The organism is Novosphingobium sp. Chol11, assembly GCF_900218065.1.
GTDB classification, from domain to species: Bacteria; Pseudomonadota; Alphaproteobacteria; order Sphingomonadales; family Sphingomonadaceae; genus Sphingobium; species Sphingobium agri.
The window spans coordinates 168393-222694 of record NZ_OBMU01000001.1; the positions used below are offsets into that span (position 1 = coordinate 168393).

At 64.0% G+C, this 54302-nt stretch carries 52 protein-coding genes, 1 tRNA gene and 2 riboswitches; of the genes, 32 read left to right on the forward strand and 21 right to left on the reverse strand.

Features of this window, described 5'->3' with window-relative positions; all coding sequences use genetic code 11:
• The first annotated feature begins 73 nt into the window (after positions 1 to 73).
• The 6 genes from pspA (at position 74) to NCHOL11_RS00810 (ending at position 2714) form a co-directional block, all read left to right on the forward strand.
• Positions 74 to 742, forward strand: coding sequence for a phage shock protein PspA (pspA, locus tag NCHOL11_RS00785; RefSeq protein ID WP_097092628.1), 669 nt, complete (start codon positions 74 to 76; stop codon positions 740 to 742).
• A 29-nt stretch (positions 743 to 771) separates the two neighbouring features.
• Positions 772 to 1053 carry an envelope stress response membrane protein PspB gene (gene pspB / locus NCHOL11_RS00790; protein ID WP_097090645.1) on the forward strand — a complete coding sequence of 94 codons (282 nt, stop codon included), beginning with the start codon at positions 772 to 774 and terminating at the stop codon, positions 1051 to 1053.
• Between the two features lies 1 nt (position 1054).
• The gene (gene pspC / locus NCHOL11_RS00795) at positions 1055 to 1435 is read left to right on the forward strand and encodes an envelope stress response membrane protein PspC (RefSeq protein ID WP_097090646.1); all 381 of its coding nucleotides are present in this window, start codon (positions 1055 to 1057) and stop codon (positions 1433 to 1435) included.
• Between the two features lie 20 nt (positions 1436 to 1455).
• Positions 1456 to 1686, forward strand: coding sequence for a hypothetical protein (locus tag NCHOL11_RS00800; RefSeq protein WP_097090647.1), 231 nt, complete (start codon positions 1456 to 1458; stop codon positions 1684 to 1686).
• A 50-nt stretch (positions 1687 to 1736) separates the two neighbouring features.
• The gene (locus tag NCHOL11_RS00805; RefSeq protein ID WP_097090648.1) at positions 1737 to 2150 is read left to right on the forward strand and encodes a SufE family protein; all 414 of its coding nucleotides are present in this window, start codon (positions 1737 to 1739) and stop codon (positions 2148 to 2150) included.
• Positions 2151 to 2219: 69 nt separating this feature from the next.
• The gene (locus tag NCHOL11_RS00810) at positions 2220 to 2714 is read left to right on the forward strand and encodes a hypothetical protein (protein WP_097090649.1); all 495 of its coding nucleotides are present in this window, start codon (positions 2220 to 2222) and stop codon (positions 2712 to 2714) included.
• A gap of 56 nt (positions 2715 to 2770) precedes the next feature.
• On the opposite strand, the gene ggt is transcribed toward NCHOL11_RS00810, so the two are convergent.
• Both ggt and NCHOL11_RS00820 read right to left on the reverse strand, forming a co-directional pair.
• Positions 2771 to 4471, reverse strand: a complete 1701-nt coding sequence (ggt, locus tag NCHOL11_RS00815; protein ID WP_097090650.1) for a gamma-glutamyltransferase — start codon at positions 4469 to 4471, stop codon at positions 2771 to 2773.
• 58 nt (positions 4472 to 4529) lie between these two features.
• Positions 4530 to 5579 carry a quinone-dependent dihydroorotate dehydrogenase gene (locus NCHOL11_RS00820; protein ID WP_097090651.1) on the reverse strand — a complete coding sequence of 350 codons (1050 nt, stop codon included), beginning with the start codon at positions 5577 to 5579 and terminating at the stop codon, positions 4530 to 4532.
• Between the two features lie 338 nt (positions 5580 to 5917).
• Here NCHOL11_RS00820 and NCHOL11_RS00825 point away from each other — a divergent pair, with 338 nt between their 5' ends.
• The 12 genes from NCHOL11_RS00825 (at position 5918) to NCHOL11_RS18125 (ending at position 14723) form a co-directional block, all read left to right on the forward strand.
• The gene (locus NCHOL11_RS00825) at positions 5918 to 6862 is read left to right on the forward strand and encodes a helix-turn-helix domain-containing protein (protein WP_380800753.1); all 945 of its coding nucleotides are present in this window, start codon (positions 5918 to 5920) and stop codon (positions 6860 to 6862) included.
• Positions 6863 to 6975: 113 nt separating this feature from the next.
• Positions 6976 to 7386 carry an RrF2 family transcriptional regulator gene (locus tag NCHOL11_RS00830; RefSeq protein ID WP_097092630.1) on the forward strand — a complete coding sequence of 137 codons (411 nt, stop codon included), beginning with the start codon at positions 6976 to 6978 and terminating at the stop codon, positions 7384 to 7386.
• Positions 7383 to 8867 carry a Fe-S cluster assembly protein SufB gene (gene sufB, locus NCHOL11_RS00835; protein WP_097090652.1) on the forward strand — a complete coding sequence of 495 codons (1485 nt, stop codon included), beginning with the start codon at positions 7383 to 7385 and terminating at the stop codon, positions 8865 to 8867. Before NCHOL11_RS00830 ends, sufB begins: the two co-directional genes overlap by 4 nt.
• Positions 8868 to 8890: 23 nt before the next feature.
• Positions 8891 to 9367 carry an endonuclease domain-containing protein gene (locus tag NCHOL11_RS00840; RefSeq protein WP_255254789.1) on the forward strand — a complete coding sequence of 159 codons (477 nt, stop codon included), beginning with the start codon at positions 8891 to 8893 and terminating at the stop codon, positions 9365 to 9367.
• The gene (locus NCHOL11_RS00845) at positions 9364 to 9819 is read left to right on the forward strand and encodes a hypothetical protein (protein WP_097090653.1); all 456 of its coding nucleotides are present in this window, start codon (positions 9364 to 9366) and stop codon (positions 9817 to 9819) included. The genes NCHOL11_RS00840 and NCHOL11_RS00845 overlap by 4 nt, the downstream gene beginning before the upstream one ends.
• A 3-nt stretch (positions 9820 to 9822) precedes the next feature.
• On the forward strand, positions 9823 to 10569 hold the full coding sequence (gene sufC / locus NCHOL11_RS00850; RefSeq protein WP_097090654.1) for a Fe-S cluster assembly ATPase SufC: 747 nt from the start codon (positions 9823 to 9825) through the stop codon (positions 10567 to 10569).
• A 97-nt stretch (positions 10570 to 10666) separates the two neighbouring features.
• Complete coding sequence (locus NCHOL11_RS00855; protein WP_097090655.1) at positions 10667 to 11419, forward strand: SufD family Fe-S cluster assembly protein; 753 nt, start codon at positions 10667 to 10669, stop codon at positions 11417 to 11419.
• Positions 11416 to 12708, forward strand: coding sequence for an aminotransferase class V-fold PLP-dependent enzyme (locus NCHOL11_RS00860; RefSeq protein WP_255254671.1), 1293 nt, complete (start codon positions 11416 to 11418; stop codon positions 12706 to 12708). The genes NCHOL11_RS00855 and NCHOL11_RS00860 overlap by 4 nt, the downstream gene beginning before the upstream one ends.
• The gene (locus NCHOL11_RS00865; RefSeq protein ID WP_097090656.1) at positions 12701 to 13180 is read left to right on the forward strand and encodes an SUF system Fe-S cluster assembly protein; all 480 of its coding nucleotides are present in this window, start codon (positions 12701 to 12703) and stop codon (positions 13178 to 13180) included. Before NCHOL11_RS00860 ends, NCHOL11_RS00865 begins: the two co-directional genes overlap by 8 nt.
• A 118-nt stretch (positions 13181 to 13298) precedes the next feature.
• Positions 13299 to 13661, forward strand: coding sequence for a HesB/IscA family protein (locus NCHOL11_RS00870; protein ID WP_097090657.1), 363 nt, complete (start codon positions 13299 to 13301; stop codon positions 13659 to 13661).
• An 18-nt stretch (positions 13662 to 13679) separates the two neighbouring features.
• Positions 13680 to 14486: an NAD(P)-dependent oxidoreductase gene (locus NCHOL11_RS00875; protein WP_097090658.1), complete on the forward strand. Its 807-nt coding sequence runs from the start codon at positions 13680 to 13682 to the stop codon at positions 14484 to 14486.
• Between the two features lie 81 nt (positions 14487 to 14567).
• On the forward strand, positions 14568 to 14723 hold the full coding sequence (locus NCHOL11_RS18125) for a hypothetical protein (protein WP_217991034.1): 156 nt from the start codon (positions 14568 to 14570) through the stop codon (positions 14721 to 14723).
• Here NCHOL11_RS18125 and NCHOL11_RS00885 read toward each other — a convergent pair.
• Positions 14720 to 15622, reverse strand: a complete 903-nt coding sequence (locus NCHOL11_RS00885; RefSeq protein WP_097090660.1) for a DMT family transporter — start codon at positions 15620 to 15622, stop codon at positions 14720 to 14722. The two genes, NCHOL11_RS18125 and NCHOL11_RS00885, sit on opposite strands and share 4 nt — an antisense overlap.
• Positions 15619 to 16632 (reverse strand): threonine aldolase family protein, encoded by a 1014-nt coding sequence (locus NCHOL11_RS00890; RefSeq protein ID WP_097092633.1) that lies wholly within the window; start codon positions 16630 to 16632, stop codon positions 15619 to 15621. Before NCHOL11_RS00890 ends, NCHOL11_RS00885 begins: the two co-directional genes overlap by 4 nt.
• A gap of 157 nt (positions 16633 to 16789) precedes the next feature.
• Here NCHOL11_RS00890 and NCHOL11_RS00895 point away from each other — a divergent pair, with 157 nt between their 5' ends.
• Positions 16790 to 17881: a branched-chain amino acid aminotransferase gene (locus NCHOL11_RS00895; protein ID WP_097090661.1), complete on the forward strand. Its 1092-nt coding sequence runs from the start codon at positions 16790 to 16792 to the stop codon at positions 17879 to 17881.
• A gap of 138 nt (positions 17882 to 18019) precedes the next feature.
• Positions 18020 to 19228 carry an FAD-dependent monooxygenase gene (locus NCHOL11_RS00900; protein ID WP_097090662.1) on the forward strand — a complete coding sequence of 403 codons (1209 nt, stop codon included), beginning with the start codon at positions 18020 to 18022 and terminating at the stop codon, positions 19226 to 19228.
• 78 nt (positions 19229 to 19306) lie between these two features.
• On the opposite strand, the gene NCHOL11_RS00905 is transcribed toward NCHOL11_RS00900, so the two are convergent.
• Together NCHOL11_RS00905 and acs are read right to left on the reverse strand one after the other, a co-directional pair.
• Positions 19307 to 19822 carry a cytochrome b gene (locus tag NCHOL11_RS00905; protein ID WP_097092634.1) on the reverse strand — a complete coding sequence of 172 codons (516 nt, stop codon included), beginning with the start codon at positions 19820 to 19822 and terminating at the stop codon, positions 19307 to 19309.
• Positions 19823 to 19848: 26 nt separating this feature from the next.
• The gene (gene acs, locus NCHOL11_RS00910) at positions 19849 to 21792 is read right to left on the reverse strand and encodes an acetate--CoA ligase (protein WP_097090663.1); all 1944 of its coding nucleotides are present in this window, start codon (positions 21790 to 21792) and stop codon (positions 19849 to 19851) included.
• A 170-nt stretch (positions 21793 to 21962) separates the two neighbouring features.
• Here acs and NCHOL11_RS00915 point away from each other — a divergent pair, with 170 nt between their 5' ends.
• On the forward strand, positions 21963 to 22634 hold the full coding sequence (locus NCHOL11_RS00915; protein ID WP_097090664.1) for a glutathione S-transferase family protein: 672 nt from the start codon (positions 21963 to 21965) through the stop codon (positions 22632 to 22634).
• Positions 22635 to 22641: 7 nt separating this feature from the next.
• Here the strand turns inward: NCHOL11_RS00915 and NCHOL11_RS00920 are convergent, their stop codons facing one another.
• Both NCHOL11_RS00920 and NCHOL11_RS00925 read right to left on the reverse strand, forming a co-directional pair.
• Positions 22642 to 23805: a GGDEF domain-containing protein gene (locus NCHOL11_RS00920; RefSeq protein ID WP_097090665.1), complete on the reverse strand. Its 1164-nt coding sequence runs from the start codon at positions 23803 to 23805 to the stop codon at positions 22642 to 22644.
• Positions 23806 to 23895: 90 nt separating this feature from the next.
• A complete protein-coding gene (locus tag NCHOL11_RS00925; RefSeq protein WP_097090666.1) occupies positions 23896 to 24777 on the reverse strand; it encodes a LysR substrate-binding domain-containing protein in 882 nt (293 codons plus the stop codon).
• A 337-nt stretch (positions 24778 to 25114) separates the two neighbouring features.
• On the opposite strand from NCHOL11_RS00925, the gene NCHOL11_RS00930 reads away from it, so the two are divergent.
• From NCHOL11_RS00930 to NCHOL11_RS00940, 3 genes are all read left to right on the forward strand, one after another.
• The gene (locus NCHOL11_RS00930) at positions 25115 to 27409 is read left to right on the forward strand and encodes a CDC48 family AAA ATPase (protein ID WP_176502155.1); all 2295 of its coding nucleotides are present in this window, start codon (positions 25115 to 25117) and stop codon (positions 27407 to 27409) included.
• Between the two features lie 148 nt (positions 27410 to 27557).
• Positions 27558 to 28184, forward strand: a complete 627-nt coding sequence (locus NCHOL11_RS00935; RefSeq protein ID WP_097090668.1) for a class I SAM-dependent methyltransferase — start codon at positions 27558 to 27560, stop codon at positions 28182 to 28184.
• Between the two features lie 211 nt (positions 28185 to 28395).
• Positions 28396 to 29661, forward strand: coding sequence for a glutamate-5-semialdehyde dehydrogenase (locus tag NCHOL11_RS00940; protein ID WP_097090669.1), 1266 nt, complete (start codon positions 28396 to 28398; stop codon positions 29659 to 29661).
• 104 nt (positions 29662 to 29765) lie between these two features.
• On the opposite strand, the gene kdsA is transcribed toward NCHOL11_RS00940, so the two are convergent.
• Both kdsA and NCHOL11_RS00950 read right to left on the reverse strand, forming a co-directional pair.
• Positions 29766 to 30593, reverse strand: a complete 828-nt coding sequence (kdsA, locus tag NCHOL11_RS00945) for a 3-deoxy-8-phosphooctulonate synthase (protein WP_097090670.1) — start codon at positions 30591 to 30593, stop codon at positions 29766 to 29768.
• Positions 30594 to 30598: 5 nt separating this feature from the next.
• Positions 30599 to 30892 (reverse strand): hypothetical protein, encoded by a 294-nt coding sequence (locus NCHOL11_RS00950; protein WP_097090671.1) that lies wholly within the window; start codon positions 30890 to 30892, stop codon positions 30599 to 30601.
• A gap of 21 nt (positions 30893 to 30913) precedes the next feature.
• Between NCHOL11_RS00950 and NCHOL11_RS00955 the strand changes: the two genes are divergently transcribed.
• Positions 30914 to 32041 (forward strand): hypothetical protein, encoded by a 1128-nt coding sequence (locus tag NCHOL11_RS00955; RefSeq protein ID WP_097092635.1) that lies wholly within the window; start codon positions 30914 to 30916, stop codon positions 32039 to 32041.
• The gene (locus NCHOL11_RS00960; protein ID WP_097090672.1) at positions 32038 to 33408 is read left to right on the forward strand and encodes a cytochrome P450; all 1371 of its coding nucleotides are present in this window, start codon (positions 32038 to 32040) and stop codon (positions 33406 to 33408) included. Before NCHOL11_RS00955 ends, NCHOL11_RS00960 begins: the two co-directional genes overlap by 4 nt.
• 119 nt (positions 33409 to 33527) lie before the next feature.
• Here the strand turns inward: NCHOL11_RS00960 and NCHOL11_RS00965 are convergent, their stop codons facing one another.
• On the reverse strand, positions 33528 to 33863 hold the full coding sequence (locus tag NCHOL11_RS00965; RefSeq protein WP_097090673.1) for a hypothetical protein: 336 nt from the start codon (positions 33861 to 33863) through the stop codon (positions 33528 to 33530).
• A 79-nt stretch (positions 33864 to 33942) separates the two neighbouring features.
• A riboswitch (TPP riboswitch) is annotated at positions 33943 to 34053 on the forward strand.
• A 52-nt stretch (positions 34054 to 34105) separates the two neighbouring features.
• Between NCHOL11_RS00965 and NCHOL11_RS00970 the strand changes: the two genes are divergently transcribed.
• The 5 genes from NCHOL11_RS00970 (at position 34106) to NCHOL11_RS00990 (ending at position 39033) form a co-directional block, all read left to right on the forward strand.
• Positions 34106 to 34513, forward strand: a complete 408-nt coding sequence (locus NCHOL11_RS00970) for a DUF2065 family protein (protein WP_097090674.1) — start codon at positions 34106 to 34108, stop codon at positions 34511 to 34513.
• A gap of 11 nt (positions 34514 to 34524) precedes the next feature.
• On the forward strand, positions 34525 to 36372 hold the full coding sequence (gene thiC, locus NCHOL11_RS00975) for a phosphomethylpyrimidine synthase ThiC (RefSeq protein ID WP_097090675.1): 1848 nt from the start codon (positions 34525 to 34527) through the stop codon (positions 36370 to 36372).
• A gap of 144 nt (positions 36373 to 36516) precedes the next feature.
• Positions 36517 to 36819: a hypothetical protein gene (locus NCHOL11_RS18315; protein WP_201515317.1), complete on the forward strand. Its 303-nt coding sequence runs from the start codon at positions 36517 to 36519 to the stop codon at positions 36817 to 36819.
• A gap of 86 nt (positions 36820 to 36905) precedes the next feature.
• Positions 36906 to 37979, forward strand: a complete 1074-nt coding sequence (locus NCHOL11_RS00985) for a hypothetical protein (protein WP_097090676.1) — start codon at positions 36906 to 36908, stop codon at positions 37977 to 37979.
• Positions 37924 to 39033, forward strand: a complete 1110-nt coding sequence (locus tag NCHOL11_RS00990; RefSeq protein WP_097090677.1) for a nucleotidyltransferase family protein — start codon at positions 37924 to 37926, stop codon at positions 39031 to 39033. The genes NCHOL11_RS00985 and NCHOL11_RS00990 overlap by 56 nt, the downstream gene beginning before the upstream one ends.
• A 58-nt stretch (positions 39034 to 39091) precedes the next feature.
• Here NCHOL11_RS00990 and NCHOL11_RS00995 read toward each other — a convergent pair.
• Positions 39092 to 39178, reverse strand: a tRNA-Leu gene (locus NCHOL11_RS00995).
• 152 nt (positions 39179 to 39330) lie between these two features.
• Between NCHOL11_RS00995 and NCHOL11_RS01000 the strand changes: the two genes are divergently transcribed.
• Positions 39331 to 39810: a hypothetical protein gene (locus NCHOL11_RS01000; protein WP_097092636.1), complete on the forward strand. Its 480-nt coding sequence runs from the start codon at positions 39331 to 39333 to the stop codon at positions 39808 to 39810.
• Between the two features lie 87 nt (positions 39811 to 39897).
• On the opposite strand, the gene gltB is transcribed toward NCHOL11_RS01000, so the two are convergent.
• From gltB to guaA, 9 genes are all read right to left on the reverse strand, one after another.
• Complete coding sequence (gene gltB, locus NCHOL11_RS01005) at positions 39898 to 44439, reverse strand: glutamate synthase large subunit (protein ID WP_097092637.1); 4542 nt, start codon at positions 44437 to 44439, stop codon at positions 39898 to 39900.
• Complete coding sequence (locus NCHOL11_RS01010) at positions 44439 to 45173, reverse strand: DUF2059 domain-containing protein (protein WP_141397795.1); 735 nt, start codon at positions 45171 to 45173, stop codon at positions 44439 to 44441. The genes gltB and NCHOL11_RS01010 overlap by 1 nt, the downstream gene beginning before the upstream one ends.
• Positions 45170 to 46621: an NAD(P)-dependent oxidoreductase gene (locus tag NCHOL11_RS01015; protein WP_097090679.1), complete on the reverse strand. Its 1452-nt coding sequence runs from the start codon at positions 46619 to 46621 to the stop codon at positions 45170 to 45172. The genes NCHOL11_RS01010 and NCHOL11_RS01015 overlap by 4 nt, the downstream gene beginning before the upstream one ends.
• 163 nt (positions 46622 to 46784) lie before the next feature.
• Complete coding sequence (locus NCHOL11_RS01020) at positions 46785 to 47591, reverse strand: undecaprenyl-diphosphate phosphatase (protein WP_097090680.1); 807 nt, start codon at positions 47589 to 47591, stop codon at positions 46785 to 46787.
• 178 nt (positions 47592 to 47769) lie between these two features.
• Complete coding sequence (locus NCHOL11_RS01025) at positions 47770 to 48717, reverse strand: complex I NDUFA9 subunit family protein (RefSeq protein WP_097090681.1); 948 nt, start codon at positions 48715 to 48717, stop codon at positions 47770 to 47772.
• Positions 48718 to 48804: 87 nt separating this feature from the next.
• Positions 48805 to 49383, reverse strand: coding sequence for a TMEM165/GDT1 family protein (locus tag NCHOL11_RS01030; RefSeq protein ID WP_097092638.1), 579 nt, complete (start codon positions 49381 to 49383; stop codon positions 48805 to 48807).
• Between the two features lie 100 nt (positions 49384 to 49483).
• Positions 49484 to 49611, reverse strand: a riboswitch (yybP-ykoY riboswitch).
• A 114-nt stretch (positions 49612 to 49725) separates the two neighbouring features.
• Entirely contained in the window at positions 49726 to 51159 is a 1434-nt protein-coding gene (gene rmuC, locus NCHOL11_RS01035) for a DNA recombination protein RmuC (RefSeq protein WP_097090682.1), read from the reverse strand.
• A gap of 63 nt (positions 51160 to 51222) precedes the next feature.
• On the reverse strand, positions 51223 to 52395 hold the full coding sequence (locus NCHOL11_RS01040) for an aminotransferase (protein ID WP_097090683.1): 1173 nt from the start codon (positions 52393 to 52395) through the stop codon (positions 51223 to 51225).
• A 218-nt stretch (positions 52396 to 52613) separates the two neighbouring features.
• Positions 52614 to 54173 carry a glutamine-hydrolyzing GMP synthase gene (guaA, locus tag NCHOL11_RS01045; protein WP_097090684.1) on the reverse strand — a complete coding sequence of 520 codons (1560 nt, stop codon included), beginning with the start codon at positions 54171 to 54173 and terminating at the stop codon, positions 52614 to 52616.
• Positions 54174 to 54302 lie beyond the last annotated feature (129 nt).

The window sequence follows — 54302 nt, forward strand, 5'->3', positions numbered from 1 at the left end:
CGATTTGGCACGGCTCCTGCAAAGGAATGGCAAGGCAAGGCAAGGCCGCTTGAACGGAAGGATCGCAGTTCCGATGGGTATTTTTTCTCGTACGCGCGACATCATCGCCGCCAATGTCACCGACCTGCTCGACCGGGCCGAGGACCCCGCCAAGATGATCCGCATGATCATCCTGGAAATGGAGGAGACGCTGGTCGAGGTGCGCGCTTCTGCCGCCCGAACCATCGCTGATCAGAAGGAGATGAGCCGTCATATCGGCAAGCTTCAGGGCCTGCAGGACAGCTGGACCGAAAAGGCGCAACTGGCCTTGAGCAAGGATCGCGAGGACCTGGCCAAGGCCGCGCTGGTCGAAAAGCAGAAGGCGGCGGACATGGCGGAAAAGCTTGAGGCGGAAATCGATCTGCTGGACGAGGCGCTGAAAGCGTCCGAAGAGGATATCGCCAAGCTTCAGGCCAAACTGAGCGAGGCGCGCAACCGGCAGAACAGCCTGGTCAGCCGGATGGAAAGCGCGCAGAACCGGCTGCGGATGCGCCAAGCCTATGCCGGTGAAAAGGTGAACGAGGCCTTTGCCCGGTTCGACATGCTCGAACGGCGGGCGGACCTGGCAGAAGGGCGGGCGGATGCCTTCAACCTTGGCCAGCAGCCCAAGACATTGGAGGAGGAGATTGCCGAATTGCAATCCGCCGACAAGGTCGACGCCGAACTCGCGGCGCTCAAGGCCAGCATGAACCGGCCCGCCTGAACCCGCCAGACGAACAGGGAGTGTGACGCATGGAGGATGTGTTTCTGCCGATCATGATCTGCGGCATGCTGTTCATAGGCATGCCCTGGCTGATCCTGCACTATACGACCAAGTGGAAGCAGGCGCCCAAGATCACCGACGAGGATGAGCGGCTGCTCGATGAGCTGCACCTGCTCGCCCGGCGGCTGGAGGACCGCTTGCAGACGGTCGAGCGGATCGTCGCCGCCGACAATCCCGATTTCCGTCCGGCGCGCCCCGCGCCCGACGATAGCTATGATTTCGATCGCCCGGACCTCGACAGGAGGAACTGACATGGCTGCGCGCCGTACCAAATTCTACCTCGACAAGCAGAATGGCAAATGGATGGGCGTATGCGCGGGCATCGCCGATTATACCGGCATCGACGTGACCTGGGTGCGCGTCGGCGCGGTATTGGTGACGCTGATGGGGGCCTTCCCCTGGTCGCTGATCGCCTATTTCGCCGTCGCCTATTTTGGCGAGAACAAGCCGCTTGGCCTTTATGCCGATCGGGACGATGAGAAATTCTGGCAGGGCGTGCGCACCAATCCGGCGCGGTCGGCGCGCGATGTGCGGTCGAAGTTCCGCGACATCGACCGGCGGCTGGCGGACATCGAGACTTTCTACACCAGCCGCAACAAAAGGCTGGCGGACGAGATCGAAAGCCTGCGCTGAACGGAGCGTCGGAGGGTCACATGCAGGACATGGCTTTCACGCTGACCATGGTAATGGGAAGCCTGCTTGGGTTGCTGATCGTCGCGGGGGCGGCGCTGCGCGGATGGGACGGGTGGCTGGCGCTCAAGCGCGCGGAGCTTGGCCGTCCCGTGGAAGGCGTTGCGGCCATGGGAAGCACGCGGATCGAGATGGCGGACCTCAAGGAGCGCATCCGCAAGCTGGAGGCGATCGCGGCGGGCGTTGATCCATGACGTGAGGAAAAGCGGCTTTCGCGGGCCGCTTTTCTGCCTATATGCGGGCTATGACCAAAGCGCCCGCCCTTGCCGATCTTCAGGAAGAATATGAATTTCTTGATGCCGATGACCGCTATCGGCTGCTGATCGACCTTGGCCGCGCGCTGGAACCCATGCCCGATGCGCTCAAGACCGATGCGACGCTGGTGCGGGGCTGTTCGGCGGCGGTGTGGGTCTATCCCACCGTGCGCGATGATGGCCGCCTCCATTTCCTCGCGGATAGCAATGCCGCGATCACGAAGGGGATCATCGCGCTTGTCCTGCTGACGGTGCAGGACCAGCTGCCAGCGGAGATCGCGGCAGCCGAGATCGAAGGCGATCTGGCGCCCTTCGACCTCAAGAATCAGCTCAGCTCCAACCGGACACAGGGCATCCCCAATATGATCGCGCTGATCCGGCAGACGGCGGAACGCTACAGCTGACATAAGGAAACCTGCTGACGTCCCGGCGTTCTCCTTCCGTGATCGAAACGGATGATGAGGAGATGCGCGATGCGAAGCCTGTGGATGCTGGCGGCTATCGGCATGCTGGCGGGCTGCTCTGGCGGTGAGAAAGAAGGGCCGACGCAGCGCGAGCAGATCGGCCAGCAATGGAAATATGAAGGCGGGCAGGCGGGCAAGCCCAAGGTCGCTTATATCGGCAGCGCCAACAGCGTGCAGACCATGACGGCGCAAGACACTTTCTCGGTGCTGCTGGTCCAGCCGATGGCGGAAGGCGGCGCGCAGGTGACGGTGAAGCTGGTGGGCGCGCCCTTCAGCTGCGACCTGTCCGACTGCCGCGTGACCGCCGTGACCGACGACGGCAAGAGCCATGAATGGCGCGGGCGGATGACGGAGAATAAGGACGGCATAGAGGTGCTGCCCGCAGCCAAGGCGGATCAGGCGATCAAGGGGACCAAGCTGCTGAAGGTCAATCTGGTGATCGGCCCCAAGGACAAGAGCTTTCCGTTTGAGTTCAACGTCGCGGGGCTGGATTTGAAGGGGTGATGTTTCCGTCCACAACCCGTGGGGGGGGAGCGGGCTGTTCACTGAGCGGGGGAAGGCTATTCCTGGAGCGACACGCCGGGGCTTCTGGGGTCAGCCGCGCCCTGCCACCGCCCGTCAGTTCCGCGTTCCGCCGCATTCGCCTTGAGGCCAAGCGGTGCGATAGTGACCGTGTGGCCCCAGGCCTCCAGCGGCGCCTTCATTGCCTCCAGCGCCGTCCCCTTCTCCAGCACAAGGCCTTTGGCGTCGAAGAACTCCAGCCCTAGCGCGATCGAGTCCTGTGCTGACAGGCCCCAGTCGAAATGCGCGATGATCGCCTTTGTCACCTGCATGATGATCGTCCGCCCGCCAGCCGCGCCGATCGTGAAGACAGGCGTTCCCTTGCCGTCATAAACGATGGTGGGGGACATGGAGGACAGGGGCCGTTTGCCCGGTTCCACCCGGTTGGCGACCGGCGCGCCATTTTTCTCGGGTGTGAAGCTGAAGTCGGTCAGTTCATTGTTGAGGATGACGCCGTTGGCAATCAACTGGCTGCCAAAGAAGCTTTCGATGGTGGACGTCCAGGCGGCGATGTCGCCGTCGCGGTCGATGGCGACGAAATGGCTGGTGCCGCTTTCCGGCTGCGGCGCGGCGGCGGTGCGGGCTTCAGCGCCGGGCGGCGTGCCGGGGCGATAGTCGTTGAGCGACCGGCCAAGCGCAATGAGCGCCGACCGCTTCCTGAGATAATCGGGATCGATCAGCCCGGCGATCGGCACGGACACATATTCCGGATCGCCGAGCCACTTGTCCCGATCGGCATAAGCCAGGCGCATGGCTTCACCGATGACATGCCAGGAACGCGGATCATCCTTACCCCATTGTTTGAGGGGAAAGCGTTCGACCATGCCCAATATCTGCAGCACGGTGATGCCGCCCGCAGAGGCCGGCCCCATGCCGCAAATGCTGTAGCCGCGATAAGGGCCGCAGACGGGCTTGCGCGCCTTCACCTGATAGGCGCCAATGTCGGCCTCCGTCATCGGCACGGGATTTTTGGGGGCGCTGGTGACAGTGGCGGCGATCGCCCGCGCGGTCTCTCCCTTGTAGAAGGCGTCAGGCCCTTCTGCCGCGATGCGCCGGAAGAGGGCGGCAAGCGGCGGGTTCCTGAGCGTCGTTCCGATCGGGGCCGGGGCGCCATCCACCCAGAAGAACTTCTGTATTTCCGGAAAATCGGCCCAGACCGGAGCGACCGCCTTCATCGCGGTGTCGAGACGCTGGCGCACTTCGAACCCTTCTTCGGCAAGGCGGATTGCGGGCGCGAACAGGCTTGCCCAGGAGAGCTTGCCCCATTTGCGATGCGCTTCCCAGGCGAGCCGCACATTCCCGGGCACGCCCACCGAATAGCCCCCGGGCCAGGCGGAGCGGAAATCGAGCGGCTGGCCATCCGCCCCGATGAAGCGATCCGGCCGCGCCGCCGCAGGCGCGGTTTCGCGCCCGTCGATCGATTCAAGCACTCCCGTCTCGCCATCATGATGCATCAGGAAGCCGCCGCCGCCGATGCCGCTATTATGCGGCTCGACGACATTGAGCGCGAGCATCATGGCGATCGCGGCGTCCGTCGCGCTGCCGCCCTGCCGAAGGATTTCCTGCCCCGCCGCCGCGGCGCGTGGATCGGCAGCCGAAACCGTCGCGTTGAGCGAAACGGGTTCGCGCGCCACCGCCGGCGCAGTGTAGAGGAAAGCAAAGGCAAAGGGGGCCAGCAGGCCAGCGAGGCGAGGCGTCATCCCCCGCACACTACCGTCCAGCCGGTCCGCCGCAAGCCCCTGAGATCAAAGGTCAAGATCAGCTGTCGATGCCGACGACATCGCTGATATGCGTGAAGCCGTCCCGCGCCATCAGCTTTTTCAGTCCCGCATTGATGCGTTTGGCGAGATAGGGCCCTTCATAGACGAGCGCGCTGTACAGCTGGATCAGGCTCGCCCCCGCGCGAAGCCGGGCATAGGCCTGTTCCGCATTGCCGATGCCGCCAACGCCGATCAGGGGCAGGCGATTGCCCAATATCCGCCGAAAGTCCCTGATCCGCTGAAGCGACAGGTTGGTGAGCGGCGCACCCGACAATCCGCCGCTTTCCCCGGCGTGGGCGGAGCGGAGCGGCGGGCGCGAAATGGTGGTGTTGGACACGATCAGCGCATCGACTTGATGGTCAAGGCAGGCGGCGGCGATATCCTCGACATCGGCTGGCTCTAGGTCGGGGGCGACCTTCAGGAAAATCGGGGTGCGGTCCGCGCCGCGCGCCGGCATTACCGCCCCCAGCAGCTGGTCCAGCGCTGCCCTGTCCTGCAAGGCGCGCAGGCCCGGCGTGTTGGGCGACGAAATGTTGACCGTGAGATAGTCGGCGAGCGGCGCCATGCAGGTGACGCCGGTCACATAGTCCGCGATGCGATCGGCCGCGTCCTTGTTCGCGCCGATATTGATGCCGATCACCGGCGCTGCACCCCGACCGGCTGGGCGGCGGCGCTTTGCCACCCGCTCGGCCGCAGCAGCGAGGCCGCCATTGTTGAAGCCCATGCGGTTGATGACGGCGCGATCTTCCACCAACCGGAACAGGCGCGGCTGGGGATTGCCCGGCTGCGGCATGGGGGTCAGCGTTCCGAGCTCCGCAAAGCCGAAGCCCAGCGCATGCATCTTGTGCGCGACCAGCCCTTCCTTGTCATAGCCCGCCGCCAGCCCGACCGGGTTGGGGAAGCTGATGCCTGCCACGGTCTGCGTCAGGGCAGTGTCGGGCGCTGGGGGAGGGGCGAATGGCATCATGCGCAGCAGCGCGACAGACAGATGATGCGCGCGCTCTGCATCAAGCGCGAAAAAGAGCGGGCGAACGAGGCGGTAGGACATGGGCGCGCTATGCCATCGCCGATCTTCCCCGTCGAGTCGCTGTGACAATGGCGCAACAGTTGGCCGAGAAGGGTAAATTAGCTGCCAAATCATTCATATTGGTCGCATTTTCGCGCCCTTAATGTCCGATTCATCCAATCAAGCCGATCCGATTCGGATTTATGACCGTGCTGCGACCCGAAGGCTCTTGGCCATATGGCTAACGAGACCTTTTACTGGCCCGGCGTGTAAAAGCGCCGGGTCATTTTTTTCGAATCGGTTCGGAAAAAACCTTCGTTGCCTCAGTATCTCTCTTGCGCAGCAGCAAAGAAGCTTCATAGTACAGCTGTGGGGTGAATATGGGGCCGCATCGCGACAGCGCATCCGGGGGGATGCCACAGAGAGTGGAAAAGGGTGGCGATCCGTCGCTTTCCTATACTGTGGAAGCGGCGCAGGGGCCGGTCAAACTTCGCTATTTCGCTCCGCCTGACCCGCTGCATGCTTATTTCGGCTCCGTCTACATCTTTACCGAAAGCGCCGACCGCTATCTTGACGTGACGCGTGCGGATGTTCCGCAGTTGCGCTTCATGGTCGCGGGGGCGGGCGATTATCATTTCCATGACGGGACGGTGGCCGCGACTCCGGAAATCTGCCTGCTCGGCCCCACTTTGGGAGCGACGCGGTTCGAGCTGAACGGCCCCGCCTGCGTCGTCGGCATCTCACTCCTGCCCGCAGGCTGGGTCAGCCTGGGCGGAGGCGATGCCAGCCTGCTCGCGGACCGGCTGCGCGACATGAGCGCGGAGAAGAACGGCGCCATGGCCGCGCTGCTGACCCGGCTTAAGGGCATGCACGATCCCGAAGCGATCGCCGCCTGCTGCTGGTCGGTGCTGGCGCAATGGGTCCGGCCTTTGCCGGAAACAAGCTGGCGGCTGCTGGAAGCCGTGGACAACTGGCTGATGGGGGAAGGATCGCCCCGGATCGAAGCGCTGGTGGAGCAAACCGGATTGTCTCCGCGCCAGCTCGCCCGGATGACCAACCGCTATTATGGTTGCCCGCCCAAGCTGCTGGCGCGCAAATATCGGGCGCTGCGGTGCAGTGCGCGTATCGCGCTCGACCAGCACAGCTGGCAGGAATTGTGCGAAGATGGCCGCTTCTACGACCAGTCGCATTTCATCCGGGAGATCAAGCATTTCATCGGCTTGACCCCGCATCAGCTGCAGACCGAGCCGACGGCAGTCGCCCAGCTTACCCTGTTGCGCCGCTCGCTGGGTGGGGACGTGGCCGTGCTGAACCGTTTCAGTTGAGGCGGCTGCCACTTTAGAAATGGCTTGATTCCGCGTGCCCGCGCGACCACATGCGCAATCGGATTGATTCGATCCGATTTGAGAATGGTTCGCAACCGGGACGCTTGGCCAGGATGAGGCTTTCGAGTTTCGCAGATTATGCCGTGGTGCTGATGTCGGCCGCCGCCCGCCATTGCGGTGGCGCTAAGATGAATGCGACCACGCTCGCCAGCGAAACGGGCATTCCTCTGCCGACAGCGCAGAAGCTGGTGAGCCGCTTGTCGGCTGCGGGGCTGCTCGAATCGAGTCGCGGGACCGGCGGCGGGGTTCGGCTGGCGCGGCCTGCGGCGGCCATCACGCTGGTGGATGTCGTGGAGGCGGTGGAAGGGCCCATCGCCATGACTGCTTGCGCCGAACAGGGCGCGCATGACTGCACGCTGGAACATGGCTGTCGCGTACGCCCGCACATGAATGTCGCGAACAATGCGATCCGGTCGGCACTGGCCGGGGTGACGATCGCCAGTTTGACACGAGAAATGGCATGACCGAAGAGACGACCACTATTCGCAACCTGGAAGCGCATGAGGCCGCGGAGCGCGCCTCGGCCTACGAACATGGCTGGTCATCCGCCATCGAGCAGGACTTCGCGCCCAAGGGGCTGAATGAGGACACGGTCCGCTTCATTTCCGCCAAGAAGAAGGAGCCGGAATGGCTGCTCGACTGGCGGCTGAAGGCCTTTGCCATGTGGCAGAAGATGGAAGCGCCGGACTGGGCCAAGCTCAACATCCCGCCGATCGACTATCAGGACGCCTATTATTACGCCGAGCCGAAGAAGAAGGCGGAGCTGGACTCGCTCGACGAACTCGATCCTGAGATTCGCGCGACCTATGAGAAGCTCGGCATCCCCATTGCCGAGCAGGAAGTGCTGGCAGGCGTCAAGAGCAGCCGCAAGGTCGCGGTGGACGCGGTTTTCGACAGCGTTTCCGTCGCCACCACCTTCCGCAAGGAGCTGGAGGAAGCGGGCGTCATCTTCCGCTCGATCAGCGAGGCGGTGCGCGAATATCCCGAGCTGGTGAAGAAGTGGCTGGGCAAGGTCGTGCCGATGCATGACAATTATTTCGCCACATTGAATTGCGCTGTCTTTTCCGACGGCACGTTCGTCTACATCCCCAAGGGCGTGCGCTGCCCGATGGAGCTGTCCACCTATTTCCGCATCAATGCGGAGAACACAGGCCAGTTCGAACGCACGCTGATCGTCGCGGACGAGGGTAGCTATGTAAGCTATCTTGAAGGCTGCACCGCGCCGATGCGCGACGAGAATCAGCTGCACGCGGCGGTCGTGGAACTGGTCGCGCTGGACGATGCGGAGATCAAGTATAGCACCGTCCAGAACTGGTATCCGGGCGATGAGCAGGGCAAGGGCGGCATCTATAATTTCGTCACCAAGCGGGCGCTGTGCCAGGGCAAGAACAGCAAGGTCAGCTGGACGCAGGTCGAGACCGGCTCCGCCATCACCTGGAAATACCCAAGCTGCGTGCTGAACGGCGAGAATAGCGTCGGCGAATTCTACTCGGTGGCGCTGACCAACAATTTGCAGCAGGCCGACACCGGCACGAAGATGATCCACAATGGCAAGGGCAGCCGCTCGACCATCGTGTCCAAGGGGATCAGCGCCGGGCGTTCGAACAACACCTATCGCGGGCTGGTGCGCGTAGCGCCGGGCGCGGAGGGCGTGCGCAACTTCACCCAATGCGACAGCCTGCTGCTCGGCGACAAATGCGGCGCACATACCGTGCCTTATATAGAGGTGCGCAACCCGAGTGCGCAGATCGAGCATGAGGCGACGACCAGCAAGATCAGCGATGATCAGCTGTTCTACGCGATGCAGCGCGGGCTGGATCAGGAGGCTGCGGTCGGCCTGATCGTCAACGGCTTCGCGCGCGAAGTGCTGCAACAGCTGCCGATGGAGTTCGCAGTGGAGGCGCAGAAGCTGTTGGGGATTTCGCTGGAGGGTTCGGTCGGTTGAGGGATTTGACGCCTCTCGACCAAGTGAAGCGCTCAAACTCCCCTCCCCTTCAGGGGAGGGGCCGGGGGTGGGGGCTATCCTCTGGACGCCTCGCTGAACTGGCAGGCTTCGCCCGCGAGATACGCCGCGAACCGACGGAGCCAGAGAAGCGCCTGTGGACGAAACTCACCCGCTCGCAAATCGGCGGTTACAAATTCCGTCGCCAATCCGTGATCGGCCCGTACATCGCGGACTTTCTCTGCCCGCAAAAGGCGCTGATTGTCGAGGTTGACGGCGATACGCACGTGGCTGGTTCCGACGATCGGCGCGACGCCGTGCTGAGCGAGATGGGCTACCGAATCATCCGCATCGCCAATCAGGAGGTGATGCACAATATCGATGGGGTTTGTGCCGCGATCTTCGGCGCACTGGAACAGGCGCCGGATCGTTGGGCTAGCCCCCACCCCAACCCCTCCCCTGAAGGGGAGGGGCTTTCCCTTGTTGAGGACCAAGACCTTTGAGCGACGAAGACGATATTCAGGATGCCCTGGCCGATTTCGCGGAGGATGTCGGCAATGGCCAGTCATGGACGGCCGCGATCCGCATCCTGACCGAAGACTATGAGCTGGAAGACGGCGAGCTGGAAGCGCGCGCGCGCAAGGATTTCGGCGATCTCGACGCCTATGAGGCCGAATGCCGTGCGGCTCTGGAGAAGGGCGACGTCGCCTTCACCGAAAAGCTGAAAAGCGACAAGGCTTTCCACAAGGCGAAGGCGCCGAACCTCGCCCGCATGGGGCCGGTGACGGAGTTCGTGACCGGGCTGCTGGAAAAGGGTTCGCCTGAACCCGGGGCCGACTGGTGGCCCTATATGCCGATCAAGCGCCATATCGACACGCTGTTCCCCGCGCCGGGCGACGTGCGGGACATGGCCTTCTGGACCGCGCGGACGCTCCAGCGCGCGCATAAGGGATAACGCATGCTGACGATCGAAAATCTGGCCAACGAGATCGACGGCAAGGCGATCCTGAAAGGTCTGTCGCTCTCCATCAATGCGGGCGAGGTCCATGCGATCATGGGGCCGAACGGCGCGGGCAAGTCGACACTGGCCTATACGCTGGGCGGGCGTCCGGGCTATGAAGTGACCGGCGGCGCTGCCTCGCTGGACGGTGTGAACTTGTTCAGCATGGAGCCGCATGAACGCGCCGCGGCAGGCCTGTTCCTCGGTTTCCAGTATCCGGTCGAAATCCCCGGCGTATCCAACCTGCAATTCCTGCGCGAGAGCCTGAATTCCCAGCGCAAGGCGCGCGGGCAGGAACCGCTATCAGGGGGCGAGTTCATCAAGCTCGCCAAGGAAAAGGCGGGTCTGCTCGGGCTCGACATGGAGATGCTGAAGCGCCCGGTGAATGTCGGATTTTCGGGTGGTGAGAAGAAGCGCGCCGAAATGGTGCAGATGGGCATTCTCGATCCGAAAATGGCGATCCTGGACGAAACCGACTCCGGCCTGGACATCGACGCGCTCAAGATCGTGGGGGCAGGGATCAACGCGATCATGCGCAAGCCGGACAAGGCGGTGCTGCTCATCACCCACTATCAGCGGCTGCTCGACTATGTGAAGCCGGACTATGTCCATGTGCTGGCTGGCGGCCGGATCGTGAAGTCGGGCGGCCCCGAACTCGCGCTGGAACTGGAGCGCGAGGGCTATGCGGAGGTGGTCGCTGCATGAGCGCCGCAGGCACTTCTCTTTCTCTCCGTGTTTCCGCGTCTCCGCGTGAAATGATTGTGCTCACGCGGGGGCGCGGAGGCGCGGAGGAGGTTCGGTCATGACCGCGCTCGCCCTGCCCACGCGCAAGCAAGAGGAATGGCGCTATAGCGATCTGGAGGCTGTCGCCTCCATTTGGCCGACGCCTGCGCCGACACGGATCGACGTCGCGGCCGGAGAAACGTCCCGCCACCATCTGTTGCAGGACGCCAGCGAGGGCGCAGCGGCGGTGCATGACTATGTCATCACGATCGCGGACGGAGCCCGGTGCGACTTTCATGTGCTGAACATCGGCGGCAAGCTCGGCCGCGTTACCTTTAAGGTGACGCTGGGCAAGGGGAGCCACTTCGAACTCAACGGCGCGATCATCGGCGGCGGGGATCAGGTGCTGGAAATCATCACCTCGGTCACCCATGCCGAGCCGGACGCGACCAGCGGGCAGACGATCCGCTCCATCCTGGGCCAGCGGGCGACGGGCAGCTATCTCGGGTCGATCAATGTCGCGCGCGATGCGCAGCGCACGGATGCCTTTCAGTCGGTCAAGGCCATGTTGCTCGATCGCACTGCCACGGCCAATGCCAAGCCGGAGCTCGAAATCTACGCCGACGATGTGAAATGCGCTCATGGCGCGACCGTGGGTGAACTGGACCGTCAGGCGCTGTTCTACATGGCGTCGCGGGGAATGGACCCGGCGACTGCCAAGACGCTGCTGTTGAAGGCCTTCGTTGCCGGGGTGTTCGACGATGTGGCTGATGAGGCAGTCAAGGACAGGCTGGAAGCGGCTGCGCTGGCCAAGCTGGAAGATTTGGTATGAGTGGTGATCCGTCCTCCGTTCGCCCTGAGCCTGTCGAAGGGCTTCAACTCTCTTCAAAGACAGGAGAAGGCTTCGACAAGCTCAGCCCGAACGGTTTGCTGAAATTAAGGGACGATTTCCCCGGCGTCGGCAGCTGGCACTATCTCGACAGCGCCGCCACCGCGCAAAAGCCCACCGCCGTTATCGACGCGATTGCCCGCGCCTACGGCCCCGACTATGCGACCGTCCATCGCGGCGTTTATGAACGCTCCGCCAACATGACGCTCGCCTATGAAGCGGCGCGGCGCAAGGTCGCGCAGTTCATCGGCGCGGCTTCCGATAGCGAGATCGTCTATGTCCGCGGCGCGACCGAGGGGATCAACCTGGTCGCACATAGCTGGGCAGGCACGCAGTTGAAGGCGGGCGACCGCATCCTGCTGTCGATGTTGGAGCATCACAGCAACATCGTCCCTTGGCAGATCGTCGCCGAACGCGCCGGCGCGGCGATCGATGTCGTGCCACTGACTGCAGATGGCAGGATCGACCTCGAAGCCATGGCCGCGATGATCACGCCTGCGCACAAGCTGGTTGCGCTCGCCCATGTGTCGAATGTGCTGGGCAGCGTGCTTGATGTGCGCCGCGCCGCCGACATCGCGCACAGCGTGGGCGCGAAGATCTTGATCGATGGCTGTCAGGCGGTGCCGCGCCTTGCCGTCGATGTGCAGGCGCTCGATTGCGACTTCTATGTCTTTTCCGCGCACAAGCTCTACGGCCCGACCGGGATCGGCGTGCTGTGGGGCCGCAAGGAACTGCTGGACGCCATGCCGCCCTATCAGGGTGGCGGGTCGATGATCGACAAGGTGACGTTCGAGAAAACCACCTACGCACCCGCGCCGACCCGGTTCGAGGCGGGGACGCCGCATATCACCGGCGTCGTCGGCCTGTCCGCCGCGATCGACTATGTGCAGGCAATCGGCCTCGACGCGATCCATGCGCATGAATGCGCGCTGGTCGGCAAGGCGCGGGCCGCACTGGAGAGCATCAACAGCGTGCGGGTTTTCGGGCCGGAGGACAGTGCGGGCATCCTCTCCTTCGAAGTCGAGGGGGTGCATCCGCATGATGTCGGCACCATATTGGACGAAACGGGTGTCGCGATCCGCGCCGGGCATCATTGCGCGCAGCCGCTGATGCGGCATCTGGGCGTAGAAGCGACGGCGCGGGCCAGTTTCGGCATCTATAGCGACGAGGGCGATGTCGATGCCCTGGTCAAGGGCATAGAGCGAGTGAGGAAGATCTTCGCCAATGACTGAGGTAAATTCCGGGGAACGCCAGATCCGGGTGGAAGAGGTGGAGGCGGTTGACGCCCCGCCCAAGGCGCGCGTGGAGGAGACGGCGGCTGAGGCGGCTCCGCGCCAGCGCGACTATCTGGACGGCTTCCTGAACGCCAAGCCGAGCGAAGCGCCGAAGGGCGAGCCGGGCGGCGACCTGTATGAAGCGATCATCGACGCGCTCAAGGAGATATATGACCCGGAAATTCCGGTGAATATCTATGATCTCGGCCTCGTCTATGGCGTCGATGTGACGGAAGACGGCCATGCGGTCGTGACCATGACGCTGACCACGCCGCATTGCCCGGTCGCTGAATCGATGCCCGGCGAAGTCGAACTGCGCGTCGGTGCCGTGCCGGGCGTGGGAGACGCGCAGGTAAATCTCGTCTGGGACCCGCCATGGGACCCGCAGAAAATGAGCGACGAGGCGAAACTGGAACTGGGGGTGCTCTAACCATTTCCCTCCCGCAAGCGGGAGGGGGCCAAGGAGTGGGCGCGAGCGGAGCGAGCTTTGCGCGGCACGAACCCACCCCCGGCCCCTCCCGCCTGCGGGAGGGGAGAAGAGGAACAAGATGACCGAGACGACCACCAAGACCCGCGCTCGCCCTGCCGCCGTCATCCTGACGCCGAGTGCGGAACAGCGCATCGCCGACCTGATGCGTCAGGCTCCTGAAGGCGCGATCGGCGTCAAGCTGTCCACGCCGCGCCGCGGTTGCTCTGGCCTCGCTTATTCGGTCGACTATGTGACCGAGGAAGCGAAGTTCGACGAGAAGATCGAAACGCCCGGCGGCACCTTCTATATCGACGGTGCGTCGGTGCTCTATCTCGTCGGATCGACGATGGATTGGGTGGAGGATGACTTCACCGCCGGGTTCGTCTTCAACAACCCCAATGCAAAGGGCAGCTGCGGCTGCGGCGAAAGCTTTACCGTCTAGTTCGGGAGGGTCGCTGCCATCCCTCATATGCTGATCCTCGGCATGGGTTACACCGCCTCTCGCCTCGCCGCTCGCCTGCGCGGAGAGGGGTGGGAGGTTACCGGGGTCCGCCGCGCCGCCGATGCCGAGGCGATCGCCTTCGATGACGGCGATGCCGTGTGCGCCAGCATCGGCAAGGCGACGCACATCCTTTCCTCCGTGCCGCCGGAGGGCGGGGCGGATCCGGTCCTGGCCCGTTACGGCACGGCGATCGCCGCCGCCCCGGCGCTATGGAGCGGCTATCTTTCCGCGACCGGCGTCTATGGCGATGCTGCGGGGGCATGGGTGGACGAAGCCAGCCCCATCGGCTCCGGCCGCCGTGCCGCGCGGGTGCAGGCAGACGGCGACTGGCGCGCGCTGCGTGAAGACATGCGCTGTTTCCGCCTCCCCGGCATTTACGGCCCGGGCCGGTCGGCGATCGAGCGGGTGCGCGAGGGCAAGGCGCATCGGATCGATCTGCCCGATCAGATTTTCAGCCGCGCTCATGTGGATGATATCGTCAGCGGCATTATCGCGTCCTTCGATGGACCGCCCGGCATCTATAATCTTTCCGACGATCTGCCCTGCGCTCAGAACCGGCTGATCGAGGCGGCCTGCGCCATGCTGGGCGCGCCGCTGCCGCCGCTATTGTCATTGGAGGAGGCGCACTTGTCGCCCATGGCGCTGTCCTTCTATGCGGAAAACAGGCGGGTGGCGAACGGCCGGGCCAAACGGCTTCTTGGCTGGGCACCGCGCTACCCCACCTATCGCGAAGGCCTGGCCGCCTGCCTTGCCGTGGCGGAATGACTCAGGCTGTCGCATCGCTTACGCGCCGTTAACCAAAGCGCCCCATGGATGGTCCCACAGCTTTTGCAGGGACTTGTCGCCATGGAACGGATCGACCGCAACTTTGCCGCGCTCAGCCAGCGCATGAGCCGCTTGGCGATGCCCGAAGCCGTGACTCCCGCTCCGCAATCGCTCGCCAGCCTGATCGATCGGGTTAATGCGGCAAAGCGCCATTATGAGCCGGGCCTGCGCCGCTAGGCCGTTTTCGCCCGCAGCGCGATCACCATGCCAGCCACCGCCAGCACCGCGCCTGCCGCACTTAGCGTCGACCAGCGATAATCCTCGAACACCGTGGAAATCAGCATGGCGATCACGGGAATCAGCACGCTGCTATAGGCTGCCCGTCCCGGTCCCACCCGCTGGATAAGCCGGAAATAAAGTGGGAAGGTCACCACCGACCCCGCAATGCCCAGCCAGGCGATGCCGAACAGATAGCCCGCGCGCCACTCGATCACAGGCGGCCCGACGGTCGCCCATGCATAGGCCGCGTCGACAGCGCTGCCGATCAGCATGCCCCAGGTGAGCACAGCCGCCATCGGCAGGCGGCGGGCGATCTGCATCCCCTGCATGACGTTCGCGCTGGACGCGCTGAGCAGGCCCGCGACGCTGAGCGCGATGCCGACTAGAACTGCTTCGGCGGAGACCGGCGCAGCGCGATATTCGCGCAGCAGCAGCAACATGATGCCTGCGATCGCCACCAGCGACCCCAGGATGAAGGCGCGGCTGACCGGCTGGCGAAACGCGATCCAGGCGAGGATAGTATTGGGGATCAGCAGCAGCGCGTAGACGGTCGCGACGACGCCGGAGGTCAGATAATGTTCTGCCCGATAGACGAAGTTGAAGTTGAGTACGAACTGCGCGACGCCCAGAGCGCCCGCAAAGGCGATCCCGGCGGGCGGCAGCCGCAACGGCACACGGCGGATCATCGCGAACAGCGCCATGCCAGCCGCCCCCAGGAGGAACCGGTAGCAGACCGACCAGCTCGGCGGCACCGCGCCCAGCTGATCGCGGATGACGATCCAGGTCGAACTCCAGATCAGCGTGACAAGCAGGAAAGGCAGGATGACGCCGCCCTTCGCCTCCGACGATCCGCTCATGCAAGCGACCTGAGTGCGTCGGCGAGCGGCTGGACCGCGCCCGCATCATGCGCCCAATTGGTGACGAGGCGCGCCGCCCCCTCTCCCCAGTCGTAAAAGTCGAAGCCCTGCCCGCGCAGACTTGCCGCTTGGGCAGAAGAGAGGCGGATGAACAGCTCGTTTGCCTCGACGGGATGAAGCAGCCGATCCGGGACGGCCTGCGCCAACGCGGCGGCTGCGGCATTGGCCGCCCGCGCATTGCGCAGCCAGAGGTCATCCTCCAGCATCGCCAATATCTGCGCGGCAAGATAGCGCCCCTTTGACAGCAGGTGCCCACCGCGCTTGCGCCAGCGCACCGCTTCGGACGCGCGCGCATCCGCTTGGCTGCCGAAGAAGAGCAGCGCCTCGCCCACCATGCCGCCATTCTTGACGCAGCCGAAGGTGAGGACATCGACGCCTGCGCGCCAGCTGATATCGGCGGGATGACAACCCAGATGCGCGACAGCATTGGCGAAGCGCGCCCCGTCCATGTGCAGGCCGAGGCGGTGATCCCGCGCCACCTCGCCAATCGCCGCGACCTCCTCCGGCGTATAGACGCGGCCATATTCGCTGGCTTGGGTGATGCTGATCGCGCGGGCCGGGATCTGGTGCACGTCCGGGCGGATCGCTTTCAGCCGCTCGATCAACGTTTCGGGGGAGAGCTTCGCGCCATCTCCTGTTAGGCTCATCAGGCTTGCACCATGGGTATAGAAGCCGGGCGCTCCACATTCGTCCACCATGATATGCGATTCTTCATGGGCCAGGATACCGCCATAGGGCGGGCACAGGCACGCAAGGCCGATGCTGTTCGCCGCGGTGCCGGTCGCGACCCACAGCGCGCGAACCGGGGTGCCGAACAGGTCGGAAAAGGCGCCATCCAGCCGCGCGCTCCACGCGTCGCCATCATAGCCATGGTCCGCGACATCAGCCGCAGCCATCGCCGCCATCACTTGCGGGCAGACCGGTGTCGCATTGTCCGAGAAAAAGTGCATGGCTGCGGCATAAGCGCGCCGCCGCCCTGCGCCAAGATGCCAGCAGGCCGCGAGCGGCCCTTTCGAAAGGGCAACAAATTGGTCAGCATTGATGACCCATTGTTTCCGCCAGCCGTTTGTGACATAGGCGGCCGGTCCTACCAAAGGAGCATAGATCATGGACGTCCAGCAGAAGTCGCGCTTTACCGTCAACCCGAGCAGCAAGGCTGTATCGGCTGACCAGCGCGCCGTATTGCTGGAGGACCCGGGGTTCGGGCGCCTGTTCACCGATCATATGGTGACGATCCGCTATACGGAAGGGCAGGGGTGGCACAGCCATGCCATCGGCCCGCGTGAGCCGTTCCAGCTCGATCCGGCCTGCGCCGTGCTGCATTATGCCCAAGAAATCTTCGAAGGGATGAAGGCTTACCGGCTTGAGGATGGCAGCATCGCCATGTTCCGGCCGGAGGAAAATGCCCGCCGCTTCGCCGAGTCGGCGGAACGCATGGCCATGCCGGTCCTGCCAGAAGACATCTTCCTGGAGGCCGTCGAAGAACTGGTGAAGATCGACGCCGATTGGATCCCCAGCGGCGAAGGAAGCCTGTATCTGCGCCCCTTCATGTTCGCGAGCGAAAGCTTTCTGGGCGTGCGCCCGGCTGCGGAATATATCTTCTGCGTCATCGCCTCGCCCGCTGGCGCCTATTTCAAGAGTGGGAAGAAGGCCGTCACGCTCTGGGTGTCGGAACATTATACCCGCGCTGCGAAGGGCGGCACGGGGGCTGCCAAGTGCGGCGGCAATTATGCCGCGAGCCTGGTGGCCCAGTCGGAAGCGACGAAGCATGGCTGCGATCAGGTCGTCTTCCTCGACGCCGCAGAGCATAAGTGGGTCGAGGAACTGGGCGGCATGAACGTGTTCTTTGTCATGGACGACGGGTCGATCGTCACCCCGCCGCTGTCGGGCACGATCCTGCCCGGCATCACCCGCAACAGCATCATTACGCTGGCCCGCGCCAAGGGGCATGAGGTTCGCGAGGAGCCCTACAGCTTCGCGCAATGGCGCGACGATGCGGCGAGCGGCAAGCTGCGCGAGGCGTTCGCTTGTGGCACGGCGGCGGTCGTCACTGCGATCGGCACGGTGAAGAGCGTCGATGGCGACTTCACCATCGGCAATGGCGATGGCGGCATCGTAACCGAAGCGCTGCGCACGGAACTGACCGGCATTCAGCGCGGGACGGTGGCCGACCCCGCTGGCTGGGTGCGCAAGCTTTAAAAATTTTCTTTGCCGTGCTCCTGCGAAGGCAGGAGCCCAGCTTAAATAAACGCCTAGGCTCCTGCCTTCCCAGGAGCACGGATGAATAGGCGGCTCGCGCCGCTTCCCATTCCCCGGCCGAGCGCCTAGATAGCTCATATGCAACGTTTTGACGTCGTTATCTTGGGCGGGGGCCTTGTCGGGCTGACCCTGGGCATTGCGCTTTCCGGTCATGGGGTGCGCTGCGCCGTCATCGATCCGGCCGATCCGGGGGAGACCAGCGCCGTCGGGTTTGACGGGCGCGTGTCCGCCATTTCCTCGACCAGTTATGCGATGCTTTCCGCCATCGGTGTGGCCGATCTGCTGGAGGGGAAAGGCTGCCCCATCGACCGGATTTGGGTAAGCGACGGGCTGGAACCCGGCGCGCTCGATTTCGCGCCTGATGCGGACGATGGTGTCATGGGGATCATGTTCCCCAATCGCGACCTGCGCATCGCCCTATCCCAAGCGGCCGAGAAGGCGGAGAATCTGATCCGCTTCCAGCCGGACCGCGCCATCCATGTGGATCGCAATGCCGACGGCGTCAGCCTGACGCTCGCCAGCGGGCATATGCTGCATGGCGCTCTGCTGGTGGCGGCCGAGGGGCGAAACAGCCCAACCCGCGAAGCTGCAGGCATCCGCACCACGCGCTGGCAATATAAGCACACCGCCATGGTGACGGCGATCGATCATGAGGTGCCGCACGCCAATACGGCTTATGAGATTTTCTATCCCGGCGGCCCCTTCGCGCTGCTGCCTATGCTGCCGGGGGCGCGATCGGCCATCGTCTGGACAGTGCCGACCGAGCAGGCGCCGGTGATGCTGAAATTGTCCGAGCGGGCATGGCTCGCCGAAGCGCAGAAGCGGATGGGAGGCTTCCTGGGCGAGATATCACTCGCAGGTCCGCGCTCCAGCTACCCATTGGGCTTCCACCATGCCGCGCGGATCACCGATACGCGGCTGGCGCTGGTCGGCGACAGCGCCCATGCGATCCATCCGATTGCGGGGCAGGGCCTGAACCTTGGGTTTCGCGACGTCGCGGCGCTTGTGGAGGTGCTGGTCGATGGCATGCGCCTTGGCCTGGACCCCGGCGATGCGCAGTTGATGGCGCGCTACCAGCGTTGGCGGGGGCTGGACGCGATGTCGGTCAGCGTCGCCATGGACGGGCTCGTCCGGCTGTTTGATGTGCCCGGCCGCATTCCTTCTGCCATCCGCCGTTTCGGCCTGGCCGCAGTCCAGCGCACGCCGATGCTCAAGAACCGCTTCATGGCGGAGGCAAGGGGTGAAAGCGGCGCGTTGCCCAAGCTGTTGATCGGCGAAATGGTCTAAAGCTGTTCCGTCATGCCAGCGAAAGCTGGCATCTCGCACAGACCCCGACTTGCGCTGGGATGACGAGGTCCGCGGCTTCTAACCCAACATCCGCCGCAGCACGTCATCCTTCAGGATGACGTGATGGCGCAGCGCCGCCGCGACATGCAGGATGAGGAGGGCGATCCAGGCGAAGGCGAATATCTCATGCGCTTCGGCGGAAAAGCCGACGATCGCATCATCCTTCGTGACCGCGAACTTCGGCACGTCGAACAGAAAGAACCAGTTCAGCGGATATCTCCCGGCAGAACTCATGATCCAGCCGGTCAGCGGCACCAGCAGCATGAAGCCGTAGAAGCTGTAGTGCGTAACCTTCGCGGCCAGCCTTTCCCAGGCGGGCAGTCCCTCGGGCAGGGGCGTCTGCCGATGGGTCAGGCGCCAAACCAGCCGAAGGACCGCCAGCGCCAGTACCGTCAGGCCCACCGATTTATGCACCGGCATCACCTGCCAGTCGCCCGGTAGGGATTCGCGCCCCAATCCCAGCCATAGATTGAAGAGGATCAGGATCGCCATGACCCAGTGCAACGTACGGGCAACCAGGCTGTAGCGTTCCAAGGGCGTCTCCTGATCCAGATCAGGCGTCATCCTTGCCGATTGGCGACCAGATTGTCCACCACCGAGGGGTCGGCAAGGGTGCTGGTGTCGCCCAGCGCTTGTGCCGACACTTCGCCTTCAGCGATCTTGCGCAGGATGCGGCGCATGATCTTGCCCGACCGGGTCTTAGGCAGACCGGGCGCGAACTGGATGACGTCCGGCGTCGCGATCGGGCCGATCTCTGTGCGAACCCAGGCGACCAGCGTCTTGCGCAGGTCCTCGCTCGGTTCCTCGCCGCTGTTCAGCGTGACATAGGCGTAGATGCCCTGCCCCTTGATGTCGTGGGGGAAGCCGACCACGGCTGCTTCGGCGACCGCTTCGTGCAGCACCAGCGCGCTTTCGACCTCGGCGGTGCCCATGCGGTGGCCCGAAACGTTGATGACGTCATCGACGCGGCCGGTGATCCAGTAATAGCCGTCCGCATCGCGGCGGGCACCGTCGCCGGTCGTATATTTGCCAGGGAAGGTCGTGAAATAGGTCTGGAAAAAGCGCTCATGATCGCCCCAGACGGTGCGCATCTGGCCCGGCCAGCTTCCGGCGATGACCAGATTGCCCTCCGCCGCGCCTTCCAGCACCTTGCCCTCGCTGTCGACGATCTGCGGAATCACGCCCGGCATCGGCAATGTCGCGGAGCCGGGCTTCAGGTCAGTGGCGCCCGGCATCGGCGCGATCATCGCACCGCCCGTTTCGGTCTGCCACCAGGTATCGATGATCGGGCAGCGATCCTCGCCGACGACATGATGATACCAGCGCCACGCCTCTGGATTGATCGGCTCGCCCACGGTGCCGAGCAGGCGCAGCGATTTGCGGCTGGTGGAGCGCACGAACTCGTCGCCCTCCTTCATCAACGCGCGCAGAGCCGTGGGCGCTGTGAAGATGGTCTGCACCTGATGCCGGTCCACCACCTCCCAGATGCGGCTAGCGGTGGGATAGTTGGGAACGCCCTCATACATCAGTGTCGTAGCGCCATTCGCCAGCGGGCCATAGACGATATAGCTGTGACCCGTGACCCAGCCGATGTCCGCCGCGCACCAGTAAATGTCGCCGGGGCGATAATCGAAGCACAGTTCATGGGTAAGGCTCGCCCACAGCAGATAGCCGCCGGTTGTGTGCAGCACGCCCTTGGGCTTGCCCGTCGAACCGGAGGTGTAGAGGATGAACAGCGGATCTTCCGCGTTCATCGGCTCGGGCACGCAGTCGGCGGAGACCTTTGTCGCTTCCTCATGCAGCCACAGGTCGCGGCCCTCCTGCATGGCGATGGCGCCGCCGGTCGCTTGCACCACGACGACCTTCCTGACACTCGGGCAATCCTTCAGCGCGGCATCGACATTGGCCTTGAGCGGAACCTTCTTGCCCGCGCGGCAGCCTTCGTCGGCGGTGATGACGATGTTGGAATCGCAGTCGATGATCCGGCCCGCCAGCGCTTCGGGAGAGAAGCCGCCGAAGACGACCGAATGGATGGCGCCGATCCGCGCGCAGGCGAGGAGGGCGAAGGCCGCTTCCGGGATCATCGGCAGATAGACGGTGACGCGGTCGCCCTTCTTCGTGCCTGCGGCTTTCAGGACATTGGCGAAGCGGCAGACTTCCTCATGAACCTGTTTGTAGGTGAAGCGGCGCGGCTCCGCGTCCGGCGAGTCCGGCTCCCAGATGATCGCGGTCTGGTCGCCACGCTCGGCCAGATGCCGGTCGATGCAGTTGGCGCTGACGTTCAGCACGCCGTCGGCAAACCATTTCACGCCGAAATCCGCTTCGTTGAAGCTGCTCTCGTCCGTCCTGCTGGGGAAAGTCAGCCAGTCGAGGCGCTTTGCACGCTCCAGCCAATAGGCCTCCGGATCATTGATCGACCGCTGATAATCTGCCTCACGCCCATCCCGGTCGAGCAGCGCCGAAGCGGCCCATTCCGAAGGGACCGGGAAAAAATCGTCAGACATCGATCATCCTTTCCTATGCGTTGCCTGACCCTCTAGAGGGTAGAGGCGATCATCGGAAGCCCCGGATTGTGGCCCCGCCGCCAAAGTTTCCGCGACTATCGTCCCCCATTTAAGCGGGTGTCAGCCATTTGCCGCTTTTCGCAGCGCTTGGCTCCGCTTAACAGGAGGCCATGTGGCAGCTCTTCCAATTCCCGCTTTGTCCCTTCTCCCGCAAGGTGCGCCTGCTGCTGGGCGAAAAGGGAATCGGCTATGACCTGGTGCGCGAATCGCCCTGGGAAGCGCGAGACGAATTTCTTGATCTCAACCCGGCGGGCACAACGCCCGTCATGGTTGACCAGGAAAAGGGATCGACGCTGATCGACAGCCAGGCGATCTGCGAATATTTCGAAGAGACGGTGGAAAAATTCCCTCTGATCTCCGGCACGGCGGCGGGCAGGGCGGAGGTGCGGCGGCTCGTCGCCTTCTTCGACCAAAATTTCTACGGCGATGTCGTGGGCCCACTACTGCACGAGCGGATGAAGAAGCGGCTGATCGAACGGGCGCCGCCAGACGCCCGGGTGCTGCGCGAAGCCATGAAGCGGGCCAATGTCCATATGGATTATATGGACTATCTGCTCGATCACCGCAGCTGGATGGCGGGCGGCACGATGAGCCTGGCCGACATAACGGCGGCCGCGCACCTGTCGGTTGCCGACTATCTGGGAGGCATCGACTGGGCCGGGCATGAGACGGTCAAGCGCTGGTATGCAGGCTTCAAGTCGCGCCCGTCCTTCCGGCCCCTGCTGTCGGAGCGGATGGAGGTGATCACCCCGCCGCCCCATTATGAGAAGCCGGACTTCTAAGGCAGGATCACTCGCCCTCGACTGCGAGATAGACGCGGTTGCGGCCATGTTCCTTGGCCAGATACAGTGCCCGATCAGCGGCCTTCAGCGCCGTGCGCGGATCGTCGTGGGCGAGCACATTGGCGACGCCCGCCGAAAAGCTGACCCGCTCCATCCGTTCGCCATTGGTGCGGTTGACGAGGCTACGGGTCGCCAGATCCTGCCTGACGCTATCCACCGCCTCGCACGCTTCCGCGGCCGTCTTGCCGCGAAACAGCATGACGAATTCCTCGCCGCCGTGACGGGCCACATGGCATTGGTCGTCGCTTGCCTTGGCCAGCAGCCCGGCGACGAATTTCAGCACCCTGTCGCCCGTGTCATGACCGTGGGTGTCGTTGATCAGCTTGAAATGATCGATATCGCAGAAAGCAACGGCGAGTGGCTGTCCTTCCTTCCGTGCCGTGGCGACTTCCTCGCGCAGCCTGCCTTCGAACGCGCGCCGGTTGGGAAGGCCGGTCAGATGATCATGTTCGGCCGCGCGCCGCGCATTGGCGAGGCTGGAGCGGAGCGCGTGATTCTGCTTCTGGTTCTGCCGCAGCTGCCCTTCGACCTGCCGCGTCTTTTCCACCATTGATCGGGTGAGCGCCACAAGGCGGGACAGGACCGGTTCATTGTCCGCCCGTGCCGCCAGACCCTTCACCTCCTCCTGCAACGCCGCGCCATAATCCTTCGCGGAGTTGCGCGATTCGGTCATCAGGCCGGTAAATTCGGAGAGATTCTCTTCGACCTTCGCCAACATGGTCGAGAGGGCTTCGGGCGTCACTTCGTCGGCGCGCTGTTCGGCGACGATCTCCTCGACCCAGCTGTTGCTGATCTTGCCGCGCTCCGCAAGCACCGCCCTGATCGCCTTTTCAACGGCGATCTGCGATCCGGTAAGATAATCATGCGCGACCCCGAAATTGAGCGGCGTCAGGTCAAGGTCATGCGCAAAGAGGAAATTGCCTATCTCGTCATACAGCTTGCGGCGGCGATTGACCTCGCGATGCACCGTGCTGCCTGATCGGGTGCGCTGGCTTTCCGCCTCGTCCGCTTCCTCTTCTGCCTCAAGCTTGCCCGACAGGCCACGCGCCCACCGTGTCAGGCGGTCGGCCAGGCCGTGCTGCGGATTTGCGGATGATGATGCCCCAGTCATGCGGCTAATAACGGCGCGGGCGTGACAGGGTTAAGAGCGCGGCAGGCAAAAATCGCCAAGCCGCTGATCAGCCGCAGATATTGAGCGGAATCAGATATCCGCCGCGATCAGCCAGTCGCGGAAAATGCGCACGGCGCGGGTCTGCAAGGCGCGCGGACGGCACACGAAATAATAGCGATAGGGGCTTTCCACCCGCGTCTCCGGGAACAGGCGGACAAGACGCGAGTCAGCGGCTTCCTTGAAGTGGCTCGCGTGCATGACGGCGACGCCCAGCCCTTGCGCGGCGGCCTCCAGCATCAGCTGACCCGAATCATAATTGTCGATCGCCAGCGGCTGCAGGTCGGGCAAGCCCACCGCATCTTTCCACGCGTCGAAGGACAGGTTCATGTCACGGTGGAGCAGGATCGTGTGCTGCGCCAGATCCGCCGGAGATCCGATCTTTTGCGGGGCGTCGAGCAGCGCCTTGCGGCCGATCAGATAGACTTCGTCATGATCGAGCTCATGGGCATAAAGCGCCGGATCGATATCCTTGGCAAGCACGATTGCCGCATCCAACCCTTCGCCCAGACGCGCGACGGCATGGGGAGTCGTCTCGATATCGATATGCAACTGGGGATGCTTCTGCCGCAAGGCGCCCAGATGGGGGAAGAGCCGCTGGGTCGCGAACAGCGGCATGACGGCCAGGCGCAGGCGCAGCTGATTGCCGCCGCTCTGGATATTCTCCAGCGCCTGGCTCAGCGAATCCAGCGCGGGGGCGATGTCGTCGAGCAGCTTCTGCCCATCGGCGTTGATCTCCAGCGCCTGATGCTTGCGATCGAACAGGGGGCGGCCGATGAACCGCTCCAGCGCCTGCACGCGGCGGCTGAGCGCGGGCGTGGACAAGGCGAGTTCTTCCGCCGCAGCCTTGACCGACCCAAGCCGGGCTACCTGAACAAAGGCCTCAAGGGCAGTAAGGGGCGGCAGTCTGCGCATAGTCAATCTAATAGCCAAGCCACCGCTCTGCTGCGACGCGTCATCGTCGCGGTGCGGGCAGGCAGCAGCCCGGTTTCAGTCATCCTCTTTTCACCAGCATGAAAAAGCGTCAACCGGTAAGATGCAAAATTTGCAACTCATCAATCCTTTTCGCAATTGCAAAATACCATGCTGCAACGCACATAGGAAAGGCCTTTCAGGCATCCTCTCCTAAAACTTTCCGGGCTGGCCTTCGGGTCAGCCCTTTTTTTATCCCGGGTTATCATGATCGCGGGGCTCTTTCCTTGCGCTTCGACGTTTCCTATCTCGTTACGCAGTGACAAGAATGGGGATGGCAATGGCCGAACAGGAAAGCCCGGAACGCAGGATTCAGGTAGCAAATGCACGGCCTGAGGATGCAGGGCGCGGGCTCGCGCGCATTCCGGTCGCCGTCATGGCGGAACTTCGGCTTGCTGAAGGCGACGTGATCGAGATCGCGGGAAAACGTTCGACGCCCGCGCGCGTCGTGCGGCCCTATAAGGAGGATGAAGGGCTCGACGTCCTTCGGCTCGACGGTTTGCAGCGCGCGAACGCAGGCGTGGGCTCCGGTGACTTCGTCCAGATCAGCAAGATCGAGCCGCGGCCCGCCCAGCGTGTCGTCTTCGCGCCTGCACAAAATAACCTGCGGCTTCAGGGAAATCCGGAGGCGCTGAAACGCGTCTTCTTCCAGCGCCCGCTTGCCGCTGGCGACATCGTCGCCACGGCTGGACAGCAACAGGTCCCGCCTAGCGACATGCCGCCGCAGCTGCGCCAGATGCTGGCCGCGCCCGCTTATGCCTTGCAGGAAATCCGGCTGGTCGTCGTATCCACCACGCCCAAAGGCTTCGTGCAGATCGACGCCGACACGGAGATCGACCTGCGCGCCGAATATGAAGAGCCTAAGGAATCCCGGCGGGCCGACGTCACCTATGACGATGTCGGCGGCATGGCCGAAGCGATCGACCAGCTCCGCGAGATGGTGGAGCTGCCGCTGCGCTACCCCGAATTGTTCGAGCGGCTGGGCGTCGATCCGCCCAAGGGCGTGCTGCTCCATGGCCCGCCGGGAACGGGCAAGACACGGCTCGCCCGCGCCGTCGCCAATGAATCGGAGGCGGAGTTCTTCCTGATCAACGGGCCGGAGATCATGGGATCGGCCTATGGCGAATCGGAAAAGCAGCTGCGCGAGATATTCGAGGCAGCGGCGAAGTCCTCGCCATCCATCCTGTTCATAGACGAAATCGATTCGATCGCGCCGAAACGCGGCAATGTAACCGGCGAGACGGAGAAGCGGCTGGTGGCCCAGCTGCTGACCCTGATGGACGGCCTCGAACCGCGCACCAATCTGGTCGTGATCGCCGCCACCAACCGGCCCGAAGCGATCGACGAGGCGTTGCGGCGTCCCGGCCGCTTCGATCGCGAGATCATCGTCGGCGTTCCCGACGAGCGCGGACGGCGCGAGATCATGGGCATCCACACGCGCGGCATGCCGCTGGGCGAGGGGGTTGATCTCGGCGAACTCGCGCGCATGACCTATGGCTTCGTCGGTGCTGACCTTGCCGCGCTGACGCGCGAGGCGGCGATCGAGGCGGTGCGCCGCTTCATGCCGCGCCTCAACCTTGAGGAAGGCACCATCCCGCAGGATGTGCTGGAGGAACTGTCGGTCACCCGCGATGACTTCATGGCCGCCATCAAGCGCGTCCAGCCGTCCGCCATGCGCGAAGTGATGGTGCAGGCGCCCAATATCGGCTGGTCCGACATTGGCGGCCTGGACGAAGCGCAGATGCGCCTCAAGGAAGGGGTCGAGCTTCCGCTCAAGGACCCCGACGCCTTCCGCCGCATCGGCATCCGTCCCGCCAAAGGCTTCCTGCTCTACGGCCCACCCGGCACCGGCAAGACGCTGCTGGCAAAGGCGGTGGCGCGGGAAGCGCAGGCGAACTTCATCGCGACCAAGTCCAGCGACCTCCTGTCCAAATGGTATGGCGAAAGCGAGCAGCAGATTGCCCGCCTGTTCGCCCGGGCGCGCCAGGTGGCGCCGACGGTCATCTTCATCGACGAGTTGGACAGCCTCGTCCCGGCCCGTGGCGGCGGGCTGGGCGAACCGGCGGTGACGGAGCGGGTGGTGAACACCATCCTTGCCGAAATGGACGGGCTGGAGGAACTGCAATCGGTGGTCGTCATCGGCGCGACCAACCGGCCGACGCTGATCGACCCCGCACTGCTGCGGCCGGGGCGCTTCGATGAACTGATCTATGTTCCTGTGCCGGACAAGGCAGGGCGCAAGCGCATCCTTGCCATCCACACCGGTAAGATGCCGCTGGCCGACGATGTCGACCTTGATGATCTGGCGGAACGGACCGAGCGGTTCACCGGCGCTGACCTTGAAGACTTGGTGCGCCGCGCGGGCTTGATTGCGCTGCGTCAGTCGCTGTCGGTGGAGCGCGTCGAGCAGGCGCATTTCAATGAGGCGCTGGAAGAAACCCGCGCATCGGTGACGCCCGAAATGGAGCAGGAATATGAAAAAATCCAATCCCAGCTGAAGCAAAGCGCCATGCGGGTCGATCCGATCGGCTTCGTTGCGCCGGGCATGCTCCGGTCGCGCGATCGTCCCTCTTAACAAGGGCTAGCGGATTGCGGATTGAACCCATCCGCACTCCGCGCGTTCGCTAATCCATGGCCGGGCCACAAGCCCGCCAGCGCAAAGCGGCTTGCAAGGCGGGCCGTTATTTGCAAGGCCCAGACAGAAGGCAGACAGGCGAGTATTGATGGCCTCCATTCCCCTGAAGACAAAAGCAGTTCCGGCCTCATTCCTTGGTCAATGGAGCATGTTCTTCCGTCAGTTCGTGAAGCATCCCGGCATGATCGGATCCGTGATCCCATCCTCTCCCGCGCTGGTGAGCAGCATGCTCGATCAGGTGGATTGGCAGCGCACGCGGCTGTTCGTCGAATATGGGCCGGGCGTCGGCACCTTCACCCGGCCGGTCCTCGAGCGCATGCACCCGGACGCCAAGCTGCTGGCGATCGACCTCAACCTCGACTTCGTCGCCTGGCTGGAAGCGCAGATCGATGATCCCCGGCTTAGGGTAGTGCATGGATCGGCGGCGGACGTGCGCCGCTTCATCAGCGAAGCTGGGCATCAGCAGGCCGATTACATCCTGTCGGGCATTCCCTTCTCCACCCTGCCGGATGGCGTGGGCGAACTGATCTGCGCGGAAACGCAGCGGGCGCTGCGGCCGGGCGGCGAATTTCTTGTGTATCAATATTCCGCCTTCGTCCGGCGGCTGCTTACCGGGCAGTTCAACGACATCGCCGAACGTGTCGAATGGCGCAATATCCCACCCTGCCGCACTTTCCGTGCGATGAAGACGGTGAGTTTGGCGCAGGCGGCTTAGGGCGTCAGGAGTCACCCCACCACCGCGTTCGCCCTCAGCCTGTCGAAGGGCCTTACTTCTTTTAGGAAGAAGAGGCTTCGACAAGCTCGGCCCGAACGATTGGGTGACGCCGGTAAAAGATCAGCGCTCAACAGGCCATCCATTGCAAGTCTCAGCGCCTTTCGCCGCATCACGCTTTCATGCTAAAGGCGCGGGCGAAAGGCTCGACCAGATGAATGACCTCACTCAGACTCCCGAAATGCTCATCGCCGCGATGGGCGCATGCGCCCGTGCCGCCGCCACGACGCTGGCCAGCGCGACCGACGCGCAGAAGATCGATGCGCTGCGCCGTGCCGCCCAGGCGCTTCGGGATCAGACGCCGCAAATCCTTGCTGCCAACGCGCGCGACGTGGAAAATGCCGCCGCCAATGGTGTCTCGCCAGCCATGCTCGACCGGCTGCGCCTGGACGAAGCCCGTGTGGAAGCGACTGCGGCTGGCGTCGATCAGGTTGCGATCCTCGACAATCCGCTTGGGCGCATCATCGACAAGCAGATCCGGCCTAACGGCATGGAGCTGTCGCGCGTGCGCGTGCCCCTGGGCGTGATCGGCATCATCTATGAAAGCCGTCCCAATGTGACCGCCGACGCCGCTGCGCTCTGCCTGCGCGCGGGCAACGCCGTCATCCTGCGCGGCGGCAGCGAGGCGAAGGAAAGCAACCGCGCCATTCACGCCGCCATGGCCGAAGGGATCGCCGCCGCGGGATTGCCCGCCGACGCGGTGCAGCTGGTGCCGACGACTGATCGCGCCGCCGTGGGCGCTTTGCTCAAGGCGTCGGACTTCATCGACCTTATCGTCCCGCGCGGCGGCAAGAGCCTCGTCGCGCGCGTGCAGGAAGAGGCGCGCGTGCCTGTGCTGGCGCATCTAGACGGCATCAATCACAGCTATGTCGATGGCGCCGCCGATCCCGACATGGCCGTCAAGCTGATCGTCAACGCCAAGATGCGCCGGACGGGCATTTGCGGTGCGACCGAAACGGTGCTGATCGACCAGGCCTTCGCAGCCGCGCCCGCCATCGTAAAAGCGCTGCTCGACGCCAAGTGCGAAGTGCGCGGCGACGCTGCGGTGCAGGCGCTGGACGCACGTGTCGTCGCGGCATCGGACGAGGACTGGGATACCGAATATCTCGACGCCATCGTTTCGGTGCGGCTGGTCGATGGGCTTGACGAAGCGCTCGCCCATATCGCCGCGCATGCGAGCCATCACACCGACGCGATCATCACCGAAGATGCCCAGAAAGCCGAGCGCTTCCTCAACGCAGTCGACAGCGCGATCGTCATGTGGAACGCCTCGACCCAGTTCGCCGATGGCGGCGAGTTCGGCCTTGGCGCAGAGATCGGCATTTCAACCGGCCGCCTCCACGCCCGCGGCCCGGTGGCTCTTGAGGGGCTGACAACCTATAAGTGGCTGGTGCGCGGAACGGGCCAGACGCGGCCGTAGGCCAGTAAATTTGGTTCACGCGGAGACGCGGAGTCGCAGAGGACACAGAATGGATGAACAAGGGCTACGCCCATTCCTCCGCGTCTCCGCGCCTCCGCGTGACTCTATCCCTTCACCACCTCATCGATCGCCCTGAGCTTCTCCAGCAGCGGCCCCATCCACTCCAGCGGCAGCATGACCGGCCCATCCGATGGCGCCCGATCCGGATCGTCATGCGCTTCGGCAAAGATTGCAGCGACGCCAGCCGCAACCGCACTGCGCGCCAGCACAGGCGCAAATTCCCGCTGCCCGCCTGACGCGGACCCCAATCCGCCCGGCTGTTGCACGGAGTGGGTGGCATCGAACACCACCGGATAGCCGGTCTCACCCATTACCGGCAGAGCCCGCATGTCGCTGACGAGCGTGTTATAGCCGAAGCTCGCACCGCGCTCGGTGAGCAATATCCGCTCATTGCCGGTGGAGGCGACCTTCTGCGCCACCGCAGCCATGTCCCAGGGCGCGAGAAATTGGCCCTTCTTCACATTGACCACTGCGCCCGTCTTTCCCGCCGCCAACAGCAGGTCCGTCTGACGGCACAGGAAAGCCGGGATTTGCAGAATATCCACCGCCTGCGCCGCTGCCTCTACCTGGCCTGCCTCATGCACATCGGTCAGCACCGGACAGCCGAGCTGGGCGTTCACGTCGGCCAGGATCGCCAGACCCGCATCGATCCCTACGCCACGCTGCCCCGACACGGACGTCCTGTTTGCCTTGTCGAACGAGGATTTGAAGATGAACGGCACGCCCGCCTTGCGCGCGACATCCGCCAGCTTCTCCGCCATCATAATCGCATGATCGCGGCTCTCGATCTGGCAGGGGCCGGAAATCAGGACGAGGGGTAGGTCATTGCCGATCGTGATCGGCCCCACGGAAACATGCTTGGGATTGGTCATGCCGCTCACTTCGGCGCTTTCACGAAGCGGCGCAAGAGCTGTCCCCGCCACGGTCCTTTGCCGGGATGATAGTTCCAGCAGAACCAGCCAAACGCCAGGCAGGCGAGCAGGGAGGGCAGCGCCATCGGATCGCCATTGCCGCGCATGTGCCGGTAAAAGGCGAAATCCGCTCGCCACCGGTCGCGCTCGCTGCCGCCGCCATTGATGCCATAGGCATTGTCATGTTTCCGGCAACCGATGTTTCGGTTGTATTTGCGGTGATCTATGAAATAGCAGTAATCGCGTTCGGGTGTCGTCATGGCCCGATGTGGAACAGGGCCGTGCAGAAGTTCAAGCGTAAAGTCTTCTACCTTGGCGGTTTCGATCCGCGCGGGGTGCGTTTTTATCACCAACTCTATCGTGAGCAGGCGGAGCGCTATGCCCGGCTGTCGGGTGAGCAGGTGGAGGTAAGCGCGCGCCGTTCAGGCCCGGCTTCTTCCGCGATCTGGACCGTCACCAACCACAGTGCGGGGGTCGAGACCGACTATGAATTCCTCCGCTGGGAGGATCTGGTCGGCAAGGTTTGGATCCGCAATCCGCTGCTCCTCGCTTGGCGGTCGGTCGCGACCTATTTCGCCCATGCCCGGCACATGCAGTTCCTGCGCATGCGAAAGCTGCGGCCCGGCCCGGTCATCACTATCCTTTATCCGCCCCTACTTGCCATCCTCATACCGCTCGCGCTGACGCTCATCCCCGCCCTGCTCCTCTCTTTCTTGATGCCGTTCTGGGCCGCCGCTCTGATCGGGATCGGCATCAGCGTGCTGCTCTCCGGTCGATTGCTTAACAAACTAATCGTGCCTTGGCTGCTTCGCTTCATGTATTATAATCACAGCGTCGCCGCGCGTGGCCCGGGCGAGGAGATGAACGCCCGGCTCGACCAGTTCGCCGCGCGCATCGTGCAGGAAATGGACGGCCCTTGGGACGAAGTCATCTTCGCTTCCCATAGCAATGGCACCATCTACGCGATGAGCGTCCTTCGCCGCATCCTTGAACTGCGCGAAGGCAAGCCCCTGCCTGATCACTTCACGGCCCTCACCTTGGGACAGGTCGTGCCGGTCGTCGCCCTACGCAGGGATGCCCGCTGGTATCATGCCGACCTCAAGGCGCTGGACGAGGGGCAATTCCGTCTCGTCGATCTTTCCGCGCCTCCCGATGGCGCCGCCTATTACGACGTCCATCCCATCCGCCTGGTATCGGACCGTTGCGCCGCGCGCGTCGATCTGCTCTCGCCACGTTTCCACCTCTTTTATGACCCGGAAAATTATCACAGCGGCTGGTCGAACAAATATGAAGCGCATTTCGACTATCTGCGCGTCGGCGACCGCCTGTCCCCCATCGATTATGTCAGCCTGACCGCTGGCCGCCGCACGATCGACCAAGCCATCACAGCCTTCAGGGCCATAGCGTGACAGAACCTTTCACTCCGCCCTATCCGCAACCGCCGCGTACCCGCCGGGGCCTTTTCAAACGCTTCCTGCGCGGCTGGCACAGCTGGATCCATGTGCTGTTCGAAAAAAGCTATACTATGAAGCTGGGCGAGATCCGCATGCCCGGCCAGATCATGTATATCGCCAACGAACTGCCGCTGGTGGACAAGGTTCTGCGCGGCGGCACTGCCTTTCCCAAGCATCGCGAACTCGTCCGCAACCTTTCGCCGCTGATCGGCAACAGCGTCTTTTCCGCCAATGGCGAGGATTGGGAAAGCCAGCGTGCCATGGTGAACCCGGCCTTTGCGCATACCGCGCTGCATCGGTCGATGCCGCTGATGGTTGCGGCTGCCGACGATCTGCTCGCCCGCATCGATGCCGCCGACCGCACGAAGCCCGTCGATATCGACCCGATGATGACCCATGTCGCGGCCGACATCATCTTCCGCACGCTCTTTTCCGAAGCTTTGGACGAGCATCGATCCAACATCATCCACAACGCCTTCGGCCGTTTCCAGCGCTACGCCCACAGCGCCTCGATGCTGCGCCTTTACGGCTTTCCCGCCCGCTGGTTCGAGCAGCGATCGCTCAAACCCGCCAAGGCTATCCACGACGTGTTCCGCCCGATCGTGGAGGCCCGCTATCAAGGCTTCCACGATCGTGGAGAATCGCCGCACAAGGACATCCTCCAGTCGCTGATCGAGGCGAAGCACCCCGAAACGGGCGAGCCCTTCACCCTGCAACAGGTGATGGATCAGGTCTCCACCGTCTTCCTCGCCGGGCATGAGACATCGGCTAGTACCATGACCTGGGCGCTCTACATGCTGGCGGAATGTGCCCATATCCAGAATGCGGCACGTGCCGAGGTCGTGGCACTTGCCGGAAACGCCCCGCTTACCGCCGCGATGCTCAAGGACATGGGGCATGTCCGCAACATCTTCCGCGAAACGCTGCGCCTCTATCCACCCGTAGCCTTCTTCCCGCGCGAGGTGCCTTGTCCCATGCCGATGCGCGACAAGCAGTTGGAGGAGGGCGCGATGCTCGTCATCGCACCATGGCTCACCCAGCGGAACAAGGATAATTGGGGCTGCCCGCACGGCTTTGATCCCGACCGCTTCGACGATCCCGCCAATGCCGAAATGGTTCGCCAAGCTTGGTTCCCCTTCGGCCGCGGCCCCCGCGTCTGTGTCGGCGCAGGCTTCGCCCAGCAGGAGGTAATGACCGTCATCGCCAGCGTCCTGCGCCGCTATCGGCTGTCGGTTCCGGAAGGATTCAAGCCAGAGCCGATCAGCCGCCTGACGATCAGGCCCAGGACAGGCATGAAGCTGATGTTCGAGGCGACTCCCTGAACGGACGAGGCACGATGTTCCCCCTCCCGCAGGCGGGAGGGGGCTAGGGGGTGGGCCAGCGCAACGTCTAAGGTCTTCAGCGGCTGACCCAAGAAGCTCGCTGACGCTCGCGCCCGCCCCTAACCCCTCCCGCTTGCGGGAGGGGAGAAGGCAGTCGACCTACCCCTGATCCGCCCGACCATAACCTGCCCCGCCGCCCGCTCGCGCACATAGCGTCGCTTCAGCACCACGCTCGCCACCAGCAGCGGCACCCCGACAACCACGCAAACCGCCCCCAGCATCGGCGGCCACAGCCCGAACAGGCTATGCACATCCAGCGCGGAGGGCGTCAGCACCAGCAGGAACCCGGCGGTGAGCAGCCACAGCCCCCAACGCCTGGGCCGCACCGCGACCATGCGCATTTCATGCCGGTGCGCCTTGCGGCCTTCCCTGGTGGACAGATCATGATGCTTCATCTCCTGCCATAAAAGCGGCAAAGCCCGTCCCATGTCCAGCGCAATGGGCTGGCGTGATCGAACCATTTCGGCTATCGACTCTCCATCCCCGGGGGACCGCTCACAGGCGGTTGAGAGGCGGCTGATGTGGCTGCGACCCGTTGAACCTGATCCGGATGAGACCGGCGTAGGGAGGGACGGCTTGTCACCGGCATGTCCGCACCCTCCTTCCGCCCAGCGAAGAAGAGGAGGACGGAGCTGCCATGGACACCATCTCCATCCTCACCCTGCGCCTTTCCGAAGCCATCGGCCTGTACATGATCGTCATGGGCATTGGCGGCCTCATGGCGCCGTTGCGCTGGCGAGCGGTCATGGACGATCTGGAGCGCTCGCCGGGTCTCGTCATGGCGCTCGGCTTCCCCGTCTTCGTGGTCGGCGCGGCCCTCATCCTCATTCACAGCATCTGGACCGATCCACTCGCCGTCATCGTCAGCCTGATCGGCTATGCCGCGCTGGTCGAAGGCGCGCTGCTGCTCGCCGTGCCAGCTCCACTGCTCCGCATCGGCCGCTGGTCGCTCAATTTCACCCGTGCCTGGGCTGCTGTCAGCATCGTCCTTGGCCTCTTCCTCTTCCTCGCTGGCCTCACTGGCCGCGCCACCGTTATCGCCTGAAAGGAACCACCATGGCAGACATTCCAGCCCGCACTGAAATGCGCGTAACGACGGGCTCTATCCGGGGCAGCCGCAAGATCCATGTCGGCCCGCTCAAGGTCGCCATGCGCGAAATCGATCTGGAGCCCGGCAGCGGCGAGCCCCCGGTCCGCGTCTATGACACGTCCGGTCCCTATACCGATCCCAACGCGCGCATCGACATCATGGCGGGCCTGCCAGCGCTGCGCCGCGACTGGATCATCGGCCGTGGCGATGTCGAGGAATATGACGCCCGCGCCATCCGGCCGGAGGATAACGGCCTCAAGGGCCCCGACCGGTCAGGCGGCGTCCAGCCTTTCCCCCATGTCGTAAAGCGCCCCTTGCGCGCCAAGGCCGGCATGAACGTCTCCCAGATGCACTATGCCCGCCGCGGCATCATCACGCCGGAGATGGAATATGTCGCGACACGCGAGAATCTCGGCCGCGCCCGCCTCGCTGAATATGTCCGAGATGGTCAGGATTGGGGTGCATCGATCCCCGACTATGTGACGCCGGAGTTCGTCCGCGAGGAAGTCGCGCGCGGCCGCGCCATCATCCCCAATAATATCAACCACCCGGAATCGGAGCCGATGGCGATCGGCCGCAATTTCCTGGTCAAGATCAACGCCAATATCGGCAACAGCGCCGTCGCCTCCGATGTGGCGAGCGAGGTCGACAAGCTGGTCTGGTCGATCCGCTGGGGCGCGGACACGGTGATGGACCTTTCCACCGGCCGCAACATCCACGACACGCGCGAATGGATCATGCGCAACTCGCCGGTCCCGATCGGCACCGTGCCGATCTATCAAGCGCTGGAGAAGGTCGGCGGTATTGCCGAAGAGCTGACCTGGGACATCTTCCGCGACACCCTCATCGAGCAGGCCGAGCAGGGCGTCGATTATTTCACCATCCACGCGGGCGTGCGCCTGCCCTACATTCCGATGACGGCCAAGCGCGTCACCGGCATCGTATCGCGCGGCGGGTCGATCATGGCGAAATGGTGCCTTGCGCATCACAAGGAAAGCTTCCTCTACGAACATTTCGACGAGATCACCGAGATCATGAAGGCCTATGACATCGCCTATTCGCTTGGCGACGGCCTGCGTCCCGGATCGATTGCCGACGCCAATGACGAAGCGCAGTTCGCCGAGCTCTACACGCTGGGCGAACTCACCAAGCGCGCCTGGGAGCAGGATGTGCAGGTGATGATCGAGGGGCCAGGCCATGTGCCCATGCACAAGATCAAGCAGAATATGGACAAGCAGCTGGAGGCCTGTGGCGAAGCGCCCTTCTACACATTGGGGCCGCTTACCACCGACATCGCGCCAGGCTATGATCATATCACCAGCGGCATCGGCGCGGCGATGATCGGCTGGTATGGCACGGCGATGCTTTGCTACGTCACGCCGAAGGAGCATCTGGGCCTGCCCGACCGCGATGACGTCAAGGTCGGTGTCGTCACCTACAAGCTGGCCGCTCATGCCGCCGACCTCGCCAAGGGCCACCCCGCCGCCAAGGTTCGCGATGATGCGCTCAGCCGCGCCCGCTTCGAGTTCCGCTGGCGCGACCAGTTCAACCTGTCGCTCGATCCCGACACGGCGGAGAAATACCATGACCAGACGCTGCCTGCCGAGGGCGCTAAGACGGCGCATTTCTGCTCCATGTGCGGCCCCAAATTCTGTTCGATGAAGATCACGCAGGAAGTGCGGGATTTCGCCGCCAAACAGAATCAGCCGAGCGACCAGTTCCTCGCTGCCGAAGATGCCGAAAAGGGCATGGCCGAGATGAGCGAGACATTCAAAAACAAGGGGAGCGAGATTTACCTGCCCGCTTCGGAATAGCTTCAGCTGAGCTAAGTCGATGATTAGTGCCAGCTATGGAGGGAGGCGGAAAGGTTATACCTTCTGATATACCCCTCCATAGCAGTGCGGTGGACTCGGCCGGGATGGTAGCGTGCCTCAATCCTGAACAAGAGGAGGCTACCCTTGGCAGAGGAACCCACCATTTTGGCTGCGGCCGACGACCGCCGCAATTTCCTGAAGACCTGCGGGCGCTTCGCCGCGACCGTTCCTCCGGCGATGACGATCATGTTGTCGACCTCCCTGTCATCTCCGGCGATCGCGGCATCGGGCGGCGGTGGTGGCGGCGGGCCGAAGGGGAATAACGGCGTCGGCAATGGCTATGATCCCCAGCCTCCGGGCAATCCGCCGATCAACGACGGCCCCGGCACTGGTCCTGGCAACCCCGGGAACAAGGGTGGCAGCGGCGGCAAGGGTAAAAAACCCTGAGCACGCTAGTCCGGCGATCAAATGGCGAATGGGCGGAGCGCCCTCAAAGGGCGGAATTGATGCTGCGCCTTACTCCCGGGACTTCCATGACCTTCATCGGCGATCAGCCGCTGATCGTGTCGCAGTCCCGGCGAGCCATCTATGAACTGAACCAGATCGCGGGCTATATCGGCTGCCGCCTGGAAGACGGCATATCCGTTTCGCAACTCGCTCAGGAAGTGGCTGACCGGGGTGTCAGTCACTCATCGGTCATGCTGCACAAGGTGCTGGCGGACTGGTCCCAATCGGGGCTGGTCCACGCCACCATCCGACCGCCCGCAAGCCCGCCCATCCTCACCCAACGCATGTCGCTGGGCGCCCGAACTTTCGCGCTGCGCTATCATGACGAGGCGTTGGCGCGGCAGATATCCCCGCTGTTCGTACATTTGGAACCTGACGCGCCGACTGAAGGGGCCCTGACGAGCTACGACCTCTGGCAGAATGAAGGCCTCTGCCTGTTCAGCCGTGACGGCGGGCCTGCCGCACTGCTGCAACTCAATCAGGCGGCCACGCTGGTCAAGGCGCAGGTCGTGCAGGACATCATCGACGATCCCCGCTGGACGCTCGCCCTGCATGCGGGATGCGTCAGCCGCGGTGGGAAGGCGCTGCTCTTGAGCGGGCCTCCGGGGGCGGGCAAGACCACGCTGATCTCCTGGCTGATCGGCGACGGCTTTGCCTATCATGGCGACGACATCAGCATGCTCGGACCCGATGGGCGGGTGCGGGGCCTGCCCTTCCTGCCGACGGTCAAGTCCGGCGCATGGCCGATGATGGCCGCGCGTTATCCGGGACGGCTTCAGCCGCTGATCCACTGGCGGCCTGACGGACGGCGCGTCCGCTATCTCGATCTGCCCGAGAAGGCAGCCCAGGAGCCGCTACCGGTCGGCTGGATCGTCAAGTTGCGGCGGACCAAAGGCGCTCCAGCCCGGCTCATCCAGCAACACCCGGCCGCACTCGTCAAACATCTTCTCTCCGAAGCCGCCTCGTCCAGCGGCGAAGCTGACCGGAGCGCGATCGACATTATGATCCGTACCGTTGGCGCGGCCCGCACGTGCATGCTGGAATATGATGATCTGGACGATGCCGCAGCCCTTCTCGGCGAATTTTGTGGCCCGGCTTGATCCTCTCCATGGCCTTCTCGCCTGCCTGCGCGGTCAATTGCCCGCGCATGCCGACTGGCCCCGCATCATCGGCCTGGCAAACAAGACCTTGTGCACGCCCGCCGTCTCCGCGCGCCTTCGGGAGGCGGGGCTCTTTCCCGAACTCCCTGCGGACGTAACCTTGTTCTTCAGCGAGATGGAGAGGCGCAATGGCGATCGCAATGATCGCCTCATGGCACAGCTGGACGAAGCGGCCGTCGTCATGAACGCCGCTGGCGTGTCACCCCTCTTGTTGAAAGGTACCGCCTGGCTCGCCCATGCGCCGCCTGAACGGCGTGCGGCGCGCATGTTGGCCGACATTGATCTCATGGTTCCCGCGGGCCATTTCCAATCCATGATCGATCAGCTTCGCGGCATCGGCTATCATCTGGAAACTACCGATCTCGAACCGGGTGTACCCGCCGTTCTTTTCCGCCCGCAAGATGCGGCGACCATAGATCTCCATTCGGAATATGGCAGTATCAACACGCTCTTCTATCGCTTCGATGATCTCGCAAAGGATGCTGCCCTGCTGGACCTGAAGGGCGGCATCATATCGTTGCCTTCGCCCGTCGCCTGCACCGCCATCCTCCTGCTGCATGACCAGCTGAAGGGCAGGGACTATCTGCGCGGCCGGATCGATCTGCGTCACCTGCTCGACATTCAGTCCTTCGCGAGCCAGTTCACCCGCGCGGACTGGGATGAGCTCAACCGGCTCTTCCGCTCGGGTTATGCGCGCAACGCAATGCGCACCCAGTTGCTGACCGCCAAGAAATTGCTGGACATGGATGTTCCACGCACCGTGACGCACGGCGCGCGCGCGCGGCTCCAATATCTCAGGCGCTTGATCCAGCTACGCTGGCCCAGCCTCGCGCCTTCTCTCACCTTCCTCTCCCTGCTGGACCCCAGCTATCTGATCGCCCGCCATGTCGCGCGGCGGGCCGGGAAGGACGGGCTATCCAAGGGCGCAACCGGACTGCCTCGGCGCGAAAGCCTGCAGCGGCTGTTCATTCGCAATGAGCTTGGCAAAATCTAGCAACGCCTAACGCGCGAACGCCTGCCGGTATCACATGTACAGCTGTTTGAGAGAAAGATGGTGCGGTCGAGAAGACTCGAACTTCCACGGCCTTTCGGCCACAACGACCTCAACGTTGCGCGTCTACCAATTCCGCCACGACCGCACATCTGAAGGGAAACCGGCGGCGCCGGTGCCTTGGTAGGAGGCGGCCCTTAGCAAAGGCTTCAAGACCATGCAACAACCGATCGTCATGCGCGTTTCTTTTGCCGAAGGATGGTGATGTCCGTGGGCGAGGGCGGAAAAGGAGAAGGTCGCATGTCCGCTCGATTCTGGTTGTTCAGCCTGGCAAGCGCCGGAGCCGCATTGACGAGCGGACTGGCGCTCGGCCTCTATGCGACGACCCCGCCGCGCGTGGCGTTTACCGACATCGAATCCTCCTATTCCGCATCTCCTGATCCTGTCATTGCGACGGATGGCGTTGATCTGGCCGGGCCCGAGGAAATCGACTGCAAGGGCTGCGGCCCAACCTTGGCGCAGCGGCAGATGACCGCGATGATGGGAAGCTGGAGCGGCTATGACGATCCGGCGGTTCAGCGGTATGAAGCGCAGGATGTACAAACCGATACCGACTGGCAGCCTCTGGACGACGCGCCGCCCTCACCGGTTCACCGCCTGCCCGCGAATATAGAGCGTTTCGCGAACGGCGATGATGCGCCGCCCCACCCCGCTCAACTGGCGCAAGGCAGCCAGTCGGCATTCGATCGGGCGCCCGCAGCAACAGTGACTTCCTATTAGCTGAGCTAAAAAGCGAGGGGCGGGACGAGGCCCTTCGCACCGTCATAGAAAAAGGGGAGGAAGCGTTTCGCTTTCCTCCCCTTCCTCTTACTCGGCGGCTACTACCGCGGCAGGTGCATCGCTCAACGGGTGAGCGAGCCGGTGCACCATCTCCTTGGGGCACACCTGCCAGAAATACCGCCGCCAGCGATCCCAATCATCCAGGATCGTGTTCGACCATTTGCTGTCGGTCGTCACCGCATGCTCTGCGATCAGCGCCTTCAGCTGCGCTTCCCAATGGGCGCTTTCCAGCCGCTGCCACACGATGCTTTCCGGATTGGCCTGCTGTTCGAAGCTGCCATCCTCGTCCAGGATGAACGCCATGCCGCCGGTCATGCCCGCGCCGAAGTTCGCGCCCGTCTTGCCCAGGATCACCGCCGTGCCGCCGGTCATATATTCGCAGCCATTGGCGCCGCAGCCTTCCACCACCACCTGCGCGCCCGAGTTACGGACGGCGAAGCGCTCACCGGCCTGACCCGCCGCGAACAGCTTGCCCGCCGTCGCGCCGTACAGCACGGTGTTACCGATGATCGTGTTGTCCTTGCTGGTCAGCGGCGAGGACACGGTGGTGCGCACGACGATCGTGCCGCCCGACAAGCCCTTGCCCACATAGTCGTTGGCGTCACCAAAGACTTCCAGCGTGATGCCCTTGCATAGGAATGCGCCCAGCGACTGACCGGCCGACCCACGCAGGCGCACGGTCAGATGCCCGTCCGCAAGGGCAGACATGCCGAACCGCTCCGTTACCGCCGCCGACAGCCGCGTGCCCACGGCGCGATGCGTGTTGCGGACCGTATAGGTCAGCTGCATCTTCTCGCCCCGCTCGAACACCGCCTTGGCATCGCGCATCATCTGCGCGTCCAGGCTGTCGGGCACCTCGTTGCGCCATTCCGTCAGGCTGAAGCGCCGCTGATCGTCGGGCGCATCCACCTTGGCAAGGATGGGGTTGAGGTCGAGGTCATCGAGATGCTCGGCGCCGCGATTGACCTGCTTCAGCAGTTCCGTCCGTCCGATCACCTCGTCCAGGCTGCGATAGCCCAGCCGCGCCAGGATCTCGCGCACTTCCTCGGCGATGAAGGTCATGAGGTTGATGACCTTCTCCGGCGTGCCGGTGAACTTCTGCCGCAGCTTTTCATCCTGCACGCAGACGCCGACCGGACAGGTGTTGCTGTGGCACTGACGCACCATGATGCAGCCCATGGCGACGAGGCTCAGCGTGCCGATGCCGAACTCCTCCGCGCCCAGGATCGCCGCAATCACGATGTCGCGGCCGGTCTTCAGGCCGCCGTCCGTGCGCAGCTTAACCCGATGGCGCAGGCCATTGAGCGTCAGCACCTGATTGGCTTCGGACAAGCCCATTTCCCAAGGGGTGCCGGCATATTTGATCGACGTCTGTGGGCTTGCGCCGGTGCCGCCGACATGGCCCGCGATCAGGATGACGTCGGCATGCGCCTTCGCCACGCCCGCCGCCACCGTGCCGATACCAGCCTGGCTCACCAGCTTGACGCACACCCGCGCGCGCGGGTTGATCATCTTGCAGTCGTAGATGAGCTGCGCCAGATCCTCGATCGAATAGATGTCATGGTGCGGCGGCGGCGAGATCAGCGTCACGCCGGGCGTCGAATGGCGCAGCCTGGCGATGAACTCGGTCACCTTGAAACCGGGCAGCTGGCCGCCTTCGCCGGGCTTGGCGCCCTGCGCGACCTTGATCTCGATCTCCTCGGCGCTGCCCAGATATTCGGCATGCACGCCAAACCTGCCACTCGCGATCTGCTTGATCACGCTGTTGGCATTGTCGCCATTCTCATAGGGCTTGAAACGGTTCGCATCCTCGCCGCCTTCGCCCGACACAGCCTTCGCGCCGATGCGGTTCATTGCGATCGCCAGCGTCTCATGCGCCTCAGGGCTGAGCGCGCCCAGCGACATGCCTGGCGTCACGAAGCGCTTGCGGATTTCCGTGGTCGCCTCGACCTCGTCGATCGGCACAGCCTCCCGCGCGAAGTTGAACTCCAGCAGGTCGCGCAGATAGACCGGCGGCAGATCCCGCACACCGCGCGAGAATTGCAGATAGGTCGAATAGCTGTCCGTTCCCACCGCCGTCTGCAACAGGTGCATCAGCTGCGCGGAATAGGCGTGGCTCTCCCCGCCATTGCGCTGGCGGTAGAAGCCGCCGACCGGCAGGCGCACGGCTGCGCTGTCATAGGCCGCTTCATGGCGCAGCACCGCATTATGGTGCAGCGACGCATAGCCTTCGCCGGAAATCTTCGCGGGCATGCCGGGGAACAGGTCGTTCACCAGCGCGCGCGACAGACCCACCGCTTCGAAATTATAGCCGCCGCGATAGCTGCTGATGACCGCGATGCCCATCTTGGACATGATCTTCAGCAGGCCTTCGTTGATGGCCGTGCGGAACCGTTCGAAACACTGGTCGAGCGAGAGGTCGCCGAACAGGCCGCGCGCATGGCGATCCGCGATGCTCGCTTCGGCCAGATAGGCGTTCACCGTGGTCGCGCCGACGCCGATCAGCACCGCGAAATAATGGGTGTCGAGCGCCTCGGCGCAGCGCACGTTGATCGACGCGTAGCTGCGCAGGCCCTTGCGGACCAGGTGCGTGTGCACCGCCGCCGCCGCCAGCACGCCAGCGATGGCGACCCGGTCGGCGTTGATATGCTCGTCGGTCAGGAAGATTTCCGTGCGGCCTTCACGCACCGCCTGCTCGGCTTCCTCGCGGATACGGGCGATGGCGGCGCGCAGCTGCTCCTGCCCGCCTTCCGCCGGGAAGGTGCAGTCGATTTCCGCAACCGCCGGGCCGAAATGGGCCTTCAGCCGCGCCCATTCGGACGAAATCAGCACCGGCGATTCCAGCACCAGCACATGGCTGTTCTGCGCTTCCTGCTCCAATATGTTGTGCAGGTTGGAAAAGCGCGTGCGCAGGCTCATCACATGCCGTTCGCGCAGGGAGTCGATCGGCGGGTTGGTGACCTGGCTGAAATTCTGGCGGAAGAAGTGGCTGACGGTGCGCGGCTTGTCGGAAATGACGGCGAGCGGCGTGTCGTCGCCCATCGATCCGACGGCTTCCTTGGCGTCCTCGACCATTGGGGCGAGGATCAGCTCCATATCCTCCAGCGACAGATTGGCGGCCACCTGGCGGCGCGTCAGTTCCGCCTTGTCCCATGCGGGCAGGGCGCTGTCAGCCTGGGGCAGATCACCGACCTTCATGAAGTCCTTGATCAGCTCGGCATAGGGCCGCTCACCCGCGATCTGGTCCTTGATCGCGCGGTCGTCGTAGATTTCGCCTTCCTGAAGGTCCACCGCGATCATCTGGCCGGGGCCCATGCGGCCCTTCTTCACGATGGTGGTTTCGGGCACCACGACCATGCCGGTTTCCGAACCCACGATCAGCAGATTGTCGCCGGTCAGCGTGTAGCGCAGCGGACGTAGCGCGTTGCGGTCGACGCCCGCCACGACCCAGCGACCATCAGTCATCGCCAGCGCGGCCGGACCATCCCACGGCTCCATGACGGAGGCGAGATATTCGTACATGTCGACATGGCTCTGCGGCGTTTCGCCAGCGGCGGCCTGCCAAGCTTCGGGCACCAGCATCAGCTTGGCGGTCGGCGCGTCACGGCCTGAACGGCAGATCGCTTCGAACACTGCGTCGAGCGCAGCGGTATCCGAAGCGCCCGCCGGGATCACGGGCTTGATGTCTTCGCTATGATCGCCAAAGGCCAGCGAGGCCATCTTGATCTCGTGGCTCTTCATCCAATTCTTGTTGCCGCGAATGGTGTTGATCTCACCATTATGCGCGAGCGTGCGGAACGGCTGGGCCAGCCACCATTGCGGGAAGGTGTTGGTCGAATAGCGCTGGTGGAAGATCGCCACCCGGCTCTCGAACCGCTCGTCCTGCAAGTCGGGATAGAAGACCGACAGCGATTCCGCGAGGAACAGCCCCTTGTAGATGATCGAACGGCAGCTCAGCGAGCAGATGTAGAAATCCTGGATCTGCGCCGCGATGACCTTCTTCTCGATCCGGCGGCGGATGAGGTAGAGGTCCTTTTCGAACTCGGTCTGGTCGCGCTCTTCGGGCATCGGCCCGGCGATCATGATCTGCTCGATTTCCGGACGGGTGCGCTGCGCCTTCTCGCCGATGACAGACACGTCGACCGGCACCTGGCGCCAGCCATAGATGGTGTAGCCCGCGTCGATGATCTCGCTCTCGACAATCGTGCGGCAAGTTTCCTGCGCGCTGAGGTCGGTGCGCGGCAGGAAGATCATGCCGACGGCGAGGCGGTTGGGCAGGGGCTTATGACCCGAATCGGCAATCGCATCGTCAAAGAAGCGCACCGGCAGGTCGACATGGATGCCCGCGCCGTCGCCAGTCTTGCCGTCCGCATCGACAGCGCCACGGTGCCACACGGCCTTCAGTGCATCGATCGCCGAAGCGACGACGCGGCGGCTCGGACGACCATCCGTCGCGGCGACAAGGCCGACGCCGCAGGCATCGCCTTCCATCTCCGGATGATACATGCCCTCGGCGGCAAGGCGCGCGCGCTCTTCGGGGCTCGCCATAAAGGGGGTCTGATCGCTCATCACTTCGTTCCTTCGTCACTCGTGGCGGCGCCGTCCTTCAGGTCGCTCGCCTTGACACCCAACAGCTTCGCCAATTTACCGCGTTCCTCTTGCGACAGGTCGGCGATCTTGCGCGGCGGCGGCAGGCTTTTTGTCGCCGCCTCCGCCTTGGCTGCCATTTCCGGCATCTTCTTCATCATTTCGGGCATCAATGCCTGCATTTCGCCCATGATCTCCGGATCCATGAACATCATCATGGACTCGCGGGCATACAGGTCCCCGGTCGACGTCTTGAAGAACGCTGATAATTCGCCAAGCTGCTTGCCGTCGAACTTGCGCGCATAGGCGCGGGTCAGCGCCTCGCGAACCTTGGGCTCGAAGCCGTCCATCATGTCGACCATCGACCCCATCATCGCATCCATGCCCAGCTTCGTGCGCTGGCGGAAATTGGGATCGATGATCGCGCTGATCTGCTCCATCGAGGATTCCTCAAGCGCCGCCAGCTTCTCTTCCGGCACACCGCCAATGCGGGCGAACTGAGCGATCGGCATCTTCATCATGCCGTCCATCATGCTGTCCATCATCTTGGACATGGTGCCGTCCATCATCCGGCGGTAGGTGCCGACCGGGAAGATCTTGTCCACGACCGGACGTGCAGCCGCCACCCGCGCGGCGTCAGGCGCGCCCTGCGCAAGGGCGGCCGGCGCGGCCAGCAGCGCCAACCCGATCAGGGAAAAGCGGAAAGCCCGCCTCACGCCGTTTGCCTTTCCCCGGCCGCCGCCTTCGCCTTGGCCCGCAGATAGCGGTGCATATGCTCGGTCACGTCGCGGCCATCGCGGATCGCCCATACGACCAGCGAAGCGCCGCGCACGATGTCGCCCGCAGCGAACACGCCGTCCATCGACGTCATCATCGTCTTGTGATCGACGCGCAGCGTGCCCCACCGCGTGACCGACAGGTCTTCCGCGCCGAACAGCTTTGGCAGCTCTTCGGGGTCATAGCCCAGCGCCTTGATGACCATGTCGGCTTCCAGCGTATATTCAGTCCCCGGATCGGCTTCCGGCGCGCGGCGGCCGGACGCGTCGGGCTGGCCAAGGCGCATCTTCGTCACCTTGACGCCGGTCACATGTTCCGTGCCTTCGAACGCGATCGGCGCGGAGAGCCAGACGAACTCGACGCCTTCCTCCTCCGCATTCTGCACCTCGCGCTGCGAACCGGGCATATTGTCCCGGTCGCGGCGATAAAGGCACTTCACCGACGTCGCGCCCTGGCGGATGGCGGTGCGGACGCAATCCATCGCCGTGTCGCCGCCGCCGATGACCACGATCTTCTTGCCATTGGCGTGCAGCGTGCCGTCCTCATGCTCGGGCACTGCATCGCCAAAGCCCGCCTTGTTGGAGGCGGTGAGAAAGTCGAGCGCCTTGATCACGCCCTTGGCTCCGACGCCCGGCGCCTTGATGTCGCGCGGCTTGTAGACGCCGGTCGCGATCAGGATGGCGTCATGGCGGCTGCGCAGTTCCTCCATCGACGCATCGCGGCCGACTTCGAAGCCCTCATGGAAGACAATGCCGCCATCCTTCAGCCGCTGCACACGACGCATGACGACGTCCTTCTCCAGCTTGAAACCGGGGATGCCGTAAGTCAGCAGCCCGCCCGCGCGGTCATGCCGGTCGTAGACATGGACGTCATAGCCAGCGGCGCGCAGATATTCGGCGGTGGTCAGGCCCGCTGGACCGGCGCCGATCACGCCGACCGACTGGCCGAGCGGCTGGCCGGGCACCAGCGGCTCTACCCAGCCTTCCTTCCAGGCCGTGTCGGTGATGAACTTTTCGACCGACCCGATCGTGACGGCGCCATGACCTGAAAATTCGATGACGCAATTGCCTTCGCACAGGCGGTCCTGCGGGCAGATGCGGCCACAAATCTCCGGCATCGTGCTGGTCAGGTTGGAAAGTTCATAGGCTTCGCGCAACCGTCCCTCGGCCGTCAGGCGCAACCAGTCGGGGATGTGGTTGTGCAGCGGACAGTGGGTCGCGCAATAGGGCACGCCGCATTGCGAGCAGCGCGACGCCTGTTCTTCCGCCTTCTCCAGCAGGAAACTGCGGCTGATTTCCATGAAGTCGTCGGCGCGATCATCCGCCGAACGCTTCTCGGGATAGGCTTGGCCCGTTCCCACGAATTTCAGCATTGGATTGTCAGCCATGATGAGTCCCTAAAATGAATTCAGGGCGCACATAGCAGAAAAACCGGCGGAGTCACGTGGATTCTGCGATATAGGACAGCCTTAATTACCTAAAATAGCGGCGTTTGCAGCACGCCCTATCAGTCACAAGTGCAGATCACGCCATCATTGGTCCACATCGGCCCTATCGCATCGCCAGCCACAGCAGTGCTGCCGTTCCAGCGATGATCCTGTACCAGGCGAAAGGCACAAAGCCTTGGCGCGAGACAAGGCCGACAAACCAACGGATTACCAGCAGCGCGACGATGAAGGAGACGACGAAGCCCAGGGCGATGCTGCTCCAGCCAACCGTGGCAGAAGTGATGTCGCTTCCCTTTTTAAACAGTTCCAATGTCGACGCGCCCAACATGGTCGGGACCGCCAGGAAAAAGCTGAACTCCGCTGCCGTCCGCCGCTCCACCCCAAGCGACAAGGCGCCCATGATCGTCGCGCCCGACCGGCTGACGCCCGGAATCATGGAAATGCACTGGATAAGGCCGATGCCCACGACCCGAGCCAGCGGGATATCGGCAATGCCGTGGAAGCGATTGTCCTTCGCCATCCGTTCGATCAACAATATCGCGACACCGCCGATGATCAGCGCCCAGGCGACGACTTGCGGCGCGCCCAGCAGCACCTCGATATAATCATGCATCGCCAGCCCGATCACGACGGACGGCAGGAACGCGACCAGCAGATTGCGCAGGAACCGCCAGCTCGTCGGCTCCTTGCGGAACAACCCCATCGCAACGGCCCAGAATGTCCGCCAGTAAAGCACCACCACCGCCAGGATCGCGCCCAGCTGAATGATGACGTTGAACATCGCCCATGTCGCGGCGTCATAGCCCAGCAACTCGCTGGCCAGGATCAGGTGCCCGGTGGACGATACCGGCAGGAACTCGGTCAATCCCTCGACAATGCCAAGCAGGATGACCGTCAGATAATGGTCCATGGGCGGCTCTGGTCCTTGAACTGATAGGGGAAATCGGCCCGGAAGAGGGCGGAGGGATGGTCCCGCCTATTGTGCAGATGCGCCGCGCTGGCGCAATGCGGGCGCGACGCTCACCGCCGCGCCATCCCGTCAGCCCATCGACAGTTTGCCTCGCGGCGATGAATGCACCCTTTTGATTTCAGGCCTTCACGCGTCCTGCAAAGCGCCCGTGGCGGCGATAGCGGACCAGCCAGCTGTCGGCGATGGCTTCCATCGGTGTCGGCGACACGCCCAGCTCCGCCAGTCCCGGCGCGCCCGGCGACACGACATTGTCCCGCTGCAACATCGCATATTGATCGCGCGTGATCGGCGCGCCCGGCAGCCAGCCCAGGCTCGCGATCGCCGACGCGATCGAGGGCGGCACCGCCACCAGGCTGCGATCCCGGCCGATCGCCTTGCCGATCCAGCGGTTGAGTTCCATCATGCTGATCTGGCGCGGGCCGCCCAGCTCGAACGTCCGGCCGCCATGCCGGTCCGGGTCGGCCGCTGCGTTCGCGATCGCCTGTGCGACGTCGGCGACATAGACGGGCTGGAACTTCGTGTCCGCACCGATCACCGGCACGACAGGCAGTCGGCTGATCAACTCGGCAAAGCGGTTGAGGAACTGATCTTCCGGGCCGAAGATGATGGACGGGCGAATGATGGTCGCGTTCGGGAACGCCGCTTTGACCGCCGCGTCGCCCGCGGCCTTGGACCGGCCATATTCGGACTGGCTCTGTGCATCGGCACCGATCGCGGACACATGGACCAGGGCGCGGGCTCCGGCATCCGCCGCGGCCTTCGCGATATTGGCCGCGCCGTCATGATGCGATCCTTCCAGATCGCCGCTCAGGACGCCCACCAGATTGATGACGATGTCGCTGCCCGCGACCGCCCGTGCAACGCTTTGCGCATTGCGGATGTCGGCTGCCACGAACTGCTTCTGGCCAAGGGCGCCCAGCGGCTGCACGCGCAGCGCCCCCGCCAGATCGCGCTGCGCGATGCGGACGCGCGCGCCTCGCTCCATCAGGGCCTGGGCGACCTGCCGGCCAAGGAAGCCGCCGCCGCCGAACACCGTAACCAGACTGTCCTTCATCACGCGTTCCATGCCTGTCCTGCTTGGGGGAAGAGTCAGCTCCCCTTGCAACAGCCGCCGCCTGCTGACAACAGCCGGGCGCCCGCCGATGTTCCTTTTTTAGCCGATCCATCCCTGCAGGCCCGCGATCATCCACAGGCCAAGGACGAGGAACAGCAGCGCCGCGCCGATCTGCAAGGCGCGCATCGGCACCTTCTGCGCCAGGGCCTCGCCGAACAGGACGGCCGGGACATTGGCGATCATCATGCCCAGCGTCGTGCCCGTCGTCACCGCCAGTACATCGTCGAACCTTGCGCCCAGCGCCACCGTCGCGACCTGCGTCTTGTCGCCCATCTCGACGAGGAAGAAGGCGACCAGCGTCGTCACGAACACGCCCGCCTTCGACGGCGCCTTCAGCGGCTCATCCTCATCGATCTTGTCGGGGATCAGCGTCCATGCCGCCATCGCGATGAAGCTCGTCGCCACGGCATAGCGGAACCAGGGCTGCGTCAGCACCCCCGCGATCGAATGGCCGACCATCGCCGCCAGGAAATGATTGGCCATGGTAGCGAACAATATGCCCATGATGATCGGCACCGGCTTTCGAAAGCGGGTGGCGAGCAGCATGGCCAGCAATTGCGTCTTGTCGCCCATCTCGGCAAGCGCGACCAGGGCAGTGGAGGTGAAGAGAGCGTCCATCATGTGCATATCCGGGGCCGGGCGAAGGGTTGAAGACGCAATGCCACCGCCTCCTCCCGCCCGGCCGGACAGGGAAGAGCCGATGCCATTGGTCTCGCCCGATACGGCCGCGCAGGCTTTCGCCCCGACGCTCCGCATCCCGCATGCCACGGCCTCTCGGCCAAATATGTTGACAGGCGGCCCGTTCGACCGAGGCGAACGGCTGGCTACTCCCCAGATGACGGGGTGCACTTAGGGGAGATTGGTGGCGGATGCAATGTCGCGGAGCTCGGAAACGGCTTGCCGCAGCGAACGCGGAACGGCTGGCTCTATCCTCCTCCCGCCAGGGGTGGGTAAGCAGCTTTACTCCGCAGCGTCCGCTACCACGTCCGGCAACGCCCGTACCGCTTCAGGAGAGGCTGGTTCCCGCACCAACGCTTCCACCGGTTCCAGCGCCTCCAGTTCCCGTCCGCCGGTTTCGATATTGAGGTCGCGCAGCTTGCGGCCCGTCACCAGCACCCGGCCTTCGAAGCTGCCGACGAACGCATTATAGTCGCTCACCGCCCCCGTCAGCCGATTGCCGAGCTTCTTGAGCGATCCGGCCGCGCCCGCCAGCCGCTCGTACAATTCCTTGCCGAGCGCGCCGATCCGCTTGGCTTCCTCCGCCATCTTCTCCTGCCGCCACACTGCCGCGACGGTGCGGGCGATGGCGATGAGGTTGGTCGGCGTCGCCAGCAGCACCCGCTTGCCAAAGGCGTGGTCCCAAAGCTGCGGATCATGCTCCAGAGCGGCGGAAAGGAAATGCTCGCCCGGTACGAACATGATGACATAGTCCGGCGCATCGTCGAACTGGTCGGCATAGCTTTTCCGCCCCAGCGTCTCGACATGCGCGCGCATCGCGGCGGCGTGAGCGGATAGCAGCCGCTTGCGCTCGTCCTCGCCCTCTGCGCCATAAGCGTCCTGATAGGCATTCAAGGACACCTTGGCGTCGATCACCAGCGCCCGCCCGCCCGGCACGCGCAGGATCGCGTCGGGCCGCAGACGCCCATCCTCGCCCTCGACGCTGACTTCGGTGCGGAAGTCGACATGTTCCGAAAGCCCGCACGTCTCCAGCACGTTGCGCAACTGCTGCTCGCCCCAGCGGCCGCGCGCCTTGGGGGCATGGCGCAGCGAATCGACCAGCCGCTGCGCTTCGGCGCGCACGGCTTCCTGGCCCGACTTCATCGACTCGATCTCGCCGCGCAATATGCCATAGGCTTCGGTGCGCTGCTGCTCGATCTGGCTGATCTTCTGGTCGTAGCGCTGGATCGTTTCATTGACCGGATGCAGCAATTGCTTGAGCTGCGCCTCGCTCTTCTCATGCGCCTGCGCCAGCCGCTGGTCCGCGCGCTCCAGGAAATGGCTCTGCGCCTGATGCAGCAGCTTGCCGCCGATCTCGCTGAACTGCGCCGACAGCTGCTCCTTCGCATCCTTCAGCGCCACGATCTGCGCCTCGAAAGCTTCCGCCCGCGCCTGCGCCTCGGATCGCAGCGCCGCGAGTTCCCGCTCGGCAAGTCCCCGCGCCGCCCGCTCATCCTCCAGCCGCTGCGCCAGCACCCCTGCCTGCGCCGCCCGGTCCTGCGCCACCACCAGTTCCTGCAAGGCGCTGTTTCGCTGCGCCTCCGCCTGGGTCAGCCGCGACGTCAGCTCTGCCTTCTCCGCCGCCAAAGGCGTCAGCGCCTTGCCGCGAAACAGCCAGCCGAGCCCCAGCCCTGCGACCAGGGCGGCCAGACTGAGAATGATGGCTAGGCTGTCCATGAAAATCCCCCTGTGGAACGAAAGGTGAACCTAGCCGCCCGCCCATCATGCCGCAAGCGCTAGTTACCCCACCGCGTCGCGAAAGTGGCAAAGGCGCGCCACCGCCTCGTCGATCACCGCATCGCTCTTGGAAAAGCACAGCCGCACCAGATGCTTGACCGCCGCATCGGGATAGAAGGCGGAAATCGGGATCGCCGCCACCCCCGCCTCGCCGATGATCCGCTCGCAAAACGCCACATCGTCCAACGCGATGCCCGACCCGCGAAGATCGAGCGTGACGAACCAGGTCGCAGCGCTCCGCTGCACATCATATCCGCCCGCGCGCAAGCCATCGACCAGCCGGTCGCGCGAATCCTGATAGCCCGCCCGCATGGCCGCGAACCAGTCATCGGGTTTCGTCAGCCCTTCCGCCACCGCCCATTGCAGGTTCGGCGCGCTGGTAAAGGTCAGGAACTGATGCGCCCGCCCCAGCAAGCGCGCCACGGGCGGCGCCGCGCACATCCAGCCGATCTTCCAGCCGGTGAGCGAGAATATCTTGCCTGCCGATCCGATCTTCACCGTCCGCTCCGCCATGCCGGGGAAGCGCATCAGCGGCTGATGGGTACGGCTGTCGAAGGTCACATGCTCCCACACCTCGTCGCAAATGGCGATCAGGTCATGTTCGACGCAGAAGGCCGCCAGCATCGCCAACTCGGCCTCGGCCATGATGCTGCCGCTGGGATTGAGCGGATTGTTGAGGATCAGCAGGCGGGTGCGCGGCCCGACCGCTGCCTCCAGCGCCTCTTGCGTCACCCGCCAGTCGGGCGGCGTCAGCCTGATCACCCTAGCGACTCCGCCCGCGCGCTCCACCAGCGGCAGATAGGCGTCATAAAGCGGCGCGAGCAGCAGCACCTCGTCGCCCGGCTGCACCAGCGCGAACAGGCTGGCCGCGATCGCTTCGGTCGCGCCGGAAGTGACGATCACCGCTTCGGGCTCAAGCGCCAGCCCCTGATGCCGCCCATAATGCGCCGCCACCGCCGCCCGCAATTCCGGCAAGCCGCCACTTGGCGGATATTGGTTGGACCGGGTCATCAAGGCGTCTGCGGCCCCGCGCAATATGTCCTCGGGCCCTTGCGCGTTGGGAAAGCCTTGGCCGAGGTTGATCGCACCCGTCTCGCGCGCGCGGGCGGACATTTTCTCGAAGATGGTGGCGGGCATTTCCCGATAAACGGGATGGCCAAGAGGCGCGCTGGTCATGGTGCGAGACTATCGCGCGCAACTGCCGGAGTATAGCGCGCTGGAAAACGTCAACTCATCTAACCCCGTTCGGGTTGAGCTTGTCGAAGCCCTCCACTTCTTCAAGCGGAAGAGCGGAAGTAGCGAACGCCACTCGGGAGAGGCTAGCTCTCACCCACGGCACCTTACGCCGCCGAATAAACCGGATGACCGTCCCCCGGACGGTCATTTAATCCGGTTTATTCCCACTCGATCGTGCCCGGCGGCTTCGAGGTATAGTCGTAAACCACGCGGTTGATGCCCTTGACCTCATTGATGATCCGCGTCGCCACGCGGCTGAGGAAGGAGGCGTCGAACGGGTAAATGTCCGCCGTCATGCCATCGGTCGATGTCACCGCCCGCAGCGCGCAGACGCTGTCATAGGTGCGATGGTCGCCCATCACGCCCACCGTGCGCACCGGCAGCAGCACGGCAAAGGCCTGCCAGATCGCGTCATACAGCCCGGCGTTGCGGATTTCTTCCAGATAGATGAGGTCCGCCTTGCGCAGAATGTCGCAGCGTTCCTTGTTCACCTCGCCCGGAATGCGGATCGCCAGGCCGGGGCCGGGGAAGGGGTGACGCCCCACGAACACCTCGGGCAGGCCAAGCTCACGGCCCAGAACCCGCACTTCGTCCTTGAACAGCTCGCGCAGCGGCTCGACCAGCTTCATGTTCATGCGCTCGGGCAGGCCGCCGACATTATGGTGGCTCTTGATCGTCACCGAAGGGCCGCCGGTGAAGCTCACGCTTTCGATGACGTCGGGATAAAGCGTCCCCTGCGCCAGGAAAGCCGCGCCGCCGATCTTCTTGGCCTCATCCTCAAACACGTCGATGAAGGTCTTGCCGATGAACTTGCGCTTGGCTTCCGGGTCGGTGACGCCCTCCAAGCCCTTCATGAACAGCGTCTCGGCATTCACATGGACGAGCGGGATATTGTAGCTGCCCCGGAACAGGCTCACCACCTGCTCGGCTTCACCGCTGCGCATCAGGCCATGGTCCACGAAGACGCAGGTCAGCTGGTCGCCGATCGCCTCATGGATCAGCACGGCCGCGACGGCACTATCGACGCCGCCGGAAAGGCCGCAGATCACCTTGCCATCACCCACCTGCTCGCGGATCTCGGCGATCTTGGTCGCGCGGAACTCGGCCATGGTCCAGTCGCCCTTCAGGCCGCAGACATGGCGCGCGAAATTGGCGATCAGCTTGCCGCCGTCGGGCGTATGCACGACTTCGGGGTGGAATTGCGTGGCGTAGAAGCGCTTTTCCTCGTTCGCGGTCATCGCAAAGGGCGCGCCTTCGCTCACCGCCACCACTTCGAAACCGGGGGCAAGGCTGGTAACCTTGTCGCCATGGCTCATCCACACCTGATGCCGTTCGCCTTCGGCCCACAGGCCGTCGAACAGGGCGCAGCGCTTCTTGATCTCGATGAAGGCGCGGCCGAACTCGCCGCTTTCGCCGCCTTCGACATTTCCGCCCATCTGCTGCATCATCGTCTGCTGGCCATAGCAGATGCCCAGGATCGGGATGCCCGCGTCGAAGAAGGACTGCGGCGCGCGCGGGCTGTCTTCCCACATCACCGAAGACGGTCCGCCCGACAGGATGATGCCCTTGGGCTGCATCCGCTTGAAAGCCTCATCGGCGCTGTTGAACGGCGCGATCTCGGAATAGACGCCCGCCTCGCGCACGCGGCGCGCGATCAGCTGCGTCACCTGGCTGCCGAAATCCACGATAAGGATGGAATCCTGAAGGGGCAGCGTCATCGAATCGCCTTTACGAACCGGAGGAAATGGGATGCCGCGCGGTTAGTGCGCTTGGCTCCTCTTGTCCAGCGAAGGCACGGCCCGCGCCCGTCCCGCCGCCCAGCCGAGCAGCGCCGCGCCGCCCAGCAC

Bases quoted from the DNA above. Each gene is read 5' to 3' on its own strand.
- NCHOL11_RS00820 (WP_097090651.1), bottom strand. From the start codon at position 5,579: ATGTCCTACCGCCTCGTTCGCCCGCTCTTTTTCGCGCTTGATGCAGAG.
- pspB (WP_097090645.1), top strand. From the start codon at position 772: ATGGAGGATGTGTTTCTGCCGATCATGATCTGCGGCATGCTGTTCATA.
- NCHOL11_RS01020 (WP_097090680.1), bottom strand. From the start codon at position 47,591: ATGGACCATTATCTGACGGTCATCCTGCTTGGCATTGTCGAGGGATTG.
- NCHOL11_RS01040 (WP_097090683.1), bottom strand. From the start codon at position 52,395: ATGACCAGCGCGCCTCTTGGCCATCCCGTTTATCGGGAAATGCCCGCC.
- NCHOL11_RS00890 (WP_097092633.1), bottom strand. From the start codon at position 16,632: ATGCACTTTTTCTCGGACAATGCGACACCGGTCTGCCCGCAAGTGATG.
- NCHOL11_RS01030 (WP_097092638.1), bottom strand. From the start codon at position 49,383: ATGGACGCTCTCTTCACCTCCACTGCCCTGGTCGCGCTTGCCGAGATG.
- NCHOL11_RS00925 (WP_097090666.1), bottom strand. From the start codon at position 24,777: ATGCGCAGACTGCCGCCCCTTACTGCCCTTGAGGCCTTTGTTCAGGTA.
- NCHOL11_RS00860 (WP_255254671.1), top strand. From the start codon at position 11,416: ATGAGTGGTGATCCGTCCTCCGTTCGCCCTGAGCCTGTCGAAGGGCTT.
- NCHOL11_RS00940 (WP_097090669.1), top strand. From the start codon at position 28,396: ATGAATGACCTCACTCAGACTCCCGAAATGCTCATCGCCGCGATGGGC.
- NCHOL11_RS00805 (WP_097090648.1), top strand. From the start codon at position 1,737: ATGACCAAAGCGCCCGCCCTTGCCGATCTTCAGGAAGAATATGAATTT.
- NCHOL11_RS00950 (WP_097090671.1), bottom strand. From the start codon at position 30,892: ATGACGACACCCGAACGCGATTACTGCTATTTCATAGATCACCGCAAA.
- NCHOL11_RS00935 (WP_097090668.1), top strand. From the start codon at position 27,558: ATGGCCTCCATTCCCCTGAAGACAAAAGCAGTTCCGGCCTCATTCCTT.
- NCHOL11_RS00855 (WP_097090655.1), top strand. From the start codon at position 10,667: ATGACCGCGCTCGCCCTGCCCACGCGCAAGCAAGAGGAATGGCGCTAT.
- NCHOL11_RS00810 (WP_097090649.1), top strand. From the start codon at position 2,220: ATGCGAAGCCTGTGGATGCTGGCGGCTATCGGCATGCTGGCGGGCTGC.
- NCHOL11_RS00800 (WP_097090647.1), top strand. From the start codon at position 1,456: ATGCAGGACATGGCTTTCACGCTGACCATGGTAATGGGAAGCCTGCTT.
- NCHOL11_RS01000 (WP_097092636.1), top strand. From the start codon at position 39,331: ATGTCCGCTCGATTCTGGTTGTTCAGCCTGGCAAGCGCCGGAGCCGCA.
- NCHOL11_RS00985 (WP_097090676.1), top strand. From the start codon at position 36,906: ATGACCTTCATCGGCGATCAGCCGCTGATCGTGTCGCAGTCCCGGCGA.
- thiC (WP_097090675.1), top strand. From the start codon at position 34,525: ATGGCAGACATTCCAGCCCGCACTGAAATGCGCGTAACGACGGGCTCT.
- acs (WP_097090663.1), bottom strand. From the start codon at position 21,792: ATGTCTGACGATTTTTTCCCGGTCCCTTCGGAATGGGCCGCTTCGGCG.
- NCHOL11_RS00990 (WP_097090677.1), top strand. From the start codon at position 37,924: ATGATGATCTGGACGATGCCGCAGCCCTTCTCGGCGAATTTTGTGGCC.
- pspA (WP_097092628.1), top strand. From the start codon at position 74: ATGGGTATTTTTTCTCGTACGCGCGACATCATCGCCGCCAATGTCACC.
- NCHOL11_RS00915 (WP_097090664.1), top strand. From the start codon at position 21,963: ATGTGGCAGCTCTTCCAATTCCCGCTTTGTCCCTTCTCCCGCAAGGTG.
- sufC (WP_097090654.1), top strand. From the start codon at position 9,823: ATGCTGACGATCGAAAATCTGGCCAACGAGATCGACGGCAAGGCGATC.
- NCHOL11_RS00920 (WP_097090665.1), bottom strand. From the start codon at position 23,805: ATGACTGGGGCATCATCATCCGCAAATCCGCAGCACGGCCTGGCCGAC.
- rmuC (WP_097090682.1), bottom strand. From the start codon at position 51,159: ATGGACAGCCTAGCCATCATTCTCAGTCTGGCCGCCCTGGTCGCAGGG.
- sufB (WP_097090652.1), top strand. From the start codon at position 7,383: ATGACCGAAGAGACGACCACTATTCGCAACCTGGAAGCGCATGAGGCC.
- NCHOL11_RS01025 (WP_097090681.1), bottom strand. From the start codon at position 48,717: ATGGAACGCGTGATGAAGGACAGTCTGGTTACGGTGTTCGGCGGCGGC.
- NCHOL11_RS00930 (WP_176502155.1), top strand. From the start codon at position 25,115: ATGGCCGAACAGGAAAGCCCGGAACGCAGGATTCAGGTAGCAAATGCA.
- pspC (WP_097090646.1), top strand. From the start codon at position 1,055: ATGGCTGCGCGCCGTACCAAATTCTACCTCGACAAGCAGAATGGCAAA.
- NCHOL11_RS00885 (WP_097090660.1), bottom strand. From the start codon at position 15,622: ATGAGCGGATCGTCGGAGGCGAAGGGCGGCGTCATCCTGCCTTTCCTG.
- NCHOL11_RS00970 (WP_097090674.1), top strand. From the start codon at position 34,106: ATGGACACCATCTCCATCCTCACCCTGCGCCTTTCCGAAGCCATCGGC.
- ggt (WP_097090650.1), bottom strand. From the start codon at position 4,471: ATGACGCCTCGCCTCGCTGGCCTGCTGGCCCCCTTTGCCTTTGCTTTC.
- NCHOL11_RS00865 (WP_097090656.1), top strand. From the start codon at position 12,701: ATGACTGAGGTAAATTCCGGGGAACGCCAGATCCGGGTGGAAGAGGTG.
- NCHOL11_RS00825 (WP_380800753.1), top strand. From the start codon at position 5,918: ATGGGGCCGCATCGCGACAGCGCATCCGGGGGGATGCCACAGAGAGTG.
- NCHOL11_RS00900 (WP_097090662.1), top strand. From the start codon at position 18,020: ATGCAACGTTTTGACGTCGTTATCTTGGGCGGGGGCCTTGTCGGGCTG.
- kdsA (WP_097090670.1), bottom strand. From the start codon at position 30,593: ATGACCAATCCCAAGCATGTTTCCGTGGGGCCGATCACGATCGGCAAT.
- NCHOL11_RS00965 (WP_097090673.1), bottom strand. From the start codon at position 33,863: ATGAAGCATCATGATCTGTCCACCAGGGAAGGCCGCAAGGCGCACCGG.
- NCHOL11_RS01015 (WP_097090679.1), bottom strand. From the start codon at position 46,621: ATGGCTGACAATCCAATGCTGAAATTCGTGGGAACGGGCCAAGCCTAT.
- gltB (WP_097092637.1), bottom strand. From the start codon at position 44,439: ATGAGCGATCAGACCCCCTTTATGGCGAGCCCCGAAGAGCGCGCGCGC.
- NCHOL11_RS00895 (WP_097090661.1), top strand. From the start codon at position 16,790: ATGGACGTCCAGCAGAAGTCGCGCTTTACCGTCAACCCGAGCAGCAAG.
- guaA (WP_097090684.1), bottom strand. From the start codon at position 54,173: ATGACGCTGCCCCTTCAGGATTCCATCCTTATCGTGGATTTCGGCAGC.
- NCHOL11_RS00870 (WP_097090657.1), top strand. From the start codon at position 13,299: ATGACCGAGACGACCACCAAGACCCGCGCTCGCCCTGCCGCCGTCATC.
- NCHOL11_RS18125 (WP_217991034.1), top strand. From the start codon at position 14,568: ATGGAACGGATCGACCGCAACTTTGCCGCGCTCAGCCAGCGCATGAGC.
- NCHOL11_RS00830 (WP_097092630.1), top strand. From the start codon at position 6,976: ATGAGGCTTTCGAGTTTCGCAGATTATGCCGTGGTGCTGATGTCGGCC.